The 55717-nt window shown below is 71.7% G+C and carries 51 protein-coding genes, 9 tRNA genes and 1 other RNA gene (1 of these 61 running past the window's edge); 33 read left to right on the forward strand and 28 right to left on the reverse strand.

Going from position 1 to position 55717, the window contains the following annotated elements; genetic code table 11:
• The 5 genes from ACZ4TG_RS04175 to ACZ4TG_RS04195 all read right to left on the reverse strand — a co-directional run.
• Positions 1 to 2071: DEAD/DEAH box helicase (locus tag ACZ4TG_RS04175; RefSeq protein ID WP_468159798.1), on the reverse strand; the 2071-nt coding region annotated here is incomplete at its 3' end.
• Positions 2072 to 2367: 296 nt separating this feature from the next.
• Positions 2368 to 2952, reverse strand: coding sequence for a hypothetical protein (locus ACZ4TG_RS04180; RefSeq protein ID WP_468159799.1), 585 nt, complete (start codon positions 2950 to 2952; stop codon positions 2368 to 2370).
• Positions 2953 to 3042: 90 nt separating this feature from the next.
• Positions 3043 to 3417 (reverse strand): fluoride efflux transporter FluC, encoded by a 375-nt coding sequence (locus ACZ4TG_RS04185; protein WP_468159800.1) that lies wholly within the window; start codon positions 3415 to 3417, stop codon positions 3043 to 3045.
• Positions 3414 to 3887 (reverse strand): FluC/FEX family fluoride channel, encoded by a 474-nt coding sequence (locus ACZ4TG_RS04190; RefSeq protein WP_468159801.1) that lies wholly within the window; start codon positions 3885 to 3887, stop codon positions 3414 to 3416. Before ACZ4TG_RS04190 ends, ACZ4TG_RS04185 begins: the two co-directional genes overlap by 4 nt.
• 4 nt (positions 3888 to 3891) lie before the next feature.
• Positions 3892 to 4242: a metallopeptidase family protein gene (locus tag ACZ4TG_RS04195; RefSeq protein ID WP_030012899.1), complete on the reverse strand. Its 351-nt coding sequence runs from the start codon at positions 4240 to 4242 to the stop codon at positions 3892 to 3894.
• A 103-nt stretch (positions 4243 to 4345) separates the two neighbouring features.
• Between ACZ4TG_RS04195 and ACZ4TG_RS04200 the strand changes: the two genes are divergently transcribed.
• From ACZ4TG_RS04200 to ACZ4TG_RS04210, 3 genes are all read left to right on the forward strand, one after another.
• Positions 4346 to 4418 (forward strand) — tRNA-Glu (locus tag ACZ4TG_RS04200).
• Between the two features lie 39 nt (positions 4419 to 4457).
• Positions 4458 to 4531: transfer RNA gene (locus tag ACZ4TG_RS04205), tRNA-Asp, on the forward strand.
• Between the two features lie 22 nt (positions 4532 to 4553).
• A tRNA-Phe gene (locus ACZ4TG_RS04210) sits at positions 4554 to 4627 on the forward strand.
• A gap of 44 nt (positions 4628 to 4671) precedes the next feature.
• On the opposite strand, the gene ACZ4TG_RS04215 is transcribed toward ACZ4TG_RS04210, so the two are convergent.
• From ACZ4TG_RS04215 to ACZ4TG_RS04225, 3 genes are all read right to left on the reverse strand, one after another.
• Entirely contained in the window at positions 4672 to 5514 is an 843-nt protein-coding gene (locus ACZ4TG_RS04215) for a cytochrome c biogenesis CcdA family protein (RefSeq protein WP_468159802.1), read from the reverse strand.
• Complete coding sequence (locus tag ACZ4TG_RS04220) at positions 5511 to 6242, reverse strand: DsbA family protein (protein WP_468159803.1); 732 nt, start codon at positions 6240 to 6242, stop codon at positions 5511 to 5513. Before ACZ4TG_RS04220 ends, ACZ4TG_RS04215 begins: the two co-directional genes overlap by 4 nt.
• 61 nt (positions 6243 to 6303) lie before the next feature.
• Positions 6304 to 6759, reverse strand: coding sequence for a hypothetical protein (locus ACZ4TG_RS04225; protein WP_468159804.1), 456 nt, complete (start codon positions 6757 to 6759; stop codon positions 6304 to 6306).
• Between the two features lie 118 nt (positions 6760 to 6877).
• Here ACZ4TG_RS04225 and hrpA point away from each other — a divergent pair, with 118 nt between their 5' ends.
• Complete coding sequence (gene hrpA / locus ACZ4TG_RS04230) at positions 6878 to 10825, forward strand: ATP-dependent RNA helicase HrpA (RefSeq protein ID WP_468159805.1); 3948 nt, start codon at positions 6878 to 6880, stop codon at positions 10823 to 10825.
• Positions 10826 to 10919: 94 nt separating this feature from the next.
• Positions 10920 to 10993 (forward strand) — tRNA-Asp (locus tag ACZ4TG_RS04235).
• A gap of 668 nt (positions 10994 to 11661) precedes the next feature.
• On the opposite strand, the gene bldC is transcribed toward ACZ4TG_RS04235, so the two are convergent.
• Positions 11662 to 11868 carry a developmental transcriptional regulator BldC gene (gene bldC, locus ACZ4TG_RS04240; RefSeq protein ID WP_003949541.1) on the reverse strand — a complete coding sequence of 69 codons (207 nt, stop codon included), beginning with the start codon at positions 11866 to 11868 and terminating at the stop codon, positions 11662 to 11664.
• Between the two features lie 547 nt (positions 11869 to 12415).
• Positions 12416 to 13270 (reverse strand): DUF8083 family protein, encoded by an 855-nt coding sequence (locus ACZ4TG_RS04245; protein ID WP_468159806.1) that lies wholly within the window; start codon positions 13268 to 13270, stop codon positions 12416 to 12418.
• A gap of 229 nt (positions 13271 to 13499) precedes the next feature.
• On the opposite strand from ACZ4TG_RS04245, the gene ACZ4TG_RS04250 reads away from it, so the two are divergent.
• Both ACZ4TG_RS04250 and ACZ4TG_RS04255 read left to right on the forward strand, forming a co-directional pair.
• Positions 13500 to 14594: a Leu/Phe/Val dehydrogenase gene (locus ACZ4TG_RS04250; protein ID WP_468159807.1), complete on the forward strand. Its 1095-nt coding sequence runs from the start codon at positions 13500 to 13502 to the stop codon at positions 14592 to 14594.
• Between the two features lie 291 nt (positions 14595 to 14885).
• The gene (locus tag ACZ4TG_RS04255) at positions 14886 to 15152 is read left to right on the forward strand and encodes a DUF3073 domain-containing protein (protein WP_468159808.1); all 267 of its coding nucleotides are present in this window, start codon (positions 14886 to 14888) and stop codon (positions 15150 to 15152) included.
• An 87-nt stretch (positions 15153 to 15239) separates the two neighbouring features.
• Here the strand turns inward: ACZ4TG_RS04255 and purM are convergent, their stop codons facing one another.
• Positions 15240 to 16310, reverse strand: a complete 1071-nt coding sequence (gene purM, locus ACZ4TG_RS04260) for a phosphoribosylformylglycinamidine cyclo-ligase (protein WP_468159809.1) — start codon at positions 16308 to 16310, stop codon at positions 15240 to 15242.
• 136 nt (positions 16311 to 16446) lie between these two features.
• Positions 16447 to 17964 (reverse strand): amidophosphoribosyltransferase, encoded by a 1518-nt coding sequence (purF, locus tag ACZ4TG_RS04265; RefSeq protein WP_468159810.1) that lies wholly within the window; start codon positions 17962 to 17964, stop codon positions 16447 to 16449.
• Between the two features lie 160 nt (positions 17965 to 18124).
• On the opposite strand from purF, the gene ACZ4TG_RS04270 reads away from it, so the two are divergent.
• Together ACZ4TG_RS04270 and ACZ4TG_RS04275 are read left to right on the forward strand one after the other, a co-directional pair.
• Positions 18125 to 18223: a putative leader peptide gene (locus ACZ4TG_RS04270; RefSeq protein WP_468159811.1), complete on the forward strand. Its 99-nt coding sequence runs from the start codon at positions 18125 to 18127 to the stop codon at positions 18221 to 18223.
• Between the two features lie 228 nt (positions 18224 to 18451).
• Positions 18452 to 19885, forward strand: a complete 1434-nt coding sequence (locus tag ACZ4TG_RS04275) for a sulfatase family protein (protein WP_468159812.1) — start codon at positions 18452 to 18454, stop codon at positions 19883 to 19885.
• A gap of 31 nt (positions 19886 to 19916) precedes the next feature.
• Here ACZ4TG_RS04275 and ACZ4TG_RS04280 read toward each other — a convergent pair whose 3' ends face one another.
• From ACZ4TG_RS04280 to purS, 5 genes are all read right to left on the reverse strand, one after another.
• Positions 19917 to 20714, reverse strand: a complete 798-nt coding sequence (locus ACZ4TG_RS04280) for an META domain-containing protein (protein ID WP_468159813.1) — start codon at positions 20712 to 20714, stop codon at positions 19917 to 19919.
• 36 nt (positions 20715 to 20750) lie between these two features.
• The gene (locus tag ACZ4TG_RS04285; protein ID WP_468159814.1) at positions 20751 to 21542 is read right to left on the reverse strand and encodes a maleylpyruvate isomerase family mycothiol-dependent enzyme; all 792 of its coding nucleotides are present in this window, start codon (positions 21540 to 21542) and stop codon (positions 20751 to 20753) included.
• A 93-nt stretch (positions 21543 to 21635) separates the two neighbouring features.
• A complete protein-coding gene (purL, locus tag ACZ4TG_RS04290) occupies positions 21636 to 23885 on the reverse strand; it encodes a phosphoribosylformylglycinamidine synthase subunit PurL (RefSeq protein ID WP_468159815.1) in 2250 nt (749 codons plus the stop codon).
• Positions 23882 to 24562 (reverse strand): phosphoribosylformylglycinamidine synthase subunit PurQ, encoded by a 681-nt coding sequence (gene purQ / locus ACZ4TG_RS04295; RefSeq protein ID WP_468159816.1) that lies wholly within the window; start codon positions 24560 to 24562, stop codon positions 23882 to 23884. Before purQ ends, purL begins: the two co-directional genes overlap by 4 nt.
• Positions 24563 to 24564: 2 nt before the next feature.
• On the reverse strand, positions 24565 to 24816 hold the full coding sequence (gene purS, locus ACZ4TG_RS04300) for a phosphoribosylformylglycinamidine synthase subunit PurS (protein WP_008740952.1): 252 nt from the start codon (positions 24814 to 24816) through the stop codon (positions 24565 to 24567).
• 320 nt (positions 24817 to 25136) lie between these two features.
• Between purS and ACZ4TG_RS04305 the strand changes: the two genes are divergently transcribed.
• From ACZ4TG_RS04305 to ACZ4TG_RS04340, 8 genes are all read left to right on the forward strand, one after another.
• Positions 25137 to 25454, forward strand: a complete 318-nt coding sequence (locus ACZ4TG_RS04305; RefSeq protein ID WP_468159817.1) for a histone-like nucleoid-structuring protein Lsr2 — start codon at positions 25137 to 25139, stop codon at positions 25452 to 25454.
• Positions 25455 to 25542: 88 nt separating this feature from the next.
• A tRNA-Gly gene (locus tag ACZ4TG_RS04310) sits at positions 25543 to 25614 on the forward strand.
• Positions 25615 to 25693: 79 nt separating this feature from the next.
• Positions 25694 to 25766 (forward strand) — tRNA-Gly (locus ACZ4TG_RS04315).
• 151 nt (positions 25767 to 25917) lie between these two features.
• Positions 25918 to 26883 (forward strand): ABC transporter ATP-binding protein, encoded by a 966-nt coding sequence (locus ACZ4TG_RS04320; RefSeq protein ID WP_468159818.1) that lies wholly within the window; start codon positions 25918 to 25920, stop codon positions 26881 to 26883.
• Positions 26880 to 27665, forward strand: coding sequence for an ABC transporter permease (locus ACZ4TG_RS04325; protein WP_468159819.1), 786 nt, complete (start codon positions 26880 to 26882; stop codon positions 27663 to 27665). The genes ACZ4TG_RS04320 and ACZ4TG_RS04325 overlap by 4 nt, the downstream gene beginning before the upstream one ends.
• Before the next feature lie 29 nt (positions 27666 to 27694).
• On the forward strand, positions 27695 to 28918 hold the full coding sequence (locus ACZ4TG_RS04330; protein ID WP_468159820.1) for a sensor histidine kinase: 1224 nt from the start codon (positions 27695 to 27697) through the stop codon (positions 28916 to 28918).
• Positions 28915 to 29526, forward strand: a complete 612-nt coding sequence (locus tag ACZ4TG_RS04335) for a response regulator (RefSeq protein ID WP_468159821.1) — start codon at positions 28915 to 28917, stop codon at positions 29524 to 29526. The genes ACZ4TG_RS04330 and ACZ4TG_RS04335 overlap by 4 nt, the downstream gene beginning before the upstream one ends.
• A 22-nt stretch (positions 29527 to 29548) precedes the next feature.
• Positions 29549 to 29621 (forward strand) — tRNA-Gly (locus ACZ4TG_RS04340).
• 134 nt (positions 29622 to 29755) lie between these two features.
• Here the strand turns inward: ACZ4TG_RS04340 and ACZ4TG_RS04345 are convergent.
• The 6 genes from ACZ4TG_RS04345 to ffs form a co-directional block, all read right to left on the reverse strand.
• A complete protein-coding gene (locus ACZ4TG_RS04345) occupies positions 29756 to 30673 on the reverse strand; it encodes a phosphoribosylaminoimidazolesuccinocarboxamide synthase (RefSeq protein ID WP_468159822.1) in 918 nt (305 codons plus the stop codon).
• A gap of 105 nt (positions 30674 to 30778) precedes the next feature.
• The gene (locus ACZ4TG_RS04350; protein WP_468159823.1) at positions 30779 to 32257 is read right to left on the reverse strand and encodes a N,N-dimethylformamidase beta subunit family domain-containing protein; all 1479 of its coding nucleotides are present in this window, start codon (positions 32255 to 32257) and stop codon (positions 30779 to 30781) included.
• 280 nt (positions 32258 to 32537) lie between these two features.
• A complete protein-coding gene (locus ACZ4TG_RS04355; RefSeq protein WP_468159824.1) occupies positions 32538 to 34130 on the reverse strand; it encodes a M48 family metalloprotease in 1593 nt (530 codons plus the stop codon).
• A gap of 276 nt (positions 34131 to 34406) precedes the next feature.
• The gene (gene purD / locus ACZ4TG_RS04360) at positions 34407 to 35660 is read right to left on the reverse strand and encodes a phosphoribosylamine--glycine ligase (RefSeq protein WP_468159825.1); all 1254 of its coding nucleotides are present in this window, start codon (positions 35658 to 35660) and stop codon (positions 34407 to 34409) included.
• A 60-nt stretch (positions 35661 to 35720) separates the two neighbouring features.
• Positions 35721 to 37940, reverse strand: a complete 2220-nt coding sequence (locus ACZ4TG_RS04365) for a DNA polymerase III subunit gamma and tau (RefSeq protein WP_468159826.1) — start codon at positions 37938 to 37940, stop codon at positions 35721 to 35723.
• 76 nt (positions 37941 to 38016) lie between these two features.
• Positions 38017 to 38115: signal recognition particle sRNA small type (gene ffs / locus ACZ4TG_RS04370), an RNA gene on the reverse strand.
• A 129-nt stretch (positions 38116 to 38244) separates the two neighbouring features.
• On the opposite strand from ffs, the gene ACZ4TG_RS04375 reads away from it, so the two are divergent.
• Positions 38245 to 38332: transfer RNA gene (locus ACZ4TG_RS04375), tRNA-Ser, on the forward strand.
• Positions 38333 to 38462: 130 nt separating this feature from the next.
• Here the strand turns inward: ACZ4TG_RS04375 and ACZ4TG_RS04380 are convergent.
• Together ACZ4TG_RS04380 and ACZ4TG_RS04385 are read right to left on the reverse strand one after the other, a co-directional pair.
• On the reverse strand, positions 38463 to 38792 hold the full coding sequence (locus ACZ4TG_RS04380) for a PIN domain-containing protein (RefSeq protein WP_468159827.1): 330 nt from the start codon (positions 38790 to 38792) through the stop codon (positions 38463 to 38465).
• A gap of 18 nt (positions 38793 to 38810) precedes the next feature.
• A complete protein-coding gene (locus ACZ4TG_RS04385; protein WP_468159828.1) occupies positions 38811 to 39098 on the reverse strand; it encodes a hypothetical protein in 288 nt (95 codons plus the stop codon).
• A 304-nt stretch (positions 39099 to 39402) separates the two neighbouring features.
• Here ACZ4TG_RS04385 and ACZ4TG_RS04390 point away from each other — a divergent pair, with 304 nt between their 5' ends.
• The 8 genes from ACZ4TG_RS04390 to ACZ4TG_RS04425 all read left to right on the forward strand — a co-directional run bounded on the left by ACZ4TG_RS04390 (position 39403) and on the right by ACZ4TG_RS04425 (position 44424).
• Entirely contained in the window at positions 39403 to 40365 is a 963-nt protein-coding gene (locus ACZ4TG_RS04390; RefSeq protein WP_468159829.1) for a recombination directionality factor, read from the forward strand.
• 123 nt (positions 40366 to 40488) lie between these two features.
• Positions 40489 to 40582 (forward strand) — tRNA-Phe (locus tag ACZ4TG_RS04395).
• A 141-nt stretch (positions 40583 to 40723) separates the two neighbouring features.
• The gene (locus ACZ4TG_RS04400) at positions 40724 to 40939 is read left to right on the forward strand and encodes a type II toxin-antitoxin system VapB family antitoxin (RefSeq protein ID WP_468159830.1); all 216 of its coding nucleotides are present in this window, start codon (positions 40724 to 40726) and stop codon (positions 40937 to 40939) included.
• Positions 40936 to 41358 carry a PIN domain-containing protein gene (locus tag ACZ4TG_RS04405; protein WP_468159831.1) on the forward strand — a complete coding sequence of 141 codons (423 nt, stop codon included), beginning with the start codon at positions 40936 to 40938 and terminating at the stop codon, positions 41356 to 41358. The genes ACZ4TG_RS04400 and ACZ4TG_RS04405 overlap by 4 nt, the downstream gene beginning before the upstream one ends.
• A gap of 373 nt (positions 41359 to 41731) precedes the next feature.
• The gene (locus tag ACZ4TG_RS04410) at positions 41732 to 42418 is read left to right on the forward strand and encodes a hypothetical protein (RefSeq protein ID WP_468159832.1); all 687 of its coding nucleotides are present in this window, start codon (positions 41732 to 41734) and stop codon (positions 42416 to 42418) included.
• Positions 42408 to 43202 (forward strand): ATP-grasp domain-containing protein, encoded by a 795-nt coding sequence (locus ACZ4TG_RS04415; protein ID WP_468159833.1) that lies wholly within the window; start codon positions 42408 to 42410, stop codon positions 43200 to 43202. The genes ACZ4TG_RS04410 and ACZ4TG_RS04415 overlap by 11 nt, the downstream gene beginning before the upstream one ends.
• A gap of 99 nt (positions 43203 to 43301) precedes the next feature.
• Positions 43302 to 43997 carry a scabin-related ADP-ribosyltransferase gene (locus ACZ4TG_RS04420; RefSeq protein ID WP_468159834.1) on the forward strand — a complete coding sequence of 232 codons (696 nt, stop codon included), beginning with the start codon at positions 43302 to 43304 and terminating at the stop codon, positions 43995 to 43997.
• A 31-nt stretch (positions 43998 to 44028) separates the two neighbouring features.
• Entirely contained in the window at positions 44029 to 44424 is a 396-nt protein-coding gene (locus tag ACZ4TG_RS04425) for a TOBE domain-containing protein (RefSeq protein WP_468159835.1), read from the forward strand.
• 112 nt (positions 44425 to 44536) lie between these two features.
• Here the strand turns inward: ACZ4TG_RS04425 and ACZ4TG_RS04430 are convergent, their stop codons facing one another.
• A complete protein-coding gene (locus tag ACZ4TG_RS04430) occupies positions 44537 to 45982 on the reverse strand; it encodes a helix-turn-helix domain-containing protein (protein WP_468159836.1) in 1446 nt (481 codons plus the stop codon).
• 219 nt (positions 45983 to 46201) lie between these two features.
• Between ACZ4TG_RS04430 and ACZ4TG_RS04435 the strand changes: the two genes are divergently transcribed.
• The 3 genes from ACZ4TG_RS04435 to ACZ4TG_RS04445 all read left to right on the forward strand — a co-directional run bounded on the left by ACZ4TG_RS04435 (position 46202) and on the right by ACZ4TG_RS04445 (position 50432).
• On the forward strand, positions 46202 to 47074 hold the full coding sequence (locus ACZ4TG_RS04435) for an FAD binding domain-containing protein (RefSeq protein WP_468159837.1): 873 nt from the start codon (positions 46202 to 46204) through the stop codon (positions 47072 to 47074).
• A complete protein-coding gene (locus ACZ4TG_RS04440; RefSeq protein ID WP_468159838.1) occupies positions 47071 to 49905 on the forward strand; it encodes a molybdopterin-dependent oxidoreductase in 2835 nt (944 codons plus the stop codon). The genes ACZ4TG_RS04435 and ACZ4TG_RS04440 overlap by 4 nt, the downstream gene beginning before the upstream one ends.
• A gap of 80 nt (positions 49906 to 49985) precedes the next feature.
• On the forward strand, positions 49986 to 50432 hold the full coding sequence (locus ACZ4TG_RS04445; RefSeq protein WP_468159839.1) for a molybdopterin-dependent oxidoreductase: 447 nt from the start codon (positions 49986 to 49988) through the stop codon (positions 50430 to 50432).
• Between the two features lie 37 nt (positions 50433 to 50469).
• Here ACZ4TG_RS04445 and ACZ4TG_RS04450 read toward each other — a convergent pair whose 3' ends face one another.
• Positions 50470 to 50889, reverse strand: coding sequence for a TOBE domain-containing protein (locus tag ACZ4TG_RS04450; protein ID WP_468159840.1), 420 nt, complete (start codon positions 50887 to 50889; stop codon positions 50470 to 50472).
• A gap of 514 nt (positions 50890 to 51403) precedes the next feature.
• Between ACZ4TG_RS04450 and ACZ4TG_RS04455 the strand changes: the two genes are divergently transcribed.
• The 3 genes from ACZ4TG_RS04455 to ACZ4TG_RS04465 all read left to right on the forward strand — a co-directional run bounded on the left by ACZ4TG_RS04455 (position 51404) and on the right by ACZ4TG_RS04465 (position 54665).
• Positions 51404 to 53410 (forward strand): RICIN domain-containing protein, encoded by a 2007-nt coding sequence (locus ACZ4TG_RS04455; RefSeq protein ID WP_468159841.1) that lies wholly within the window; start codon positions 51404 to 51406, stop codon positions 53408 to 53410.
• A 122-nt stretch (positions 53411 to 53532) separates the two neighbouring features.
• A complete protein-coding gene (locus tag ACZ4TG_RS04460; protein WP_468159842.1) occupies positions 53533 to 54198 on the forward strand; it encodes a hypothetical protein in 666 nt (221 codons plus the stop codon).
• 119 nt (positions 54199 to 54317) lie between these two features.
• Positions 54318 to 54665: a DoxX family protein gene (locus tag ACZ4TG_RS04465; RefSeq protein WP_468159843.1), complete on the forward strand. Its 348-nt coding sequence runs from the start codon at positions 54318 to 54320 to the stop codon at positions 54663 to 54665.
• A gap of 56 nt (positions 54666 to 54721) precedes the next feature.
• Here ACZ4TG_RS04465 and ACZ4TG_RS04470 read toward each other — a convergent pair whose 3' ends face one another.
• Entirely contained in the window at positions 54722 to 55117 is a 396-nt protein-coding gene (locus ACZ4TG_RS04470) for a VOC family protein (protein WP_468159844.1), read from the reverse strand.
• Between the two features lie 136 nt (positions 55118 to 55253).
• Here ACZ4TG_RS04470 and ACZ4TG_RS04475 point away from each other — a divergent pair, with 136 nt between their 5' ends.
• Positions 55254 to 55717, forward strand: partial view of a hypothetical protein gene (locus ACZ4TG_RS04475; RefSeq protein WP_468159845.1) — the 5' portion only. 46 nt of this gene lie beyond the right edge of the window; only the first 464 of its 510 coding nucleotides appear in the window; it begins with the start codon at positions 55254 to 55256; the stop codon falls past the right edge of the window.

Below are 55717 nucleotides of genomic sequence, written 5' to 3' on the forward strand. Positions count from 1 at the left end.
GGCGGAAGCCGCCACGGTCGCCACCGCGGTCGTCACGGTTGAAGCCGCCCGAGGGACGGTCGCCACCGGAACGGAAACCACCGGACGGACGGTCGTCACGGCGGAAGCCGCCACGGTCGCCACCGCGGTCACCGCGGTCGTCTCGGTTGAAGCCACCGGAGGGACGGTCGTCGCGACGGAAGCCGCCACCACGGTTGTCGTCACGGCGGTCGCCGCCGGAGCGGAAGCCGCCCGAGGGACGGTCGTCGCGGCGGAAGCCGCCACGGTCGCCACCGCGGTCGTCACGGTTGAAGCCGCCCGAGGGACGGTCGCCACCGGAACGGAAACCACCGGACGGACGGTCGTCGCGACGGAAGCCGCCACGGTCGCCACCGCGGTCACCGCGGTCACCCCGGTCGTCACGGCGGAAGCCGCCGCGGTCGCCGCCACGGTCACCCCGGTCGTCACGACGGTTGTCGCGGCGCTCGAAGTTGCCCCGGTCGTCACGGCGCTCGAAGGTGCGCTCCTGGACGACGGGCTCGGCCACGGCAGCCGCGACCTCGGCCACGGCGGCCTCGACGACCTCGGCGACAGCGGCCTCCGGGTCCTCGCCGCGCTCACGGGCGGAACGGGCGACGAGGCGGTCGGCCTCCTCGCGCAGCTCCACGGCACGGCGCGACAGGCGCTCCAGCTGCTTGGTGAGGTCGGCGACCTCGCGCTCGGCCTGCTTGGCGGCGTTGTTCGCGGAGTCGGCCTGGACCTGGGTCAGCGAACGCGCACCGGTGATCTCGGCGACCTCCGGGTCGAAGGCGCCGACGCCCTGGACGATGTGGCGCGAGGCGTCGACGCCCGCGTCCTCCATCAGGCGGAAGATCTGGCGGCGCTGGTGCGGGAGCGCCAGCGACACGACGACACCGGACTTGCCGGCGCGGGCGGTACGGCCCGAGCGGTGCAGGTAGTCCTTGTGGTCGCCGGCCGGGTCCACGTTCAGGACCAGGTCGATGCCGTCGACGTGGATGCCGCGGGCGGCGACGTCGGTGGCGACGAGCGCGTTGACGTAGCCGTCCTTGAAGTCGGCGAGGACGCGGGTACGGGCGCCCTGCGTCATGCCGCCGTGCAGCGCGTCGGCCTTCACGCCGGACTCGATGAGCTGCTCGGCGATGCGGTCGGCGCCCAGCTGGGTGCGGACGAAGATGATCGTGCGGCCCTTGCGGGCGGCGATCGCGGCCGTGACCGGCGCCTTGTCCTTCGGCTTCACGACGAGGACGTGGTGGGTCATGGTCGTGACGTTGCCCTGGGCGCTGTCGACCTCGTGCGTGACCGGGTTGGTCAGGTAGCGCTTGACCAGGGTGCCGATCTCGTTCTCCATGGTGGCGGAGAAGAGCATGCGCTGGCCGCCGCCGGGGATCTGGTCGAGCAGCTCGGTGACCTCGGGCAGGAAGCCCAGGTCGGCCATCTGGTCGGCCTCGTCGAGGACGGCGACCTGGACGTTGGCGAGCGAGCAGGCGCCGCGGTTGATGATGTCGCGCAGACGGCCCGGGGTGGCGACGAGGACGTCGACGCCGCGCTCCAGGGCGTAGATCTGGTTGCTCATCGAGGTGCCGCCGCAGACGACCTTCATCTTCAGGCCGAGCACGTCGCCGTAGGGCTGAAGGGCGTCCGCGACCTGCATCGCGAGCTCACGCGTCGGCGTGAGGATGATGGCGCGGGGCTTCTTCTTCTCGGTGTGGCCGCCGGCCAGCGAGGCCAGGGTCGGCAGACCGAAGGAGAGGGTCTTGCCGGAGCCGGTGCGGCCGCGGCCGAGGATGTCCTTGCCGGCCAGGGCGTCCGGGATGGTCGCGGCCTGGATCGGGAAGGGGCTGGTGACACCGTTCTGCGCGAGCTTGCGCACGATGCCCTCGGGCAGACCGAGGTCGCCGAAGGTGATGGTGGGCTCGGCGTCCGCGGCGTCGGCCTCGGCGTCGAAGGACTGGTCGGTCGTCACGTCGGCCTCAAGAGCCTCGATGATCTCGTCGGCCTGTGCGGCCTCGATGGCCTCGGTGACCACGAGGGTCTCGGCGTCGACGATCTCGTTGGAGTCGTTCTCGGGCATGACGGCACGGTCAGAACTGGAAATGGACATGCGAAATGCGAAACCTTCCGGAGTCTCGGCACGCGCCCAAACTCCGTGAATCGCAAATCGACCGCCTCAATGCGGTCAGCCACGGCTAGGGAGAGTACGCGCCACACGGCGCTCTTCGGATTCGGCGCCGGGCAATGGGATCAAACGATCTATAACCATACGCACCCTCCCCCGGGTCTGGCAAGTCGCTCCCTCGAAAAGGCCTCTGACCTGCGGCGATACTCCGAGGAGGGCCCGGGCGAAAGTCACCCGACGGGCCGGTACGCCTATCCGCCGGACGGAGTACTGGGCTCCGGCTGGGGCGGGGTGGGCGCCGGCGGCGTGGGTTCCGTCACAGGCGGTTCGGGCGTGGGCTCCACCACAGGCGGAGTGGGGTTCGACCCTCCGGACCCCCCGGATCCGCCGGAACCCGATCCGCCGCCCGAGCCCGACCCGCCTGCCCCGGAACCGGAGCCCGACCCCGAGCCGCCGCCGGACCCGGAACCTCCGCCGGAGGGCTGCTGCGGCCCCTGGCCGCCCGCCCCGCCGCCGGGACCGGCCGACGGCGAGGGGACTCCGGGCTTGCCGGCCGGCGCGCCCGCGCTGGGCGAGGCTCCGGTCGCGCCGGAGGCCTTGCCCGGCTCACCGGCCTTGCCGTCCGCCGTACCGTCCTTCGAGCCGTGGCCGTTGCCGTGGACCCCGGAGCCCCGCCCGGCGACCGCGCCGGCGGTGGCTCCCGGGGCGTCCTTGCCGCCCACCGAGGAGGAAGGCCCTGGCTTCGCGGCGTCCTCGCCGACACTCATGCAGCCGGCCGATGCCGCGACCGCGATCGCGGTGACGGCCAGTCGGAGGGAAGCGGACAACTGGCGCACGGGTGGCACCTCCGGGACGGGAAGCAGGGGAGCGGTCCGCATGAGCGGGTCAATGAGCCCAACTCCCTTTACCCCGTAAGAGACACGCCCTCAGCCGAAGAGCGCGCCCGCCACCCGGGACCCCAGGTGCACGGCGCCCAGCCCCACCAGCACCGATGCCAGGACGTTCGCCACGGCCAGGAACCGCGCCCCGCGCTCGGCCAGCCGCAGGGTCTCGTACGAGAAGGTCGAGTAGGTGCTGAGCGTCCCGCACAGCCCCGTCCCCAGCAGCAGGCTCAGCCGCGAGGAGCCCGCCCCGGCCAGTACGGCCCCGGTCAGCGCGCCGAGCAGCAGACAGGCGCCGGCGTTGACCACGAAGGTCCCCCACGGGAAGACCGAGTCGTGCCTCGCCTGCACCGCCCGGTCGGTCAGGTAGCGCAGCGGCGCCCCGACGACCGCGCCCGCGACCACGAGCAGCCAGTTCACGCGCGGCCCCGCAGTGCCAGCCGGGTCACCGACGCGGCCGCCCAGACCGCCCCCAGCGCGGCCGTCAGGGTGAGCCCGGCGTAGGCCAGGGCGGTGGCGGCCTCACCCGTGTCGAGCAGCCGGGAGAAGTCCATCGCGTACGTGGAGAAGGTGGTGAAGCCGCCGAGCACCCCGGTCCCGGCGAAGGGCCGCAGCAGCGGGTGCGGCGGCGTCCGGCCGCTCTCGCCGGTCGCCGCCATGAGGACGCCGATCAGCGCGCAGCCCACGACGTTGGTCCAGAAGGTGGCCCACGGAAAGGCGCCGGGGCCGGCCGGCCACAGCAGCGACAGCCCGTACCGCGCCGAGGCGCCCACCGCCCCGCCGGCCATGACGGCCGCGAGGACCGGGCCCTGCCGTTCGGTCCGCTGCTGCGGTACGTGGAGATCGACATCGGGGTCGATCGCCTCGGCCCCCTCGACCGGCCGGGTCACCGGCTCACCCGTAGCCCAGGGCGTGCAGCCGTTCGTCGTCGATCCCGAAGTGGTGGGCGATCTCGTGGACCACGGTGACCTCCGTCTCCGCGACCACGCTCTCCCGGTCCTCGCACATCCGCAAGGTGGGGTTGCGGTAGATCGTGATCCGGTCCGGCAGCACCCCGGCGTACCACTCGCCGCGGTCGGTCAGCGGGGTCCCCTCGTAGAGCCCGAGGAGCTCGGGATCGTCGGCGGGCGGCTCGTCCTCGACGAAGACCGCCACGTTGTCCATCAGCCGCGTGAGCTCCGGCGGAATGCGGTCCAGGGCCTCTGCGACGAGCTCTTCGAACTCCTCGCGCGTCATCTCCAGCACCCCGTCATTGTCGCTCCGGGGGAAACCGTTTTGGCGATAGCTCCCCGGATCCCATATGCTTCTCACGTCCCCGACGCGCTGAGAAGTGCCCGGCGGGCCTTTAGCCCTCATCGTCTAGTGGCCCAGGACGCCGCCCTTTCAAGGCGGTAGCACGGGTTCGAATCCCGTTGGGGGTACGCAACACCATGTGCGAGACTTCGGTCTTGCACAAACCAGGTCCTGTGGAGCAGTTGGTTAGCTCGCCACCCTGTCAAGGTGGAGGTCGCGGGTTCAAGTCCCGTCAGGATCGCTGAGACCGGAAACGGTCTCGTGGCTGGGTAGCTCAGTTGGTACGAGCGATCGCCTGAAAAGCGATAGGTCGCCGGTTCGACCCCGGCCCCAGCCACCGGAAAGAAGGCCCCCGTCCATCGGACGGGGGCCTTCTTGGTCTCACTCCCCCTCGGCCCGCTCCGCCACCCGGTCCCTGCGGCGCCACTGCACCAGGGCGACCGCCGCAGCCCCGGCGGCGACCAGCCCGAGCAGCGCCCAGTCCGGGACCCTGCCGGCCATCGAGCGCACCCACTGCTCCACGGCGTACGAGTCGTCCACGTCGAGCAGCCCGGGCAGTGCGCTCGCCCCGTCGTAGACCAGGAACAGCGCGCCCAGGGTGATGAAGAACAGCCCGGACAGCACCGAGGTGGTGTGCAGCTCGAAGCGGCCCACCGGGACGGTGCGGCCGCGCAGCCAGCGCTTGCGGCCCAGGTCGAAGCGCTCCCACAGCAGGGCCAGCAGGAACAGCGGCAGGGCCATCCCCAGCGCGTACACGGCCAGCAGCAGACCGCCGTAGACCGGGCTGCCGCTGACGGCGGCCACGGTCAGGACGCTGCCCAGGATCGGCCCGGCGCAGAAGCCGGCCAGCCCGTAGACCGCGCCCAGGGCGTACACCGACAGGGCGGTGGTCGGCCGGATCCTGCCGGAGAGCTCCGCGATGCGCCGGGAGGCGAAGCCGAGGCCCAGGATCTGCGCGACCCCGAGCGCGATGATCAGCCAGCCGCCGGCCAGGACGAGCCCGTCGCGGTTGCCGTGGAAGAACCGCCCTGCGTACGAGCCCGCCGCGCCCAGTGGTACGAGGGTGCTCGCGAGGCCCGCGTAGAAGATCCCGGTCCGGGCCAGCAGCCGGGAGGAGGAGTCGATCGAGTACGCGAAGAAGGCGGGCAGCAGCAGTGCGCTGCACGGGCTGAGCAGCGCGAGGAGGCCGCCCAGCAGGGCGGCCAGGTATCCGATGCCGGTCACCGCTGCGCCGCCGCCTTGGCCCGGGCGATGGCGGCCGTGAAGGCGTCGAGGGGCTGCGCGCCGGCGATGGGCTGCCCGTTGACCAGGAAGGACGGGGTGGAGGAGACGCCGATCCGGTAGCCCTCCTCCTGGTCCTTGCGCAGCGCCTCGGCGGCCCGCTCCCCGGCCATGTCCTTCTTGAAGCGCTCCAGGTCGGGCACTCCGGCCTGCCGCGCGAGCTCGGTCAGCCGGGCCTCGCCGAAGCCCTTCTCCTTGGCTCCTTCGGCGTACGCGGCCTCGTGGAACTGGCTGAACCGGTCCTGCTGCCCCGCCGCCCAGGCGGCCTTGGCGGCGGCCTCGGAGTCGGCGCCGAAGATCGGGAAGTTGCGCCACTCGATGCGCAGGGTGCCGTCCTCGACGTACTTCTTCACCAGTTCGGGTTCGGTGTCCCGGGCGAACTTGCCGCAGTAGCCGCACTTGAAGTCGGAGTACTCGATCAGCACCACGGGCGCGTCGGCGCGGCCCGCCGCGAGCTTGTCGCCGGCCTCTCGGCGGGCCAGTTTCAGCAGCTCGGCGTGGGCCTCGGGCTCGGGCTCCAGCGCGGAGGAGGAAGAGGAGGAGGAGCCGGTGCTGCCGCCGTCGCCCCGCTTCTCGGGGGCGGTGGCCTGCCAGGAGACCAGGCCGAGGGTGACGGCGGCGATCGCGACCCCGGCGGAGATCAGCAGGGGTTTGCGGGTGGAAGAGGACATGCGGGTGCTCCAGAGCGGCAACGAGGGGTGAGGGTGGACCGGGCGAAGACGACCGGTCCTCCTAGACCCGCATCACGGAGAGCTCCGGCGGACCGGGCGCCGGCAGGTCCGGCCCGCGTACGAGGACCCGTACGGGCACCGTCCGGCAGCCGGGCGCCTGCTCCGCCGCGGGCCGCGCGAGGGGCGCGTACCCGTGCTCGCCGGAGCCGCGCGGCGGGGTGGCCGGCGGCCGGTCGTGGTCCGGAGCCCCGGGGGCGCAGGCCGGCCCCCGGCCCGCGTCCGCCGGGGCCGCGTGAGCCCAGGCCGCGTGGGCCCGGGCCGGGACGACCCGGGGCGCGTCGGGGGCCACGGTGAGGACCGGCTTCCCCGGGCTCGCGGGGGCGGCGGCTCGTACCGACGCGCCCTGCCCGGACGCCGCGGCCGGCGCGGAGCCACCGCCCGGCCACCCCGCGCCGACCGCCGGCAGCACCGCGAGGAGGGCGCCGAGCAGGCACCACACGGCGCGGACGCGGGACATGGCGGGCCTCTCACTCGTACGGCGGGTCGGTTCAGGCGATCTCGTCCCGGAATGGTACGGGGAGGGGGCACAAATGCGTTCGCCACCCGGCACTCCCGGGTGAGATCCTCGACCAGGTATGTCTACTTCCTTCGCCGCCCTGCAGACGCTTCTCGGTGAGATCTCCCTCCGCGATGCGCACCGCCTCGGCCGCCGCCTCGAAGGCGCCCGCCGCATCCGCAAGCCCGAGGCCAAGCAGGCCGTGCTCGACGAGATCGCCGCGGAGGCCGAGAAGGCCGCCGCGCGTCTGGCCGGCCGTGCCTCGCGCAAGCCCGAGGTCACGTATCCCGAGAACCTTCCCGTCAGCCAGAAGAAGGACGAGATCGCCGAGGCGATACGCGACCACCAGGTCGTGATCGTCGCGGGCGAGACCGGCTCCGGCAAGACCACGCAGATCCCCAAGATCTGCATGGAGCTGGGGCGCGGTGTCCGGGGCATGATCGGGCACACCCAGCCCCGCCGGATCGCGGCCCGCACGGTCGCGGAGCGGATCGCGGAGGAGCTGAAGTCCGAGATCGGGCAGACGGTCGGCTGGAAGGTCCGGTTCACCGACCAGGTGGACCAGGACGCGACCTTCGTCAAGCTGATGACGGACGGCATCCTGCTCGCGGAGATCCAGACGGACCGCGAGCTGCGCGCGTACGACACGATCATCATCGACGAGGCCCACGAGCGGTCCCTGAACATCGACTTCCTGCTCGGCTACCTGGCCACGCTGCTGCCGAAGCGCCCCGACCTCAAGGTCGTCATCACCTCGGCGACCATCGATCCGGAGCGGTTCTCCCGGCACTTCGGGGACGCGCCGATCGTCGAGGTCAGCGGCCGGACGTATCCGGTCGAGGTCCGCTACCGCCCGCTCCTGGAGGAGGAGGGCGACGACAGCGACCGGGACCAGATCACGGCGATCTGCGAGGCCGTGGACGAGCTCCAGTCCGAGGGGCCGGGCGACATCCTGGTCTTCCTCTCCGGCGAGCGAGAGATCCGCGACACCGCGGACGCGCTCAACAAGCGGAATCTTCCCCGCGCCGGAGGCGCTTATGGGCACAGCACAGAGGTCCTCCCCCTGTACGCGCGCCTCTCGCACGCCGAGCAGCACCGGGTCTTCCAGCAGCACACCGGTCGCCGCATCGTCCTCGCGACGAACGTCGCCGAGACCTCGCTGACGGTCCCCGGCATCAAGTACGTGATCGACCCGGGCACCGCCCGCATCTCCCGCTACAGCCACCGCACCAAGGTCCAGCGGCTGCCCATCGAGCGGATCTCGCAGGCCAGCGCCAACCAGCGCAAGGGCCGCTGCGGCCGTACGAGCGACGGCATCTGCATCCGGCTGTACTCGGAGGACGACTTCCTCTCCCGTCCGGAGTTCACGGACGCCGAGATCCTGCGGACGAACCTGGCCTCCGTCATCCTGCAGATGACCGCGGCCGGCCTGGGCGAGATCGAGAAGTTCCCCTTCATCGACCCGCCGGACCACCGCAACATCCGCGACGGCGTCCAGCTGCTCCAGGAGCTCGGGGCGCTGGACCCGGGCGAGAAGGACCACACCAAGCGGCTCACACCCATGGGCCGCCAGCTCTCCCAGCTCCCCGTGGACCCGCGCCTGGCGCGCATGGTCGTGGAGGCGGACAAGAACAACTGCGTCCGCGAGGTCATGGTCATCGCGGCGGCCCTGTCCATCCAGGATCCGCGCGAGCGGCCCTCGGACAAGCAGACGCAGGCCGACCAGAACCACGCCCGCTTCAAGGACGAGACGAGCGACTTCCTCTCGTTCCTGAACATGTGGCGCTACGTCCGGGAGCAGCAGAAGGAGCGGGGTTCCTCGTCCTTCCGCCGGATGTGCAAGCAGGAGTACCTGAACTTCCTGCGGATCCGCGAGTGGCAGGACATCTACTCGCAGCTGCGTACGGTCGCCAAGACGATGGGCATCCACGTCAACGAGGCCGACGCCCCCGAGACGAGCGTGCACATCTCGCTGCTGGCCGGCCTGCTGTCGCACATCGGGCTCAAGGACACCGACAAGAACGAGTACCTGGGCGCCCGGTCGGCCAAGTTCGCGATCTTCCCCGGCTCGTCGCTCTTCAAGAAGCAGCCGAAGTTCCTGATGTCGGCGGAGCTGGTGGAGACCTCGCGGCTGTGGGCGCGGGTGAACGCCAAGGTCGAGCCGGAGTGGGTCGAGCCGCTCGCACAGCACCTGATCAAGCGCACGTACAGCGAGCCGCACTGGGAGAAGGACCAGGCGGCCGTGATGGCGTACGAGAAGGTCACGCTGTACGGCGTGCCGATCGTCGCGCAGCGGAAGATCAACTACGGCCGGATCGACGCCGAGGTGTCGCGGGAACTGTTCATCCGCAACGCGCTGGTCGAGGGCGACTGGCGGACCCATCACAAGTTCTACGCCGACAACCGCAAGCTCCTCACCGAGGTGGAGGAGCTGGAGAACCGGGCCCGGCGCCGCGACATCGTGGTGGACGACGAGACCCTCTTCGACTTCTACGACCAGCGGATCCCCGAGCACGTGGTCTCCGGGGCGCACTTCGACTCCTGGTGGAAGCACAAGAAGCGGGACGAGCCCGAACTGCTCGACTTCGAGCGCGAGATGCTGCTCACGGAGAAGGCGGCCGGGGTCACCAAGGCCGACTATCCGGACTCCTGGGTGCAGGGGCGGCTGAAGTTCCGGGTGACCTACCAGTTCGAGCCCGGCGCGGACGCGGACGGTGTCACCGTGCACGTTCCGCTCCAGGTGCTGAACCAGGTCACGGACGAGGGCTTCGACTGGCAGATCCCGGGCCTGCGGGAGGAGGTCGTCACGGAGTTGATCCGCTCCCTGCCGAAGCCGATCCGCCGGCACTACGTTCCCGCGCCGAACTACGCGACCCGCTTCCTGGCCACGGCCCATCCGATGCAGGAGCCCCTGCACGTGACGCTGGCCCGGGAGCTGCACCGGATGGTCGGGGTCCCGGTCTCCGCCGCCGACTTCGACCTGAGCCGGATCCCGGAACACCTGAAGATCACCTTCCGGATCGTCGACGAGCGGCGCAAGAACCTCGCCGAGGACAAGGACCTGGAGGCCCTGAGGCTCAAGCTCAAGCCGAAGGCCCGCCAGGCCCTCTCCAAGGCCGCCGCGGCCACCGCCGAGCGGGCGGGCGGGGAGTCGGTGGAGCGGTCCGGGCTGACCGACTGGACCATCGGGACGCTGAGCAGGGTCTTCGAGACCCGCAGGGCCGGCCAGCCGGTGAAGGCGTACCCGGCGCTGGTCGACGCGGGGGCGACCGTGGACGTACGCCTCTTCGACACGGAGGCCGAGCAGCAGCGGGCGATGTGGCTGGGCACCCGGAAGCTGATCCTCCTCAACATTCCGGTGAACCCGGCGAAGTTCGCGTCGGACAAGCTGACGAACCAGCAGAAGCTGGCCCTCTCGCGCAATCCGCACGGCTCGATCCAGGCGCTGTTCGACGACTGCGCGACGGCGGCGACCGACAGGCTGATCGCGGACCACGGCGGTCCGGCCTGGGACGAGGCGGGCTTCCGCAAGCTCTACGACGGGGTCCGGGCCGACCTGGTGGACACGACCGTACGGACGGTGGGCCAGGTCCAGCAGGTGCTGGCGGCCTGGCAGGCGTGCGAGCGGCGGCTGAAGGCCACCAACAGCCTGGCGCTGGTGGCCAACCTCCAGGACGTGAAGACGCAGCTGGCGGCGCTGATGCCGGCCGGCTTCGTGACGCTGACCGGCCTCAAGCGGCTGCCGGACCTGATGCGCTACCTGGTGGCGATCGACCGGCGGCTCCAGCAGATGCCGACGGGCGTCCAGCGCGACACCACGCGCATGGAGAAGGTCCACGAGATGCGGGACGAGTACCTGTGGCTGCTGGAGCAGCTGCCGAAGGGCCGGCCCGTGCCCGACGCGGTCACCGAGATCCGCTGGATGATCGAGGAACTGCGGGTCAGTTACTTCGCGCACGCCCTCGGGACGGCGTACCCGATCTCCGACAAGCGGATCGTGAAGGCGGTGGACGCGGCGGCCCCGTGATCGGGTTCGGCCGCACCCCTTGGGCTCGGGTTCGACTGCACCCCCTGAGCTGCTGTACAGTCTGATTCGCAGCCGCCAAACGGCAGCAAATCAAGGACCTGTGGAGCAGTTGGTTAGCTCGCCACCCTGTCAAGGTGGAGGTCGCGGGTTCAAGTCCCGTCAGGTTCGCAGAAACGTCAGGGCCCGTATCCCTCAGGGGATACGGGCCCTGACGCGTTGGTGCCCGTACGACCGCCGCGGCGGGGCGAGGGAGGGCGCAGGAGGGCCCGGGAGGCGCGGCCGTCTGCGGAACTCCTGAGGCTCGCGGGACGGTCGGGGGCCCGTAGATCATGGACACGCCCCCGGAAGGCGCCCAGAGGGGCCCTGACGGCCTCCCCGGGCGCGGCCGACGCCATCCCGCCCGACTTCCCCGCCGCCGCCCGGTCACGTCGCGTACGCGCCCGCGCCGCCGGGCCGTCGGCCAAGGCGGACAAAATCCCCCATCCGCATGAGGCGCTCTGTCGCGCACGTCCCCTTACGGGGTGCATTGCCGGATGTACAAGAGTGATCAGCTGTGACGGGTGTCACCACATGAGTTTTTGAGACTCGCACATTTATCGCAGGCATACGCTGCCTCGATTTAATATGTGCAATGGCACCCACCTCGCCGGCGCCCCTCGAACCTCGCGATACCAGCCCGTGTCCGGGCATAAAAAAAGATCGCGCTGGACCCGGCGGAGTCCAGCGCGATCGAACAGCCAAACCTGTTGGGGCAGGTCGGGCTGTTTGAAGCCTGTGGGTTTCATCGGATTGGGGGACCCGATTCAGACCCGGTAAAAAGGTCCTGCTTGCGAGCCTCAGGCCTCGCTGCGCTGCTGCGGAATTCCCGCGAGCAGTGCGCGAACCTCAGCCTCGCGGTAACGGCGGTGTCCACCCAGGGTGCGGATGGACGTGAGCTTGCCAGCCTTGGCCCAGCGGGTGACCGTCTTCGGGTCCACGCGGAACATCGTGGCAACCTCAGCCGGGGTCAGCAGCGGCTCGGCATCAGGGGTGCGAGCGGTCATGAGCGGCCTCCTCGGGAGAACCGAACCATCTCGGTTCTTTCCTCTAAATTCTGCACCTTGGCCCGCGTTGCCCGAAATGGACATACGCAGGCCGAGTCGGTTATAGGACGAACGGCTTGTCCTCGGCACTACAACTACACCATCCGTCCAGCCTCGACGGCCAAACCGATGGAATTGCCCTCCGAGGTGTTCATCAGCGGCGGAAGCCGATGGACCGCCCCATAACGGACAGTCACCCCACTGTGACGATCAGTCACAGAGCGATCAGGAGTCGTCAGACCCCCCATAGAGTGCAATACCGAGCATTCCGCCCTTAGTTAGACGGAAGGAACCCTCCCCGGACTCCTTGTCCTATTTTGGCACGAGGGTAGGGGAAGGGCGCAAGGGTGTAGATAGTGCGGTCCGTCACGCTTGGGCCAATGGCCCGTATCGGGACGTAGGTCCTGGCACTAAGGCCCCAATACCGTGATCAAGCCTCTGATCAGCGACTTATGGCCGATCGGACGATACGGGCGATACGGCGGGCACCGCTAGGGGTCCGGGAGGCCTAATTGGCGAACAGTCTCTCCCGGACCGCCCGCCAGCGCTCCGCCAGCTCCCCGTACGTCGCCGCCGCGCCCTCCCGGTCCCCGGTCCGCAGCTCCTCGATCCCCCGCGCCAGGTCGCGCGCCGAGCGGTCGCCGCAGAGCCCGGCCTCCGGCAGCGCGTGCAGCAGTCCGCCGTAGTCCAGCTCGACCATGGAGCGCGGGTGGAACTCCTCCAGCCAGCTGCCGACCTCCACCAGCCCCTCGGCGAGCATCCCGTACCCCTCCGCCGCGCGCAGGGTCCGCAGACCCCGCGCGAGCCGCCGCCGGGCCTGCACCATCGGGGTCCGGTAGCGCAGCCGCTCGCCCGGCAGGTACTCCCGCTCCTCGTCGGCCACCAGCACGAACCAGCGCAGCGGCACCTGCCAGACCCCGGTGCGGATCCACGGACGGCCGTCCGGGTTCCGCTCGCGCCAGGCCCCGTACTCCTCGGTCGCCCGGCGGCGGGACGCCGGGGGCAGCGCCGCGTCGAGCACCGGGCGCGGGAACGACTCGACCAGCTCCTGGAGCGCCAGCCACCCGCGCAGCCTGGTCCGCCAGGGGCAGACCAGCAGCACCCCGTCCAGCTCCACCGTGAAGGCGTCGGCGCTCTCGTGCGCCGGGACCCCGGCCACGGGCACCCGGACCAAGTCCGCCAGCGACCGGCGCAGTTCGTCCTGGGCGGTCGGGGCGACCCCGCGCCGGGCGTAGTCGGCCCAGTGCGTGCGCTCCGGTTCCTGAAACGCCGCCAGGGGCTCGTAGACGCGCAGGTAGGAGGCGTACGGGACGGTCGGCGCGGGGCGCGCGGAGGGCAGCCGGGGGTCGGGGGATTCGCTCACGCTCTCGTACTCCCCCGCCCCGCCCGGCGGTACTCCGGCCGGGGGGCCCGAGGTCACCCGGCTCGTGGGCCGCACAAGCCGCCGGTCGCGAAAAGGACCCGGGAATGTTCCGATCCCCGGACAGGAGGAGTGCGCGGGGCCCTCAGGTCTTACGCTGCTCCCAGCACGCCCTCCCCCACCCGCAGGGCGGGCGTCATTCCGCCGCATCTCTTCCATGGGAGTCACCACCGTGACCGAAATGACCGACGGCGTCCTGCACACCCTGTTCCGCACGGAGCAGGGCGGCCACGAGCAAGTCGTGCTGTGTCAGGACCGAGCCTCCGGACTCAAGGCTGTCATCGCCCTCCACTCGACCGCCCTGGGCCCCGCCCTCGGCGGCACGCGCTTCCACGCGTACGCCTCCGACGAGGAGGCCGTCCTCGACGCGCTGAACCTCGCGCGCGGCATGTCGTACAAGAACGCCCTCGCCGGTCTCGACCACGGCGGCGGCAAGGCCGTGATCATCGGCGACCCGGACGTCATCAAGAGCGAGGAACTGCTGCTGGCCTACGGCCGGTTCGTGGAGTCCCTCGGCGGCCGCTACGTGACGGCCTGCGACGTCGGCACGTACGTCGCGGACATGGACGTGGTCGCGCGCGAGACCCGCTGGGCGACCGGCCGCTCCCCCGAGAACGGCGGCGCGGGCGACTCCTCGGTGCTCACCTCGTACGGCGTCTTCCAGGGCATGCGCGCGAGCGCCCAGCACCTGTGGGGCGACCCGACCCTGCGCGGCCGCAAGGTCGGCATCGCGGGCGTCGGCAAGGTCGGCCGGCACCTGGTGGAGCACCTGCTGGAGGACGGCGCCGAGGTCGTGATCACGGACGTCCGCCGGGAGTCCGTGCAGGAGATCCTCGACCGGCACCCGGGCAAGGTCACCGCCGTCGCCGACACGGACGAGCTGATCCGCGTCGAGGGCCTCGACATCTACGCCCCGTGCGCCCTGGGCGGCGCGCTCAACGACGCCTCGGTGCCGGTACTGACCGCAAAGGTCGTCTGCGGCGCGGCGAACAACCAGCTCGCGCACCCGGGTGTGGAGAAGGACCTCGCGGACCGCGGGATCCTCTACGCGCCCGACTACGTCGTCAACGCGGGCGGGGTCATCCAGGTCGCCGACGAGCTGCACGGCTTCGACTTCGACCGGTGCAAGGCCAAGGCCTCGAAGATCTTCGACACCACGCTGGCGATCTTCGCACGTGCGAAGGAAGACGGTATTCCGCCGGCCGCCGCTGCCGACCGGATCGCCGAGCAGCGGATGGCGGACGCGCGCGCCGCACGCGCGGTCTGACCCTGCGGCGGGGGCCCCTCGGGACCCGCCGGAGACGCAGGGGAGACGGAACTCACTGCGCTTCGGCGGGTCGCCCGCCAGGAAAGGGTTAAAATCGCAGCTGACCAGCGAGTACGGGGTGTCTCGTTGGTTCTGCATCGGGGCGCGTCATGCGGGCGGCGTACCGTATGGCCGCGGAAGCAGGTACCGTTAAACCCCTACGGACGGTCTCTCCACGGAGAGCCCGCTCCGAACCATGAACGCGTGTCAGACTCTGGGGCCGTCGAGCCCCGTCACCGAGGGGGTCGAGCCATGGGGCGCGGCCGGGCCAAGGCCAAGCAGACAAAGGTCGCCCGCCAGCTGAAGTACAACAGCGGCGGGACTGACCTCTCGCGTCTGGCCAATGAGCTGGGCGCATCGCCGACAGAGCCGCTGCCCGTCAGCGCGCCGGTCGAGGTCGATGACGATCTGGATGACGAAGACGACCCGTACGCCAAGTACGCGGCTCTCTACAACGGCGATGACGACGAGGACGAGGACGAAGAGTCCGGTCCGTCGGCGCACCGTCGCGGCGCTTGACGCACAGAGCGTCTGCACTAGCTCAGAAGTCTCATACGTACTGAAACCCGGTCCAGGGCATTGCCCTCGACCGGGTTTCAGTGCTGCTCAGCTCGCGTAGGAACCGGTCAGGGTCGCACCCTCGGTGTGGTCGCCCCGGTCCAGGATCTCTCCCGCGACCCAGGCGTCGACGCCCCGGTCGGCCAGCGCGGTCAGGGCCACGTCCACCGACTCCTGCGGGACCACGGCCATCATGCCGACGCCCATGTTCAGGGTCTTCTCCAGCTCCAGCTGCTCCACCTGGCCGGCCTTGCCCACCAGGTCGAAGATCGCACCGGGCGCCCAGGTCGTACGGTCGACCGTGGCGTGCAGGTGGTCCGGGATCACCCGGGCCAGGTTCGCGGCGAGGCCGCCGCCCGTGATGTGCGAGTAGGCGTGGACCTCGGCCGTGCGGGTGAGGGCCATGCAGTCCAGCGAGTAGATCTTGGTCGGCTCCAGCAGCTCCTCGCCGAGGGTCCGGCCGAGCTCCTCGACGTGCTGGTCCAGGGACATCCCGGCACGGTCGAAGAGGACGTGACGGACCAGCGAGTACCCGTTCGAGTGAAGGCCGGACGATGCCATCGCGATGACGGCGTCACCCGTACGGATGCGATCCGCGCCCAGCAGCCGGTCGTACTCGACGACCCCGGTCCCGGCACCCGCGACGTCGAAGTCGTCCGGGCCCAGCAGACCCGGGTGTTCGGCGGTCTCGCCGCCCACCAGGGCGCAGCCGGCGAGGACACAGCCCTCGGCGATGCCCTTGACGATGGCCGCGACACGCTCGGGGTGGACCTTGCCGACGCAGATGTAGTCGGTCATGAAGAGCGGCTCGGCGCCGCAGACCACGATGTCGTCCATGACCATCGCGACCAGGTCGTGGCCGATGGTGTCGTACACGCCCAGCTGGCGGGCGATGTCGACCTTGGTGCCGACCCCGTCGGTGGCGGAGGCGAGCAGGGGGCGCTCGTACCGCTTGAGGGCGGAGGCGTCGAAGAGGCCGGCGAAACCGCCGAGGCCGCCGAGGACCTCGGGGCGCTGCGTCTTCTTCACCCACTCCTTCATGAGTTCGACGGCGCGGTCTCCCGCTTCGATGTCGACACCTGCTGCTGCGTAGCTGGCACCGGTGGTCTTCTCTGTCATGACAGGAGAGAGCTTTCGTGTCGTTACTGCGGGTGGTGCCGGGCCCTGGGAAAAGCCTGAAAGACAGGGCCGGGCGCAGGTCGAGCTGGGCCGAGCCGGTCCGCCCCGCCCGCGAGCGGGGCGGGTCGGACCCCGGCTACGGGCGCCGGAGCGCGTCGGCGGCGTCGGTACCGCCGGCGAGTTCGGTCTCCAGGAGCTGCTTGCCGAGGAGCTGCGGGTCGGGCAGGTCCATGGGGTACTCGCCGTCGAAGCAGGCACGGCAGAGGTTCGGCTTCTGGATGGTGGTCGCCTCGATCATCGCGTCGAGCGAGATGTACGAGAGCGAGTCCGCGCCCATCGAGGTGGCGATCTCGTCGACCGTCATGCCGTTGGCGATCAGCTCGGCCCGGGTGGCGAAGTCGATGCCGAAGAAGCACGGCCACTTCACCGGCGGCGAGGAGATCCGGATGTGGACCTCCGCCGCGCCGGCCTCGCGGAGCATCTTGACCAGGGCGCGCTGGGTGTTGCCGCGGACGATCGAGTCGTCGACGACGACGAGGCGCTTGCCCCGGATGACTTCCTTGAGGGGGTTGAGCTTGAGGCGGATGCCGAGCTGGCGGATCGTCTGCGAGGGCTGGATGAAGGTCCGGCCGACGTAGGCGTTCTTGACCAGGCCGGAGCCGTACGGGATCCCGCTGGCCTCGGCGTATCCGACGGCGGCGGGCGTGCCGGATTCCGGCGTCGCTATCACCAGGTCGGCCTCGACGGGGGCTTCCTTCGCGAGGCGCCGGCCCATCTCGACACGCGAGAGGTAGACGTTCCGGCCGGCGATGTCGGTGTCCGGGCGCGCCAGGTAGACGTACTCGAACACACAGCCCTTGGGCTTCGCTTCCGCGAAGCGGGAGCTGCGCAGGCCGTTCTCGTCGATCGCGATGAGCTCGCCCGGCTCGACCTCGCGGACGAAGCTGGCGCCGCAGATGTCGAGGGCGGCGGTCTCACTGGCGACCACCCAGCCGCGGTCGAGGCGGCCGAGGACCAGCGGGCGGATGCCCTGCGGGTCACGGGCGGTGTAGAGGGTTCCCTCGTCCATGAACACGAGCGAGAACGCACCCTTGACCTGCGGGAGGACCTTGGTGGCCGACTCCTCGATGGTCAGGGGCTTGCCGTCGTCGTCGACCTGGCCGGCCAGCAGCGCTGTGACCAGGTCGGTGTCATTGGTCGCCGCGACCTGGGTGGCGCGGCCGTCCTGACGGGGGAGGTCGGCGACCATCTCGGCAAGCTCGGCGGTGTTCACCAGGTTGCCGTTGTGACCCAGGGCGATAGAGCCGTGGGCGGTCGCGCGGAAAGTGGGCTGCGCGTTCTCCCAGACGGAGGCTCCGGTGGTCGAGTAGCGGGCGTGACCGACCGCGATATGACCCTGGAGCGAGCCGAGAGAGGTTTCGTCGAAGACCTGGGAAACGAGGCCCATGTCCTTGAAGACGAGGATCTGGGAACCGTTGCTCACAGCGATTCCCGCGGACTCTTGTCCACGGTGCTGTAGCGCATACAGTCCGAAGTAGGTGAGCTTGGCGACCTCTTCACCCGGAGCCCAGACACCGAAGACGCCGCAAGCGTCCTGGGGGCCCTTTTCGCCGGGGAGCAGGTCGTGGTTGAGTCGTCCATCACCACGAGGCACGCTTCCGAGTGTAGGCGAGATCGCCCACTGGTCCGAATTGGGGACTGCCAGGAAAAGTCACAGTGCGGACAGTCGGGTAACCCCTGCGGAGGGTGACTGTCTCGATATCCGGAATGCCCTGGTTGACAGCCAGCTGTCGATTCGTACAGGCTTCCGGCTCATGCAGCCTCTCGGTGACCGCACCGTCACCCTCGTCGAGCGCCGGCACGTGGACCTCGTCCGTGTCGCGAGCGCCATCTGTTGTTCCTCCCGGGCGTAGTTCCGCCCCGCGCCGTCGCGCGCCTTTTTCTCTTTTCCCAGCGCCCGTGCCCCGGGGCCCCGTGTCTCGGCGCGTCGCGCTGACTTCTGCCCCTGTGCCCTTCCCGCTGTGCCCTTTCCGTTGTGCCCTTCCCGCTGTGCCTTCTCGCCTCGCCTGAGCCTGCCCTGCCGTGCCGCGCGCCGTCCCGCGCAGCCCGGGGCGGCCGGCGGGCCATGCCTTGGAGTAGCTGTGACCTCGTCTGAATCCCGTCTGTCCCGGCGTGCCTTCGGCGGCGCCGTCGGTGTGAGCGCCGCCGCGGCGGCCGTGGGGCTGGGGAGCGCCGCGCCCGCTGCCGCGGCGCCCGCCGAAGCCCAGTTCCCGGGCCCCGGGGAAGGGGAGTTCAAGGCCGCGCGGGGGCGTCAGTCCCGGCGGCCGAACATCCTGTTCATCCTCGGCGACGACCTCGGCTGGGCGGACCTGTCCTCGTACGGATCCCCGCACATCAAGACCCCGAACCTGGACCGGCTCGCCCGCCAGGGGGTCCGGTTCACCGACGCGTACTCCGGCTCCGCGACCTGCTCCCCGACCCGGTTCAGCCTGTACACGGGCCGCTACCCGGGCCGCACCAAGGGCGGGCTCGCCGAGCCGATCGCCGACAAGTCCGCCGGGCTGGACCCCACGCACCCGACGCTGGCCTCCCTGCTGAAGGACTCCGGCTACGCCACCGCGCTGATCGGCAAGTGGCACGCCGGCTACCTGCCGGACTACAGCCCGACCAGGTCCGGCTGGGACGAGTTCTTCGGCAACTTCGGCGGGGCCCTGGAGTACTACTCCAAGCTGGGCCTGGGCGGCGAGTACGACCTCTACGAGGGCGACGCCGAGTACAAGGACCTGCGCTACTACACCCGGATCATCACCGAGCGGGCCAGCGAGTACGTCTCGCGCGACCACCACGGCAAGCCCTGGCTGCTGAACCTCAACTTCACCACCCCGCACTGGCCTTGGATCGCCGACGGGGACACCGCGGAGAGCGCCGAGATCGTCCGCCGGATCAAGGCGGGCGACGGCCGGGCGCTGTGGCACCAGGACGGCGGCTCGGTCGAGAAGTACAAGCAGATGGTCGAGGACCTGGACCGGTCGATCGGCACGGTGCTGGCGGCCCTGAAGCGCTCGGGCCAGGAGGACGACACCCTGGTGGTCTTCTCCAGCGACAACGGCGGCGAGCGCTTCTCGTACAACTGGCCGCTGTCGGGCAACAAGGCCTCCCTCCAGGAGGGCGGGATCCGGGTGCCGAACATCGTGCGCTGGCCCGCGCGCCTCGACGGCGGCCAGGTCAGCCACGTCCCGGTCTTCAGCCCGGACTGGACGGCGACCCTGCTGGAGCTGGCCGGGACCCGGCCGCACCGCGCCTACCCGCTGGACGGGGTGAGCCTGGCCGGATACCTGCTGCGCGGCGAGAAGGTCGCGGAGCGGAACCTGTTCTGGCGGGTGCGGGGCGAGCGGGCGCTGCGCCGCGGGGACTGGAAGTACTACCGCGGCAAGGCGGGCCAGGACCAGCTGTTCAACCTGGCCGGGGACATCCGCGAGCAGGCCGACAAGGCGGCCGTCGAGCCGGCCCGGCTGGCCCAGCTGCGGGCGGCCTGGGAGTCCGTCAACGCGGGGCTGCTGCCCTACCCGGCCTGACCCTTGCCGCCGCTGTGAGGCTCGGCGCGCGTCATTCCGCGGCGGAGGCCGCCCCGGCGGTCAGGCCCTTGCCGTCGGGGGCGGTCAGGGTCAGGGACCGGGCCTGGACCTTCCAGGTGAGCGGGCCGCTGCCGAACAGCTCGGTCAGCGTCCGCTCTACCTCGCCCGCCGGGCCCTCGCAGGCCATCCGGGTGGTGGTGAGCGGCCCGAAGGTGACCGCGGGACCGTCGACGGTGGCCTTGGCGCTGAACCGGTTGCAGCCGAGGGTGCCGCTCGCGGCGCCGTCGGCGGCGATGGTGAAGCGCGCCCTGCCGGCCGCCTCGGCCGGGACCGAGGCCGCGGTCTCCCCGCTGGTCAGGGAGTTCACGGTCCACTCGGTCACCGTGAGCGGGGCGTCCGCGGCCGGGGGCTTGGCGGTCATGGCGATGGTGCTCCCGTCGGCGGTCTTCAGGGTGAGCCGGTCGGGGCCCCGGTCGATGGTCAGCCGGCCGGTGAACAGCTTGGCGAACTCCGTCTCGAAGGCCTGGTCCTCGCAGGCCATGGCGGTCGTGGCGCCGGGGGTGACGGTCAGGGCGGAGGCGCCGTCGAGGACCACCTTCGCGGTGAACCCGTTGCAGCCGTAGTTGCCCTTGGCCTCGTCCTGCCCGATGTCGACGCGGGCGGCGTCCGGCGCGTGCAGGGTGCGGCCACCGGTGGTCAGGGACTCCACGGCCCAGGGGCCGACGGGGTCGGGGAGCGTACGTGCGGCGCCGTCCTCGGACTGGCCGCCGCACGCGGCGAGCGCGAGTACGAGCGCCAGGCCGGGCGGGAGGTTCCTGAGAATACGCATGCCGCTGGGACGAAGACGGCGCCCGGGCGGTTCCGCTCAGCTCATCAGCGGCAGCAGCGCGGACAGGTCGGCCCGCTCGCCACTGGCGCTGACCTGCGCCGCGTCGAGGGCCTCGGCCCATCCGGTACGGCCCGTCGCGAGCCGGACCCAGGTCAGCGGGTCGGTCTCCACCACGTTGGGCGGCGTGCCCCGGGTGTGCCGGGGCCCCTCGACGCACTGGACCACGGCGAAGGGCGGGATCCGCACCTCGACGGAGCCCCCGGGCGCTTTGAGGGCGAGGGAGTCGGCGAGCAGCCGGGTGCAGGCGGCCAGGGCCTGCCGCTCGATCGGGACGTCCAGTCCGGCGGCCCGGTTCAGGTCGTCGGTGTGGACCACCAACTCCACGGTGCGGGTGACCAGGAAGTCTGCGAGGGTCATGTCGCCGATCCACAGCTCCAGCACCCGGCTGCCCGGGTTGGCCTCCAGCGCCTCGGCCATCCGGGCGGCCGCCCGGTCGTAGAGCTCGGGCAGCGGGGGACCGGCGAGGGTCTCCCGGGCCGCCTCGGAGATCTTCCCGGCGAGGGAGGCGGTGGCGAAGGGCCACTCGACGGCGCTCAGTTCGGGGACGGCGGCGGACGGCCGGGCCAGCCCGCCCGCCAGCGAGTCCGCGATCCACGCGATGTGGGCGGCGAGTTCGGCCACGGACCACTCCCCGACCCCGCTGGGCCGGGCCAGCTGCTCGGGCCCCAGGTCCCGCACGCCCCGGGCGACATGCCCGAACTGCGCGGTGACGGCCGCGCGGATCTTCGCGGGGTCGTAGGTACGCGGCTTCTTCCTGACAGGCGGCATGGCCCGACCCTACCGGGGCCCCGAACGCCGGGCCCGGAACGCCGGGGCCCCCGCCCGGAGTGCTCCGGACGGGGGCTCGGGGACGTGGCGGGATCAGGCGAGCAGCGCCGGGATCGTCGCCTCGTGAGCGGTACGCAGCTCCGCGAGCGGAATCGTGAACTCGCCCTGGATCTCGATCTCCTCGCCGTCGACCACGCCGATCCGGGCGGCCGGCAGGCCCCGCGCACCGCACATGTCGGTGAAGCGGAGCTCCTCGCTGCGCGGGACGGCCACGACGGCCCGGCCCGCGGACTCGGAGAACAGGAAGGTGAAGGCGTCCAGGCCCTCCGGGACCACGATCCGCGCGCCGTTCCCGCCGCGCAGGCAGGACTCGGTGAGCGCCTGGATGACGCCGCCGTCGGACAGGTCGTGCGCGGCGTCGATCATGCCGTCGCGCGAGGCCGAGATCAGGATCTCGCCCAGCAGCTTCTCGCGGCCCAGGTCCACCTTGGGCGGCAGGCCGCCGAGGTGCTGGTGGACGACCTCGGACCAGGCCGAGCCGCCGAACTCCTCGGCGGTGTCGCCGAGCAGGTACAGCAGCTGGCCGGCTTCCTTGAACGCCATCGGCGTACGGCGGTTGACGTCGTCGATCACACCGAGGACCGCCACGACCGGGGTCGGGTGGATCGCGGTCTCGCCCGTCTGGTTGTACAGCGAGACGTTGCCGCCGGTCACCGGGGTGCCCAGCTCCAGGCAGCCGTCCGCGAGACCGCGGGTGGCCTCGGCGAACTGCCACATGACGTCCGGGTCCTCGGGCGAGCCGAAGTTCAGGCAGTCGGAGATGGCGAGCGGCTTGGCGCCGGTCGCGGCGACGTTGCGGTACGCCTCCGCCAGCGCGAGCTGCGCGCCCGTGTACGGGTCGAGCTTCGCGAAGCGGCCGTTGCCGTCGGTGGCCATGGCGACGCCGAGGTTGGTCTTCTCGTCGATGCGGACCATGCCCGCGTCCTCGGGCTGCGACAGGACGGTGTTGCCCTGCACGAAGCGGTCGTACTGGTCGGTGACCCACGACTTGGACGCCTGGTTCGGGGAGGAGACCAGGGCCAGGACCTGCGCGCGGAGCTCCTCGGAGGTCTGCGGGCGGGGCAGCTTGCCCGCGTCGTCCGCCTGGAGCGCGTCCTGCCAGGAGGGGCGCGCGTACGGGCGGTGGTAGGTCGGGCCCTCGTGGGCGACGGTGCCCGGGGGCACGTCCACGATCAGCTCGCCGTGCCAGTAGATCTCCAGCTGCTCGCCCTCGGTCACCTCACCGATGACGGTGGCGATGACGTCCCACTTCTCGCAGATCTCCATGAAGCGGTCGACGTGCTGCGGCTCGACGATCGCGCACATGCGCTCCTGCGACTCGCTCATGAGGATTTCCTCGGGCGAGAGGGTCGCGTCGCGCAGCGGGACGGTGTCCAGTTCCACGCGCATGCCGCCGGATCCGGCGGAGGCCAGCTCGGACGTGGCGCAGGAGAGCCCGGCGCCGCCGAGGTCCTGGATGCCCGCGACCAGCTTCTCCTTGAAGATCTCCAGGGTGCACTCGATGAGGAGCTTCTCCTGGAAGGGGTCGCCGACCTGGACGGCGGGGCGCTTGGTCGGCTTGGTGTCGTCGAAGGTCTCGGACGCGAGGACCGAGACGCCGCCGATGCCGTCGCCGCCGGTGCGGGCGCCGTAGAGGATGACCTTGTTGCCGGGGCCGGAGGCCTTGGCGAGGTGGATGTCCTCGTGCTTCATGACGCCGATGCAGCCGGCGTTGACCAGCGGGTTGCCCTGGTAGCAGGCGTCGAAGACGACCTCGCCGCCGATGTTGGGCAGGCCGAGGCAGTTGCCGTAGCCGCCGATGCCCGCGACCACGCCCGGCAGGACGCGCTTGGTGTCGGGGTGGTCGGCCGCGCCGAAGCGCAGCGGGTCCACGACCGCGATCGGGCGGGCGCCCATGGCCAGGATGTCCCGGACGATGCCGCCGATGCCGGTGGCCGCGCCCTGGTAGGGCTCGATGTACGAGGGGTGGTTGTGCGACTCGACCTTGAAGGTGACCGCGTAGCCCTGGCCGACGTCGACGACGCCGGCGTTCTCGCCGATGCCGACGAGCATGGCGTCGTTCTGCGGGACCTTCTCGCCGAACTGCTTCAGGTGGACCTTGCTGCTCTTGTACGAGCAGTGCTCGGACCACATGACCGAGTACATGGCGAGCTCGGCGCCGGTGGGGCGGCGGCCGAGGATCTCCCGGATGCGCGCGTACTCGTCCTCCTTGAGGCCGAGTTCCTTCCAGGGCTGCGCGGAGTCCGGGGTTTCGGTGGCGTTCTTGACGGTGTCGAGGCTCATGCGCTGACCAGCTTCTTCAGGACCGAGGTGAAGAACGGGAGGCCGTCGGTGCGGCCCGTCCCGATCAGCGGCTCGACCGCGTGCTCGGGGTGCGGCATGAGGCCGACGATGTTGCCCGCGGCGTTGGTGATGCCGGCGATGTCGCGCAGCGAGCCGTTCGGGTTGCCGTCCAGGTAGCGGAAGGCCACGCGGCCCTCGGCTTCCAGTTCGTCGAGCACGCGCTCGTCGGCGGTGTAACGGCCGTCCATGTTCTTGAGCGGTACGGAGATCTCCTGGCCGGCGGTGTAGTCGCCGGTCCACGCGGTCTCCGCGTTCTCCACCCGCAGCTTCTGGTCGCGGCAGATGAAGTGCAGGTGGTTGTTGCGGAGCATCGCCCCCGGCAGCAGGTGGGCCTCGGTGAGGACCTGGAAGCCGTTGCAGATGCCGAGGACGGGCATGCCGCCCTTGGCCTGCTCGATGATGGTCTCCATCACGGGCGAGAACCGGGAGATGGCCCCGGCGCGCAGGTAGTCCCCGTAGGAGAAGCCGCCCGCGAGGACGACCGCGTCGACCTGGTGCAGGTCCTTGTCGCGGTGCCACAGCGAGACCGGCTCGGCCCCCGCGAGGCGGATGGCGCGCAGCGAGTCACGGTCGTCGAGCGTTCCGGGGAACGTGACGACTCCGATGCGAGTGGTCACCGTCAGGCCTCGACCTTCACGGTGAAGTCTTCGATGACGGTGTTGGCGAGGAACGTTTCGGCCATCTTGTGGATGCGGTCGAGGGCGGCCTGGTCGACCGGTCCCTCCACCTCCAGTTCGAAGCGCTTCCCCTGGCGGACGTCGGCGATCCCCTCGAAGCCCAGACGCGGCAGTGCACGCTGCACCGCCTGGCCCTGGGGGTCGAGGATCTCCGGCTTGAGCATGACGTCGACTACGACGCGTGCCACTGGCACTCCCGTGTGGTGGTTGGTGCGAAGGCGGTTCCATCAGCGTACCCGGCCAAAATTTCTACGCGGGTAGATATACCTTGAGCATGATCCGGGACCGGTTTCAGCTTCACCAACGCTTCGCAAAATCCACCGGAAAACCACGTGCCCGGGATTGCGGCGGGACACGCGGAGAGAATTAACTGGGCTTCGCAATTCATTGGGAATCGCGGTACAAAGGAATCGGTCGGGATTCCGACGGATTGATGCATTGCTCCGAAACATCCACACAGGCGACATCACCGCATGTCAGCACGCGGTGACCTCGCACGAAGGGACCGATATCCGTGGCGCAGCGCGTAGTAGTCACGATCTCCGACGACATCGATGGCGGAGAAGCGGCGGAAACGGTCGTGTTCGCTCTGGACGGTAAGTCGTACGAGATCGACCTCAATGTGGCGAACGCAAAGAAACTGCGGAAGAGCCTCGCGCCCTTCGTGGCCGCCGGCCGGCGCCAGGCCCGCTCGGGGAAGACGTACAAGCACACCTCGATCGCGCCCGACCCGGCCGTCGTCCGGGCCTGGGCCCGGTCCAACCAGCACGAGGTGCCGCCGCGCGGCCGGATCCCCAAGCGCGTCTACGAGGCCTACAACGCTGCCCACTGACCCCGGATTTGCCATCCACCCCCTCTGATCGGCTAGTGTGTGGATCACGCCGAGGGGCGAGGCCGCAAGGTCGAGGCCCCGAAGTCGTGCGGGTGTAGTTCAGTAGCAGAACACCCCCCTTCCAGGGGGGAGGCGCAGTGTGCAATCCCTGTCACCCGCTCTGCACGCTTTACCGACCACGGTTGTGGATCAGGTAGAGTGATGCTCGCAGCGCACGGCACTTGTGCCGTGGGAAGCATGCGGACGTAGCTCAGTTGGTAGAGCACCACCTTGCCAAGGTGGATGTCGCGCGTTCGAGTCGCGTCGTCCGCTCAGAGTGCAAAGGCCCCGATCATTGATCGGGGCCTTTGTCGTATCCCCGCAGTTATACCCGCGGCCATGCCGATCCACGACTGACATATGTCATCGCCGGTCATGACAGCCCGCACTGCTGCCCCGGCCGATCCGCCGCGAGCCTTGAGTCATGACCGACACAGTGATCCGGGCCGAAGGACTGCGCCGCGGCTACGCCGGAGGATTCGAGGCCGTACGCGGCGTCACCTTCTCCGTGGCGCGCGGCGAGGTGTTCGCCCTGCTCGGCACCAACGGCGCGGGCAAGACCTCCACCGTGGAACTGCTGGAGGGACTGGCCGCGCCGAGCGGCGGACAGGTCCGGGTCTTCGGCCTCGACCCGTACGCGCGGCGGGCCGAGGTCCGGCCGCGCACCGGGGTCATGCTCCAGGACGGCGGGTTCCCCTCCGAGCTGACCGTCGCCGAGACCGTCCGGATGTGGGGCGGGGTCACCACCGGCGCCCGGCCGGCGCCCGAGGTGCTGGAACTGGTCGGGCTGGCCGCGCGGGCCTCCGTACGGGTCAAGCAGCTGTCCGGCGGTGAGCGGCGCCGGCTCGACCTGGCGCTGGCCCTGCTCGGGCGGCCCGAGGTGCTGTTCCTGGACGAGCCGACCACCGGCATGGACCCCGAAGGGCGTCGGGACACCTGGGCGTTGGTACGGGAACTGCGCGACCAGGGCACCACCGTCCTGCTGACCACGCACTACCTGGAGGAGGCGGCGGAGCTCGCGGACCGGCTGGCGATCCTGCACGAAGGGGAGCTGGTGCTGAGCGGCACCCCCGCCGAGGTGACCTCGACCCGGCCCGCCCGGATCCGCTTCACCCTCCCCGCGGGGGTGCCCGCGGGCCGGCTGCCGCTGTCGCTGCGGGCGGCCGCGGACGGGCGGCGCGTGGAGATCCGTACCGAACGGCTCCAGGACAGCCTCGGGGAACTGCTGCGCTGGGCGCACGAGTCCGGGGTGGAACTGGCCGGGCTCGACGCCCGGTCCGCCTCGCTGGAGGAGGCCTTCCTGGAGATCGCCCGGAGCCGCCGGGGTTGCGCTGCGCAGGCCGGTACCGACGCCCGTGGCGGCGGCAACGCGGCGGCGGTGTACCGATGAGCACGCTGAACCTGACCGCCCCGAACCTCAGCCCCCGACGGCTCACCGCCCTGGGCCGGGCCGAACTGACCCTGCTGCGGCGCAACCGTGCCGCGCTGACCCTGGCCCTGCTGATGCCGCTGGCCATGGTGTTCCTGCTGCGCTCGACGCTCGCCGGCAACGACGGGCGCGCCGCGGAGGCCATCGGCGAGGCCACCCTCACCGGCGGCCTCGGGCTGATCCTGCTCCTCGTCGTCTACATGAACCTGGTCTCCGCGTACGTGGCCCGGCGCGAGGAGCTCGTCCTGAAGCGGCTGCGCACCGGAGAGGCGGGCGACCTGGAGATCCTGGCCGGGACCGCGCTGCCCGCCGCCGTGATCGCCCTCGGGCAGATCACCGTCCTCACGCTGGCCGGCGCCGCCGCGCTCGACGCCCCGATGCCGGACGACCCGCTGCTGCTGGCCGGGGCGGTGCTCGCCGCGATCGTGCTGCTGGCCGGGATGTCGGCGGTGACCAGCTCCTTCACCCGGAGCGTGGAGAGCGCGGGCCTGACCACCCTGCCCCTGTTCCTGGTGACAGCGCTCGGCTCGGGCCTGTTCCTGCCGGCGGACGCGCTGCCCGAGCGGCTGGCGTCGGTGTGCGAACTGCTGCCGCTCAGCGGGGTCATGACGCTGGTGCGGGGCGCCTGGAGCGGCGGCCCCGGCGGCGGGGAGCTGACGGGGGCGGCGCTGACCACACTGGCCTGGATCATGATCACCGTGTTTGCTGTCCAGCGGTGGTTCCGCTGGGAACCGCGCCGCTAGGACGTAGAACGAAGTCGGGGGACGGGACCGTGTCGAAGCTGACCGGGTGGTGGAAGAACCGCGGCAGTGCCGGAAAGATCGAGCTGTACACCCGCTGGTCGTTCCACTTCTTCATCGCGATCGAGGCCCTCGCGATCCTTGGGGGCCTCGCGCCCGAGGGCATCGGGGCCGTCACCGGGGCGCTGCTCGCGGCCGCGGCGCTGTGCATCGCCCTGTCCGGGCTGCTGTCCTCCCGGGCCCTGGACTGGGTGCTCGGGCGGCGGGAGCGGCCCGTGCGGCTGATGCTGGCCATGGTGGCGGTGACCGTCACCACCTGCCTGAGCGCCCTGGTCCTGCGGTCGGTGGGCATCGTCACCAGCGAGAACGTGGCCCCCGTGCTGGTGACCAACCTCATCGCCTTCTCCACCGGTTCGCTGGCCTTGACCCTGACCAAGGTCAGGCACATGGTCTGCGTCGGACCGGCCGCGGCCTGCTTCGCCGGCTGCGCGTCGATGGCGACGGGACGGCCGGGCTTCGAGCCCGTCGGATACGGCGTCGGCGTCCTCATCACGAGCACGTTCATGACGCTGGCCTGCGGTTTCTCCTCCTGGCTGCTGAAGACCGTGTACGAGCTCGACCGCGCCCGGGAGCTCCAGGCACAGCTCGCGGTCGCCGAGGAGCGGCTGCGGTTCGGCCGCGACCTGCACGACGTGATGGGCCGCAACCTGGCGGTGATCGCCCTCAAGAGCGAGCTCGCCGTGCAGCTGGCCCGGCGCGGCCGCCCGGAGGCGGTGGACCAGATGACGGAGGTCCAGCGGATCGCCCGCGAGTCGCAGCGGGAGGTACGGGACGTCGTACGCGGCTACCGCGAGGCGGACCTGGCGGTGGAGCTGGAGGGTGCGCGCGGGGTGCTGAGCGCGGCCGGGATGGCCTGCCGGGTCGAGTTCGACGCCGGGCGCGTGCTGCCCGCCGAGGTGCAGTCGGCGCTGGGCTGGGTGGTCCGGGAGGCGACCACGAACGTACTGCGGCACGGGGACGCGCACAGCTGCCTGATCCGGCTGGAGCAGGCCCGCGGCGGGTCGGGCGCGCTGACCCTGCTGGTCGAGAACGACGGGGCCCCCGAGGCGCCGGCCGGGCCTCCGGGATCGGGGCTCGCCGGACTGCGGGAGCGCCTCGCGGTGGTGGACGGGACCTTGCTGGCGGGACCGGTCGGGGGCGGCCGGTTCCGGCTCCTGGCGGAGATCCCCGAACAACGACTGGAGGTGCGGGCGTGAGCCCCGTACGTGTACTGCTGGCCGACGACGAACACCTGATCCGGGGCGCCCTGGCCGCGCTGCTGGCCCTGGAGGACGATCTGCTGGTCGTCGCGGAGGCCGCCTCGGGGCCGGAGGCCCTGGCCATGGCGCGGGCGCACCGGCCCGATGTGGCGGTGCTGGACCTGCAGATGCCGGGCGCGGACGGTGTGAGTGTGGCCACATCCCTGCGGACCGAACTCCCCGGCTGCAAGGTCATGATCGTGACCAGCCACGGCCGTCCCGGCCACCTCAAGCGGGCCCTCGCGGCGGGCGTGCGGGCCTTCGCGCCGAAGACGGTGTCGGCGCAGCGGCTGGCCGAGCTGATCCGCACCGTGCAGGCCGGAGGCCGTTACGTCGATCCGGAGTTGGCGGCCGACGCGATCAGCGCGGGGGACTCGCCGCTGACCGCGCGGGAGGCGGAGGTGCTGGAACTGGCGGGGGACGGGGCGCCGATCGCGGAGATCGCGGAGCGGGCCTCGCTGTCGCAGGGGACGGTACGGAACTACCTGTCGTCGGCGGCGACGAAGCTCGGGGCCGAGAACCGCCACACGGCGGTGCGTCTCGCGCGGGAGCGAGGTTGGGTATAGTAGGTCTCGCGTTACGGCGCATGCGGACATAGCTCAGTTGGTAGAGCACCACCTTGCCAAGGTGGATGTCGCGCGTTCGAGTCGCGTTGTCCGCTCTGTAGTGCAGAAGCCCCCCGGTCCTCGGACCGGGGGGCTTCTTCGTGTCTGCCCGCCTGCGGCCTGCCGCCCCCGGCCTCCCGCCCGTTGCGGGGGCGGAAGGCGGCAGGCGGGAGGCCGCAGGCGGGGACGCTCAGTGTCCGGTGGTGGCGGTCCAGGTCAGGCCGGTGAGCCGCTCGTACGCCTCGATGTACTTGGCGCGGGTCTGCTCGACGACCTCCTGCGGCAGCGCCGGCGGCGGGAGTTCGCCGTGGCGGTCCCAGCCGGAGGCCGGGGAGGTCAGCCAGTTGCGCACGTACTGCTTGTCGAAGGAGGGCTGGGCACGGCCCGGCTTCCACTCGTCGGCCGGCCAGAAGCGGGAGGAGTCGGGGGTGAGCACCTCGTCGGCGACGACCAGGGTCCCGTCGGGCGCGAAGCCGAACTCGAACTTGGTGTCGGCCAGGATGATCCCGCGCCGGCGCGCGATGTCGCGGGCGTGCCGGTACAGGGCCAGGGTGGCCTGGCGCAGCTGCGCCGCCGTCTCGGCGCCGACGCCGCGGGCGACCTCCTCGTAGGAGACGTTCTCGTCGTGCTCGCCGACCGCGGCCTTGGCCGCCGGGGTGAAGATCGGGCCGGGCAGCTCGGAGCCGTCCTCGAGTCCCTCGGGGAGGGCGAGTCCGCAGACCGTCCGGGTCTGGTCGTACTCGACGAGACCGGAGCCGGTGAGGTAGCCGCGGGCCACGCACTCGACCGCGACCATGTCGAGGTTCTGGCAGATCAGCGTGCGGCCGGCCCAGTCGGCGGGGGCTCCCGCGGGCAGCTCGGTGCTGATGACGTGGTTCTGGACCTGGTCCCGGAGCTTGTCGAACCACCAGAGGGAGAGCTGGGTGAGGACGCGCCCCTTGTCCGGGATCTCGGTCGGCAGCACCCAGTCGAAGGCGGACATCCGGTCGCTGGCCACCATGACGAGGTTGCCGTCCTCGTCCCGGTAGAGGTCGCGCACCTTGCCGGTGTGGAGGTGGACGAGGCCGGGCACCTGGACCGGCTCGGGCTTTTCGACGAATCCGGACACGGGGTCTCCCTGTGGTTCTGTACGAGCGCGAACCCATTGTCTCGTACAGGGGCCCACACCCCCACCAGGGGGGCGCGCGGGCCCCTCCCGCCCCGGGCGACGCGTTCAGTCCCGCTTGCAGATCCGGTCGAGGAGATTCGCAGTGGCCCGCTGGACCCGTTCGTCGACATGGCCGGGGCGGTCGAGCGCCGGGGACCAGGCGAAGGTGCCGGAAGCGAAGACGAGCGCCCCGCTGGGTGCCCGGTAGAGGGAGGTCTCCTGGTGGCGCTTGGCACCTTCGGTGTCGAGGTACGGGGAGTGCGCGAGGAGGATCCGGTCCTGGTGCTCGGGCAGCTGGGTGCGCGGGAAGTACCGGTCGGCCTCGCCCGCGACCAGGCCGTCGAGCTCGTCGTTCTCGGCCGCGCCGGTGGAGTCCCAGAGCCAGTGCGTGGCATTGCGCACGATCAGGGGCGCGGGCTCGGGGACTCGCCCCGCGTACTGGATGCCGAGCAGCTGCTGTTCCGGGCGGTCGACCTCGCGCCACAGACTGGGGCGGCCGGGGCCGCGGCGTTTTCGGCAGGTGAGGAGCCGGTCCTCGACCCCGGAGGGGGAGGGGGCGAGCTCGACCTGCCAGTACATGGTGTTGGCGGAGAGGAAGACGAGCGAGGTGCCGTGCTCGCGGGCGCGCTCGACGGTGCGGCGCATGGGCACCGACCAGTACTCGTCGTGGCCGGGGAAGACCAGGCCGCGGTAGCGGGTGGGGTCGACGCGGCCGGCGTGCAGGTCGCGGGTGTCGGCGTAGGCGAGGTCGTAGCCGTAGCGCTCGGCCCAGCGGATGAAGTCGTAGGCGTGGCCCACGTGGAGGGGCAGGCCCGCGCCCGCGTAGGGGCGGTCGAAGGAGACGGTGATGGCCGCGTCCCGCTCGCCGAGGAGACGGCCCTGCTCGTCCCAGGCGTGGTAGAGGCTCGCGCCGGTGTGGCCGTCCTCCGGGTAGAGGTTGTAGGCCTGCCAGGTGATGTCGGGCAGGAGGAGGAGCAGGTCGGCGGGGTGGTCGTCGCGGACCGTGAAGGGGATGTGGGAGCGGTAGCCGTCGACGGTGGTCAGGACGGCCACGTAGGCGCCGAGATTCCAGTACGAGGGGACCTGGAGCCGCCACGACAGCCACCAGTGGTGGCAGGAGACGGTGCGGTCGGCGGTGAGCGGGGCCGGCTGGACGATGCCGGAGAGCCGGGGGCTGGAGTGGACCTTGCTCGCGCCGTCGCCGCCGTAGTGACCGATGCGGTAGATGTCGACGGAGAACTGCTGGGGCGGATCCACGGTGATGTGGAAGTCGATCGCCTCGCCGGGGGCCACGGCCCCGGTGGAGGCGAAGCCCTTGATCTGCCGGTGGACGTCGTCGGCGGTGAGCGGGCCGCCGCCGCTGCGGGCCCGCGGGACCTGGCCGGGGGCGACGGCGGGGTCCACGTACCAGGGGACGACCTGGCCGGTGTCGTCGAAGTACAGCTCGCTGCCCCGGAACCAGGGCAGGGGGCCCTGCCCGAAGGGGTCGGTCACCGCGTGCGCGAGCGCACCTGACTCCCACCGCCGGATCTGGTCCGCACCCATTCCGCTCCCCTCCCTCGCTCCCCCGAACACGTATCCATCGCCCCCAGCACATCACATAACGCACGCACTCCGTCACCGTTCGTCGCGAAAAAGCCTTGCCGGGTGCGCTTCTTGTCGGATGCGCGCCTTGCCAGGTGCGCCTTGCGGGGGTGCGCCTTGCCGGGGTGCGCGCCTTGGCGATGCGGGGTGGCGCAGCGGCCGGGGCTGGGGGCGGGGCTCGGGACGGCTCCCCGGGGGCGCCGAGGGGCGCGCCGGAGGCCCGGAGGCCCCGCCGTGCCCGCTACACCAGCCGGACCGGCTTCTCGGGGCGGACTCCGACCTGCGCGAGCCACTCCCGCAGCGGCTCGGGGTCGCCGTCCTCCACGAGACACAGCACCCGGGGCGCGAGGTCCGACCTGCGCTCGCCGCCGACCAGCAGCACGGGCCCGTCGAGCCAGTCCAGCCCCGGCGCGGCCCCGGCCGAGTCCACGGCGGCGCAGCACACCAGCGCCGTCACGTGGTCCGCCAGCAGGTCCCGCCCGCTTCTCGGAGCCTGGAGCGGGAACAGCGGCACCGCGTCCGCCCCCCGCGCCATCGAGGAGTCCGGCCCGGCCTGCTCCCGCGCCTGATCCCGCGCCTGATCCCCGCTGAGTCTCCCGGCCAGGGATTCCCCGGCTGGGCCGGCGTCCGTGAGGAAGGCCAGTACCCGCTCCACCGTCGGGGCGGCGGGGGCCGCCAACGCGTCCAGGGCGGCATGCAGGCGGGCGGCCTCGGTACGCCACTTCCGGTCCACGACCTCTTCCGGGTAGGCCGCCCAGTCCACCGGCGACCAGTCCGGACCCGCCTCGGCCGGGCCGCCGTGGAACAGCCGCGCGGCCAGCAGCGAGGCCGCCTCGTCGACGGCGCCCGGCTGCTCCAGGAGATCGCACGCGGGCCGCTCGCCGAGCCGTGAGGTGAACCCTTCCGCCAGCCGGTCCCGGCGGGACAGTTCGGTCAGGGCGGAGACCACCCCGGCGTCGAGACGCGCCGGCCAGCGGCCCATCCGCCAGGCCGGCAGAGCCACCCGGGTCAGCAGCCGGTCCCAGCCCGCGTAGGCCAGCCCGACCTGCTCCTGGGCGACGATGCGCAGCCCGTAGTCCACATCCTGTGCGCGCTCCGAGGCGGCCGCGGCCACCCCGCGCTCCATCTCGGCGGCGTCCACCCGGCACAGGGTCAGCAGCAGCCGGGCCGGGCCGGCGATCCAGCCGAGGCCGGGCCTGCTGCCCACGTCCACGGCGGCGTCGAGCCCCCGTACGAAACCTCGCGCGTCGGCTATGTCCGGGTGCGCCGAGGGGCCCGTACCGGCAACGACCGGCGCGAGGACCGCCCGTAGCTCCGCGACGCGCATCCACCACAGGAACGGCGAGCCGATCACCAGCACGGGGGCGGCGCCCGGCGCGGACTCCGGACGACCGGCCGATATGCCGGCCCGGCGGTGGGCGGGATGGGTGCGGTCCTCCAGCCAGCTGTCGCAGTCCGGGGTCAGGGCTATCGCGGAGGGCGCGGGCACGTCCATCCGGTCGGCCAGATCCCGCACCAGCCGGTACAGGTCGGGGGCGGCGGCCTCCGACAGCGGCACCGTCGGCGTCACGGCGGGGCCGGCCCGGAGCACCACGGCGGCGAAGGTCCCGCCGACCAGGAGCACCAGCGCGGCGACCGCGCAGACGGCGAGGGTCACCGCCTGCCAGGGATCCGCGCCCAGCCGGCCCGTCATCCGGGCGGCGACGAGCACCACCGCGACGGCGGCGGGCAGCAGTCCGAGGGCCAGCGCCCTGCTGCGGACCCGCAGCACGGCGAGGGCTCGGGAACGCGCGGACGGCGCGCCCACTTCAGCGATCGAACTGGTTCCGGACACGGCCGGACCTCACCCCCTCTGCCCTGCGGCGGCTTTGCTCACTCCCCCACTGTGACACCCGCCACTGACATCGCAATGCCGGTGGGCCATGTGCCGGAATGCTTGCGCCGCACCCTAGTTGGGGCCGGCCGCGCAGTCAGGCGGACCGGGGCACGATCACCCGATGGAATGGCTTTGGGCAAAGGTGGGTGCGTTCGAACGCGGCCGGATGCAGTCGCACGCGCGGGCCCGGGCGCGCAGTGTGCGCCCGGGCCCGCGTTCGAGTGGAGCCGCTGCTCAGCGGCCTTCGGCAGCCTTGGCCGCAATGTCCGTACGGTGCTGCGAGCCGTCGAGCCTGATCCGCGCGACGGCCTTATACGCCCTCTCCCGCGCCTGCGCCAGATCGGAACCGGTCGCGGTCACCGACAGCACCCGCCCGCCCGCGCTGACGACCGCGTCGCCCTCGCGGCGGGTCCCGGCGTGCAGCACGTACGCGTTCGGGGCGTCCTCGGCGGCCACCTCGGCCAGACCCTCGATCGGGTCCCCGGTACGCGGGGTCTCCGGGTAGTTGTGCGAGGCGATCACGACGGTGACGGCCGCGTCGTCGCGCCAGCTCAGCGGCGGTTCGGCGGCCAGGGTGCCGTTGGCGGCGTTCAGCAGCACGCTCGCGAGCGGGGTGCGCAGCCGGGCGAGGACCACCTGGGTCTCGGGGTCGCCGAAGCGCGCGTTGAACTCGATGACCCGGACCCCGCGCGAGGTGATCGCGAGACCGGCGTAGAGCAGACCGGAGAAGGGGGTGCCGCGGTGGCGGAGTTCGTCCACGGTCGGCTGGAGGACGGAGGCCATGACCTCTTCGACCAGCTTCGGGTCGGCCCAGGGGAGCGGGGAGTACGCGCCCATGCCGCCGGTGTTGGGGCCCTCGTCGCCGTCGAGCGCGCGCTTGAAGTCCTGCGCGGGCTGGAGCGGCAGCACGGTGACGCCGTCGGTGATCGCGAAGAGGGAGACCTCCGGACCGTCCAGGTACTCCTCGATGACCACGCGGTCGCAGCCGAGCGCGTGCGCGCGGGCCGCGGCCAGGTCCTCGGTGACCACGACGCCCTTGCCGGCGGCGAGGCCGTCGTCCTTGACGACGTACGGGGCGCCGAAGGCGTCGAGGGCCGCGTCCACCTCTTCCGGGGTGGTGCACACGTAGCTGCGCGCGGTCGGGACCCCGGCAGCGGCCATCACGTCCTTGGCGAAGGCCTTGGAGCCCTCCAGCTGCGCGGCCTCGCGGGACGGGCCGAAGACGGGGATGCCGGCCGCGCGGACGGCGTCGCCGACTCCGGCGACCAGCGGGGCCTCCGGTCCGACGACGACCAGGTCGGCGCCGAGCTCGGTGGCGAGCCGGGCGACGGCCTCGCCGTCGAGGGCGTCGACCGGGCGCAGCTCGGCCACCTCGGAGATGCCGGCGTTGCCGGGAGCGCAGTACAGCGCGTTGACGTCGGGGTCGAGGGACAGAGAGCGGCACAGGGCGTGTTCGCGGGCGCCGCCGCCGATGACGAGGACCTTCACGCCATGAAGCGTAGCCCGCGCTCCGGATTCCCTTTCGTGCGGCCACCCAATGAGACGGCCCTACTCGTTCGTATATTCCTCTACAACGGTCGCTCCGAGCTCGCGCACGATGAGGTCGTGCCCCGTCAGGGCGGTGTCGACGAGGTCGGGGTCGTCCTCCTCCGGGACGTCGTCCTCGGGGGCCACGGGCGGGGGCGCCTGCTGTACGGGAGGCTGCGGCGCGGGCGCCGACTGCGGGGGCTGCTGCTGGTACTGCGACTGGGGCGGCTGCGGGGCCGGGGCCTGCTGCGCCGGGGGCGTCGGGCTGTAGGCGGGCGCGGGCGGGGCGGAGTAGGAGCCCGCGGCGGGTGCGGGGGCTCCGCCGCCGCCACCGCCGACCACGGCGTCGATCTTCCAGTTGACCTGGAACTGCTCGGCCAGGACCGCCTTGAGCACGTCCTCGCTGCCGCTGCTCGCGAAGTTGTCGCGGGCTCCGGGGTTGGGGAAGCCGAGCTGGAGGGTCGTCCCGTCGAAGCCGGTGACCTGGGCGTTCTGGCTGAGCAGGATCCAGGTGAAGCGGCGACGGTTCTTGACGGCCTCCAGGACTCCGGGCCACATGGCCTGCACCTGGCCGGCGCCCGCGGCCATGCCCGGGGAGGGGGCGGCCGCCGCGGGGGCCGGGGTGGCCGCCGGAGCCGGAGCCGGGGCGGGCGCCGGGGCGGCCGTACCGGGCGCGGTGGCGCTGGGCCAGGCCCCGGCGGTGGGCGCGGGGGGCTGGGTCTGGGCGGCGGGGGTCTGGGCGGCGGGGGCTGCCGGGGACGCGGCCCCGGGCCAGGCGCCGGGGGCACCGCTGCCGGGCTGCGCGGCGCCGGGCCAGGCGCCGGGGGCGGGACCGGCGGGCGCGGGCGCGGGGGGCGGCGGGGTCGCGGCCGGGGGCGCGGGGGCCGGAACCGCGGGGGCGGGGGCCGGCACCGGGGCGGGGGCCGGCGCGGGAGCCGCCTCGGGCTCGGGGGCTCGTACGGCGGCACGCGCGGCGGCCATGCCCCCGGCGGGCCCGGCCGGGGCCATGCCGTGGGCCTCGGGCCCGGGCACGTACCCCATGACGGGTGCGGCGGCCGGAGCGGCGGCGAGGCCGGCGGCGAACCCGCCCCGCTCCAGCCGGTCGAGCCGGGCCTGGAAGGACCGCTCGTCATCGAAGGCGGCGGGCAGCAGCACGCGGGCGCAGATCAGCTCCAGCTGGAGCCGGGGCGAGGTCGCTCCCCGCATCTCGGTGAGCCCGGTGTTGACCAGGTCGGCGGCGCGCGACAGCTCGGCGGCCCCGAACACGGAGGCCTGGGCCTGCATCCGCTCGACGACATCGGCCGGGGCGTCGATGAGCCCCTTCTCCCCGGCGTCGGGCACGGCGGCCAGGATCACCAGGTCGCGCAGCCGCTCCAGCAGGTCGGCGACGAACCGGCGGGGGTCGTTGCCGCCCTCCACCACGCGGTCGACGACCTCGAACGCGGCGGCCCCGTCCCCGGCGGCGAAGGCGTCGATGACGGAGTCCAGCAGCGACCCGTCGGTGTACCCGAGCAGGGAGGTGGCCATGGCGTACGTCACACCCTGGTCGGCGGCGCCGGCGAGCAGCTGGTCCATGACGGACATCGAGTCACGCACGGACCCGGCGCCGGCCCGCACGACGAGCGGCAGCACGCCGTCCTCGACGGTGGCCCCCTCACGCCCGCAGACCTCGGCCAGGTACTCCCGCAGGGTCCCGGGCGGGACCAGCCGGAAGGGGTAGTGGTGCGTCCGGGACCGGATGGTGCCGATCACCTTCTCCGGCTCGGTGGTGGCGAAGATGAACTTGAGGTGCTCCGGCGGCTCCTCGACGACCTTCAGCAGGGCGTTGAAGCCCGCCGAGGTGACCATGTGGGCCTCGTCGATGATGTAGATCTTGTAGCGGCTGGAGGCCGGCCCGAAGAAGGCCTTCTCCCGCAGGTCACGGGCGTCGTCCACACCACCGTGCGAGGCGGCGTCGATCTCGATGACGTCGATGGACCCGGGGCCGTTGCGCGCGAGGTCCCGGCAGGACTGGCACTCCCCGCAGGGGGTCGGCGTGGGACCTTGCTCACAGTTCAGGCAGCGGGCCAGGATGCGCGCGCTGGTGGTCTTGCCACAACCGCGCGGGCCGCTGAACAGGTACGCGTGATTGACCCGGTTGTTCCGCAGGGCCTGCATCAGCGGTGCAGTGACATGCTCCTGACCGATGACCTCGGCGAACGACTCGGGGCGATAGCGGCGGTACAGCGCAAGGGACGACACGTCTACGAGGTTATCCGGGCCCACCGACAACAGCGGCCCTCCGACCCCGCGGGACCGGCTCCGGACCCGCCCCGGAACGCAAAGCGCCCCCCACGCACCCGCCAGAGCCCACTTACCCTTGCTGCCTTCCGGCCCTGGGGGAGTTGGGTGAGATAGCGCCACGTGAGGGGCTGCGCCCACCCTAGCGGATGAAGCCACCCGGAATCGACCCGGACCCCTCCCGGACGCATCCCGAACCCGTCCGGGGTCACCGGTTGGCGATCACGTTCGCGAGCACCCCTCAACGTCTTGTATTGTTTGCGGCGGAGGATTCGCCTAGTGGCCTAGGGCGCACGCTTGGAAAGCGTGTTGGGGGCAACCCCTCACGAGTTCGAATCTCGTATCCTCCGCCAGTGCCTCACCGGGCACTTGAAGGCCCCGACCGGGAAACCGGCCGGGGCCTTCTGCGTTGCATGGTCTGAGTTCCAGTCTCGTTTATTTGCCTCGTAAGCGGACGTTTCCGCGCGTTCCGCCCTCGATGGCCTATCCCTCGTACTCCCAAGGGTTCAGCAGGAGTACGCCCGATCGCGCCAGATGCTTGATGTTGCGGCTCACCAGCGTCCAGTCGTTCGCCAGCGCCGTGGCGGCGATCAGCGCATCGGGGGGATCGATGCTGGTCCCGGCACTCTTGAGCCTCCGGTGAAGAGCGAGGTAGGCGAGTGCCTCCCGCTCTCCGACGGTGGCGATCCGGTCGCGGTACTGATCGCCGCGATCGTGATGACGCTCAGGCAGAGGGCAGGAGCTGGAACAGACCGAGCCCAGGCGACGACGGCCGGGCAGGCTTCGGCCGGGTGGTGATCTCGGCGCCCACATTGGTGTCGAGCAGATAGATCACTCGCCGTCCGCCGCATCGTCGTAGGACCGCTGCCCGAACTCCAGACCCTCGAACGGGGCCGCCGTAAGCCGCTCAAGGAATCCGTCGCTGCCCAGGGTCGCCCAGCGGTGCAGCATGTCGGGCAGGGCATCGATGTCGGTGTCGGCGAGCTCGGCATCGAAGTGCCCGAGCTGCTGCTCGGGCAGAGACTCCCGGATCTCCCGGATCGTCCGGAGCGGATGGGACTGAGGACGGGACTCCTCGGGTCTGCGCGGCGGGAGCGGCAGATTAGGGGCAGTGCTCATATCGGCTCCTCCACGCTGTGGTCCACGGGCCCATGCCTGAAGACCACCCTGGGCCGGGCGGCCCGGGAGAGGGTCGGAAACGACCCGAATCCGAGCTTTGACGGGACCCATCCGCCGAGTCGCCGCCGGCAGTGTCCGGCAGCCGGCCTCTGCCGGCGGCAGCGATGCCCCTTTGGTTGGAACCAGCTGAACGAAGCTGTCCGGCTGGACACAATGGGGAGCACCGCCTTGTAGTCAGTCGCGTGCACCGCGTCATTGGGACATGGCGAAGATCAGCTGGCGCCCCCTCCACCGAAGGTAGCGAATGACGCACAGCACAGCCGCCCGAGCCGGACGCTTCCACACGGGGCGTTTATCCGAGGGACTGCCCCAGGCTCTGGAGGCCTGGCGTGTCACCACCGACGATGCCGATGTAGCCGCCCGTGTCGCCGGCTTCCTGGGTGGCGAACCTCGACCAAACGAAGGGACAGGAGGACCCGGCCTTGCCTACGAAGTACTGACGAGCCGAGAGAGCGTACGCGTTCTACTGGACGGGCCCGACGCGGTGGCGGCACACATGGTCCTCTGGGGCAGTACGGGCCTCAGCCACCATTGCGACGGCGTGGCGTTCCTGTCACCGGAAGAGAAGAAGGGCCAGCCCTGCGGCTGCCCGCCACTGCTTGAGGACAGGAAGCTGGCGGCCAGAGCCATGCGCGGCCCGACGCCCTCCGTCGACATCACCTTCCGGATCGCAGCGGCACCCGAGCTCGGCGCGTTCCACTTCATGACGGCCTCATGGCAGATGGCCGCGCAGCTCTCCGACCTGACGGACTCGCTGGAACGTGTCGACGGCCCGGCCGTCTGCGACCTCACCATCGAGCTCGTCAGCTACACAACCAAGGCGGGCAGAGACGTCTGCTACCGAAAGCCTGTGGTCACGGTGCTCGGCAGCCCCGACACCATCGCGCCCGAACCCCCGCCAGCTGCCGAACCCGCGCCTGCTCCGGCACCACCAGCACCCCGTCGCAGGGCCAGGCCGGCCTCTGAGCCCACCACCCCGTCCGCGCCGCAGTCGAGCCACTCGGTCACCGTGGATGCCGTTCTGCTCCGCCGTGCCGCCCAGGTGCTGGGCACCGGCGACCACCAGCAAACCGTCATCGCCGCCCTGTCCGAGATCGTGGCGGGACGGCAGCAGACCACGGAGCTTGCCCAGCTGCGAGAGGATGTCGAACGCATCGCCGCCATCGCGGGGCAAGCGCTCCGAGGCCGGGACTCCGCGCTCACCTGACCGGCTCCGACCGTCTTGCAGTGATCTCCGGCAGCCGGGCCAGGCTGGTCTCAGTCCTGGTCTCGTTCACGTCCGTCCGAGACGGTTCGGACAGATACGGACCGAATGCTTCGCCGCAGGTCAGGACGGGTACGACCCCAGCCGGACAGGCGTACGAACATGTGGAAAGCGTGTTGGGGGCAACCCCTCACGAGTTCGAACCTCGTACCCTCCGCCAGTGCCTCACCGGGCACTTGAAGGCCCCGACCGGGAAACCGGCCGGGGCCTTCTGCGTTTCTCCGCCGCGACCGAGTCGATCGCAGTGGATGCCGGGCGAGATATACTTGACACACAAGTTGATATCACAGGAGGTGCCTGGATGAGTCGAACCGTGATCGACCTTGATGATGAGCTGCTGGCCGACGTGGCTCAGGCACTCGGGACCAGCACCAAGAAGGAGACGGTCAACACCGCTCTGCGCGAGGTGCTGGAGAACCGGCGGCGGGCTCTCGCGCTCACTCGGCTGCGTGCTGCCGCCGCAGAGGGCTCCTTCGACCTGGACCTCTTCGAGGACAAGAGGAACTACCGGCGGTGAGCGCGGCACAGTTCCTGATCGATACCAGCGCCCTCGCACGGTTCCTGCGCGGCGACGCCGAACAGTACGGCTGGGACCAGGCGGCCGCAGCCGGCCTCATTGCGACCTGCCCGATCACCGAGCTGGAGTTCTTCTACAGTGCCCGCTCTGCCGCGGACCGCCAGCGAGGCATCGAGGACATGCGGTTGCTGTTCAGCTGGGTGCCCGTCGACGACCGGGCATACGACCGCGCCTGGCAGGTCCAGGAGCTGCTGACCCAGCGTGGACACCATCGCAGTGCCGGCGCGGTGGACCTCGTCGTTGCCGCCACTGCGGAACTGCAGGGGCTGACCCTCCTGCACCGCGACCACGACTTTGAATGCATCGCAGCTGTCACGGGCCAAGCCATGCAGTGGTACGGCCCGGAGGCCGGCAAGTGAACGTGCGCCTGGTCTCATTCGCAGGGCGTGCAGCGGCTGTTCGGCACTTCGGTAGTCGCGGGCCCTCCCCCGGTCCGGGCGCCCTGGCCGTCGCCTGACCGGCACATGAGCACTACGAGCATGTGGAAAGCGTGCTGGGGGCAACCCCGGGTGCGGTCGGCGCCACCCGTGGGCGGGAACCTCCGCCGTACGGCACGTCCGGGCCCGGCGTTTGGGCCATGGGCTCGGCGCCGGTCCGGCCGAGGTCCACACATGGCGCGTTCCTTGATCTGAGGACAGGCGTGGGAGCAACCGCTCGGCCTGGACGCGCCACTGGCGGAGTTGCTGACGGACGCGACCTCCGACGAGCTGCGCGGCATGCTGGCGACGCTGGGTGTCAGAGTGCCGGGCACCAGGCAGCGGTGCGTGGCGGCCCTGGTCGCGCATCACAGCGATCCGCAGTCGGTCGCCTCCGTGCTCGCGAAGGCCCCTGCGGCTGCCCGCCCTCGCCGCGCTCCGAGCCGAGGGGTACGCGCCCGTCTCCGAGACGGCCGACGGAGCCGTCCGGGTCGAGAAGAACCGGCCCGAGCGGGTCCCCTCGCCCGTACCGGGCCCACGCGAGGCCCGTGCGCAGGCCGGCCTGCGCACCAAGGCGGCTCCCCCCACACCGCAGGCCCCCGCCGCCGACCTGGACGCCCTGGCCGCCCGGCTCCTGACCGCCCCGCCGACCGCGCCCGAGCCCGACCCGTTCGGGCCCGGCGGAATCCCCTTCGGGACAGACACCGAGGAGATCGTCGCCGGGAACGCGAAGCAGCTGTCGTACAGCGATGTCCGCCAGCTGGCCCATGCCATCGACACCGGTACGGCCGTCACGGTCGACTACGTCGCCGCTTCAGGCGCCCGCACGGTACGCACCCTCGACCGGCTCACCCTCGAACCGCCGTGCCTCGAAGCCTGGTGCCACCTGCGGGACGCCGAACGCGTCTTCAGCCTCTCGGGGAATCCACGGCGTGATGCCCGCGTAGGACCTGGGAACAACCCGCCCGGGGCCGGCGGGCCAGAATGGCGGCGTGGAGCATGAGCGGGCGGTGTTGCTGGTCCCCGGGCAGCGGAGCAGTACGGCCGGGCTGCTCGCCGGGGTGGCCCGGCGGCGCGGTATGGACGTGCGGGGTCTGGAGCGCGGGGTCGGGGGGCTCGGCGGGCGGGAGGTGTACTGGTGCGCGGGGCCGGTGGCGGCCGCGCGGGTCGGGGGCGGGCTGGGGCTCGGGCTGCTGGAGCCGCCGGACGACTGGCTGGTGCGGCTGCCGGAGCGGTACGCGGGACGCAGGGTCGAGCTGACCACCCTGGCCCGGGCGCGGGGGCTGGCGGGGCCCGCGTTCGTGAAGCCGCCGCGCGACAAGTCGTTCCCGCCGGGCGTGTACGGCGACGGGGAGGCGCTGCCGCGCGGGCTGCCGCCGCAGACGCCCGTGCTGGTCTCGGAGGTGGTGGAATTCGCCGCCGAGTACCGGCTGTTCCTGCTCGACGGGGAGATCGCCGCCGCGAGCCGGTACGCCGTGTTCGGGCGGCTGGACTCCGCCCCGCTGGAGGAGGATCCGCGCGCCGGTGCCGTACGCCGCTTCGCGGACGGGCTGGGCGGGACCGGGCTGCCGAGCGCGGTGACCGTGGACGTGGGGGTCACGACCGGGGGCCGGTGGGCGGTGGTCGAGGCCAACATGGCCTGGTTCTCGAACGGTTACGCCGCCGCTCCCGAGCGCGTGCTGGACGTGGTGCTGCGGGCCGCCGGGCCGCTCCGGCTGGTCCGGGACGCCGACCGGGCGTTCGTGCGCGGCCGGAGCGGCGGCGGATCCTTTCCCCGGTACGACTGATCCACCCGTGCGGGTGGATCCGTACCGTCGCGCCCGGGGCGGGCCGTCCGCCGCGCCTATAAAGGGCCCGTCATGTTGATCAACTGATGGGCTCCCACCATGTTGCAGGCCGCTCTGCGGGTCCTCGCCGCCGTCTCCCTCGTCTCCGCCGCCGCCGTCTCACCGGCCGCCGCCGCCCCCGTCGCGGCGGAGGACGAACTGACCTCGCCCTGCGGGCCCGTCGTCGAGTACCGCGCCTGGGACTGGTGGCGTACGACGACCAATCCGATGATCGCCCGCGCCGTCGCGGCCGCCGCGACGGCGGAGGACTGGCAGTGGCGCAGCGACGTGAACACCCTGTGGCGCGGCGACACCCGGGAGACCGTCGAGGAGATCTTCCGCACCGGCTTCACGCCCCGGGGCGAGGAGTTGACCCCGCTCGCCGAGTACATCGTCAAGGGCGGCGGGCAGAACAGCGCCCACCTCAGCACCAGCTGCGAGAAGTGGGTGGCCCAGAAGTTCGCCACGTACGGCACCGCGCAGACGGGCTGGGTCTACGAGATCCACGCCCCCGGCGGCATCGACGTGAACGCCACCGCGAAGAAGAACAACTACAACTCGCCCTACCTCTGGAACAAGGAGATCGACTTCCCGGGCGGGGTCGAGGGCCGGTACATCAAGGGCGCCTGCAAGTACCACCTGCTCCGCACCGATCCGGAGACCAAGATCAGCACCTGGGAGGAGCTCGGCTGCAAGAACAACGCCGACTTCGCTCCCTACAAGGCCGACGCGGCCGCCCTGGCCACCGCCCGCTGAGCCGCCGGCCCGCCCCACTAGGCTGCGGGGCGTGCCGTCGTACTCCATGGGTCAGGCCGCGAACCTGCTGGGCGTCAGCCCCGAGACCGTCCGCCGGTGGGCGGACGCCGGAAGGCTGCCCGTCCGGCGCGCCCCCGACGGGACGCGGACCGTGGACGGTGTGGCGCTCGCCGCCTTCGCCAAGGAGCGGGCCGCGACTGCGGCGGCGGACCCCGGCCCGGTGAGCACCTCGGTACGGAACTCCTTCGCGGGGATCGTCACCGCGGTACGGCTCGACGAGGTGGCGGCCCAGGTGGAGATCCAGTCGGGTCCGCACCGGGTCGTCTCCGTCGTGACCCGGGAGTCGGTGGAGCAGCTCGGGATCGCGGTCGGGGTGAGCGTCACGGCCCGGGTGAAGTCCACCGAGGTCCACATCGACCTGGCCTGACCCCGCGGGCCCGCCCGGGCCACCGCCGGGCCCACCGCCCGGGTTCACCGCCGGGCCCCCCGCCGGGCCCACCGCCCGGGCGCAGCCCCCGGGCACCACCCCACCCCCGCGCTCACCCGCAGCGCAGCGCCGCGTACAGGTCGAGCTTGTGGTCGAGCCGTGAGAGGTCGCGGCCGGTCAGGGCCTCGACCCGCTCGATCCGGTAGTGCACCGTGTTCACGTGCAGGTGCAGGGCCTCCGCCGTGCGGGCCCAGGAGCAGTTGTTGGCCAGGAACACCTCCAGCGTCTCCCGCAGCATCCCGTCGCCCAGCGACCCCAGCGTCCGCGCCGCGAAGACCGTCCGGACCTCCGGCGGGACCCCGGCGAGCAGTTCCGCGAGCGTGTCCAGCTGCTCCACGCACCGCACCGGAACCGCGCCGTCCGCCGCCGTCAGGGCGAAGCGGGACTGGTTGAGCGACGCGCGTAGCGCCTCGGCCGTCGCAGCCCGCGCACCCGCGCCGAGGCGCAGGTCGGCATCCGGATCGGCGCAGGCCTGGACGAGCGGCCACACCGAGCGGAGCCGGCCCGGGACCTCGCTCCCGGCGGACGGGTCCTCGTACAGGACGGCGGCGAACTCGCCCACCGCCGACGGAACCGTGTCCAGGTGGCCCAACGCCTCCGCCAGCGCGTCCCCCGAGGTGGCCGTCAGCACCCGGTACGGGCCCCCGAGCGGAAGTCCGGCCGCGGTCAGCGCCTCCTCCAGCGTCCCCGGGTCGGGTTCCCCGGACAGCACCCGGATCAGCTCCTCGCCGGCCGCCCGGGCGGCGGCGACCCGGCGGGCCTGGCCGTCGCGGTACTGGGCGATCACCTCGGCGATCTCGTGGAGCACCCGCGGCGGCGCGGCGTCCGCGTCGGGCACGTGCAGCTGCCAGGCGTCGTACGGGGAGCTCTCGGACTCGATGCGCAGCGAGAGCCCGTTGCGGGCCGAGGCCGAGCGCTGGGCGGGGATTTCGGGCGCGGAGGGCGTACGGGCCACCGTGCGCCCGCTCGCGGTCAGCAGGTAGCACGCCACCCGGCCGAGGTGCGCGCACGCCCGGTCCAGCAGCTCGGCGGGACCGGCCCCGCCTTCGAGCAGCCGGCTCAGCTCGCTGCGCACGTTCTCGGGCAGCGCGAAGAGCCGGGTGGGACGGCGGCTGAGGTCCCCCCACTGCCGCAGGTAGACGGCCTCGGTGACGGCCCGGAAGCTGGTCCGCGCCGGCACGGCGACGATCGGCACCCGGTAGGCCCGGCAGGCGGCCACCAGCTCGTCGGGGACCCGGCCGTGGGTCTCCTCCCCGGCCAGCAGGGCGGTGGCGCCGGCCTCGGCGAGCGCGGCGACGAACCGGTCCGCCTTCGCCAGGTCGCCGTCGGCCCACCACACCAGGCCGCTCAGCACGAGCTCCCCGGGTCCCAGGAAACGGCCCGGGTCCTCCAGGTCGGTGGCGGTGACCCCGCTGACCTCCTGGCCGAGAAGAGCCTCCTCCCCCCAGAGCAGGGTGAGGCCGAGATTGTCGGACTCGAGCAGGTCGAGGACGTGCATGGCAGGGACTCCTTGCGGTGGGTGGCAGCCCACATTCGCCAGGCGAATACGAGAAAGCCCATCGTAAATGCAAGGGGAACGGCCGGGACGGCCTCTTGGTTAATCATCCAGGGTGAGCCGCCGCACACCCACCCCTTTCCGTGGCCGGGACCAGTCGTTTCGCCCCCGTCCCCGTTGCTTCACTGACTGAAAACCCCTGGGAGAGGCCGGTGGCGCGAAGTGGATCTCAACACGGTGCTCGACGTGCGCGACGCACGCCGCAGGGAACCCTGGCGGCCCGGTGACGCATGGCTCGGCGGCGGCACGTACCTCTTCTCCGAGCCGCAGCCGCACATCCGCCGTCTGATCGACCTCTCCCGGATGGGCTGGGCGCCGCTGTCCTGGCAGTCCGACGGCTCCCTGGAGATCGCCGCGACCTGCACCATCACCGAGCTGTCCCGCTTCGGCCGGTCCCTGCCCGCGAACGCCTCCCCGCTGATCGAGCAGTGCTGCCGGGCCTTCCTGGCCAGCTTCAAGATCTGGAACATGGCCACCGTCGGCGGGAACCTCTGCAACGGCCTCCCGGCCGGCCCGGTCATCTCCCTGACCGCCGCCCTCGACGGCGAGGTCCGGCTGCTGGGCCAGGACGGCGCCACCCGCCGGATGCCCGTCGCCGACTTCATCCGCGGAGCGGGGGTCAAGGACCTCCGCGACGGCGAACTGCTGCGTTCCGTCCGCATCCCGGCCCGCGCCCTGGATTCGCGTACGGCCTTCCGGCAGGCCTCCCTCTACGGGCTCGGGCGTTCCGGCGCCCTCGTGATCGGGGCGGCCGACCCCCAGGACGGCTCCCTGACCGTCACGGTCACCGCGGCCACCACCCGCCCGTTCCGCTTCTGGTTCTCCCAGCCGCCCACGGCCGCCGAGCTGCGGGAGGCGATCGACGGCGCCGTCCGGCCCGACGAGTGGTTCGACGACATCCACGGCCTGCCCGACTGGCGGCGCCACATGGCCCTGCGGCTCGCCGAGGAGATCCGCCGCGAGCTGGGGGACGACCCGGCCGCCCGGCCGGACCCGCGGCGCCCGGCCGCCGACCCGCAGGAGGGATCACGATGAGCACCGAGAACGCGCGCAGCGGCGCCGAGACCACCGAGGGCTACCGGATCGAGGTCAACAAGCGGGAGTTCACGCAGGAGCCCCGCGCCGGCCAGTGCCTGCGCACGTATCTGCGCGAGCGCGGCTGGTTCGGCGTGAAGAAGGGGTGCGACCAGGGCGACTGCGGCGCCTGCACCGTGCACGTGGACGGGCAGCCCGTGCACAGCTGCCTCTACCCGGCCGTCCGCGCCGAGGGCCGCTCCGTCACCACCGTCGAGGGGCTCGCCAAGGAGGGCGGCGAGCTGCACCCGGCCCAGCAGCAGTTCCTCGACGCGCAGGGCTTCCAGTGCGGCTTCTGCACGGCCGGCTTCCTGATGACCACCTCCGCCCTCCAGGCCGAGCGGGGCACCGCCCACGACGACGGCAAGCTCGACGACCTCCCGCGCGCCTTCAAGGGCAATATCTGCCGCTGCACGGGCTACCGCGCCATCGAGGACGCCGTGCGCGGGGTCAAGCACACCGAGCGCCCCGAGGCCGGCCAGGCCGTCGGCAAGTCCCTGGGCGCCCCGGCCGGGCCGCAGGTGGTCACCGGGACCGCCCGCTACACCTTCGACGTCGAGGTGCCCGGCCTGCTGCACATGAAGCTGCTGCGCTCCCCGCACCCGCACGCCCGCATCGTCTCCATCGACACCACCGACGCCCTCCAGGTCCCGGGCGTGCACGCGGTCCTCACCCACCACGACGCCCCCGACCGGCTGTACTCCTCGGCCCGGCACGAGCACCCGACCGAGGACCCGATGGACACCCGCGTCCTGGACGACGTGGTCCGCTTCGTCGGCCAGCGCGTGGCGGCCGTCGTCGCCGACAGCGAGCAGGCGGCCGAGGAGGGCTGCCGCCGCGTGGTCGTCACGTACGAGGAACTGCCGTACGTGATCGACCCGGAGGAGGCGATGCTGCCGGGCGCGCCCGTCATCCACCCCAAGGGACCCGAGTCGGGGATCTTCCGCGCCGAGAACAACGTGTGCGGCGAGGTCCACAACACGCTCGGCGACATGGAGAAGGGCTACGCGGAGGCGGACGTCGTCTACGAGGAGACCTTTCAGACCCAGCGCGTGCAGCACGCCAGCCTGGAGACCCACGGCAGCGTCGCGTACTTCGAGCCCAAGGAGGAGGGCGACGGCGAGCGCATCACCGTCCGCTCCTCCACCCAGGCGCCGTTCCTGACCCGGCGGGCGCTGTGCGCCCTCTACGACCTCGGTGAGGACGAGGTCCGCGTCGTCGCGGGCCGCGTGGGCGGCGGGTTCGGTGGCAAGCAGGAGATGCTGACCGAGGACATCGTGGTCCTCGCCGCCCTGAAGCTGCGGCGCCCGGTGAAACTCGAATTCACCCGGGCCGAGCAGTTCTACGGCGCCACCACCCGCCACCCCTTCAAGATCACCATCAAGATCGGCGCCAAGGCCGACGGCACCCTGACCGCGCTGCGCATCCGCGTGCTCGCCAACACCGGCGCCTACGGCAATCACGGCCCGGCGGTCATGTTCCACAGCGTCGGCGAGTCCTTCGCCGTCTACAAGGCGCCGAACAAAGAGGTGGAGGCGTACTCCGTCTACACCAACGGCGTACCGGCCGGTGCCTTCCGCGGCTACGGCCTGGGCCAGGTCCTCTTCGCCCTCGAATCGGTGATGGACGAGCTCGCCATCAAGCTCGGCATGGACCCGCTCGTCCTGCGCGAGAAGAACGTCATCGGCGCCGGCGACCACATGGTGACCCCGATCGGCCACGAGGAGGACCTCTTCATCGCCTCGTACGGGATGAAGCAGTGCATGGACGTCGTCCGCAAGGCCATCGCCGAGGACCGCAGCCACGAGGACGTGCCGGAGGGCTGGCTCACCGGAACGGGCTCGGCCGTCGCGATGATCGCGACCGGCCCCCCGGGCGGCCACTTCGCCGACGCGCGGGTCAGCCTGCTGCGCGACGGCACGTACGACATCGCGGTGGGCACGGCGGAGTTCGGCAACGGCACCACCACCGTCCACAAGCAGATCACCGCCGGGGCGCTGAACACCACGGTCGACCGGATCGCGGTCCGCCAGTCGGACACCGACGTCGTCCGCCACGACACCGGCGCGTTCGGCTCGGCCGGCACGGTGGTGGCGGGCAAGGCGGTCATGCTGGCGGCGAACTCACTGGCCGAGCGCCTGCAGACCTTCGCGGCCCGGCACACCGGCGTCGCCCGGCACCTGTGCAAGCCGGGGGCCGAGGCCTTCGACTGCGCCGGCCGGACCGTCACCCTGAAGGAGCTGCACGAGGCCGCGTACGACAAGGGCAGGCTGGAGGAGCTGGCGGCGGACGGGCACTGGGGCGGCAGCCCGCGCTCGGTGGCCTTCAACGCCCAGTGGTTCCGGCTCGCGGTCGACCCCGACACCGGCGAGATGAAGATCCTGCGGAGCGTGCACGCGGCCGACGCGGGCAAGGTGATGAACCCGATGCAGTGCCGCGGCCAGGTCGAGGGCGGCGTGGCCCAGGCCCTGGGCGCCACCCTCTTCGAGACCGTACGGGTGGACGAGCGCGGGGAGGTCACCACGGCGGCCTTCCGCCGCTACCGGCTGCCGCAGTACGCGGATGTCCCGCGCACCGAGGTCCACTTCATGGAGACCTCGGACGCGATCGGCCCGCTCGGCGCCAAGTCGATGAGTGAGAGCCCCTTCAACCCGGTGGCCCCGGCCTTCGCCAACGCGCTGCGGGACGCGACCGGGGTCCGGTTCACGGAGATGCCGGTGACACGCGACATCGTCTGGCAGAAGATCGCGCAGAAGCGATCGCGGAATCTGCCAGGTGGAACCGGCCAATGACGGCACACATGCGGCTCGCACCAAGCACTCAACCTTGCAGATGAGGTTCCGGAATGGATGGCCCCGGGCATGACGTACGCATGGCCAAACTCATGCTGCACGGAGACCTGGACCACCCGGCGACCCTGAGCGTCGCGGACCTGCGGGACTGGGCACAGCACCGGGCCGCGGTCACCTTCGACTGTGCGACGAACGGTCCGCAGCACCACGTTTTCGAAGGCGCCTTGCTGCGCGACGTCGTCGCGGACGCGGGGCCCGCCTTCGACGCCCGGCGGCGCAAGGACCGCTCGCGCTTCCTGATCGCGGTGAGCGGCGGGGACGGACACCATAGCGTGCTGTCCTGGGCCGAGCTGGACGCCGACTTCGGCGCCAGCCCGGTGCTGCTGGCGACCCGCCTCGACGGGGAGGAGCTCGACGAGACGGGCAGTCAGCTGGTGGTCCCCTCGGACCGGTGCGGGGCGCGCTACGTCAGCGCGGTGACGCACGTGTGGTTCGGCGCGCTCTCGCCGCCGAGCCTGGGTCTCTGAGCGGGGTCCTGGACCCGGGCGAAGCTCCGGTCAGAGGTCAGGCGTTCGCCAGGCTGATCTCGGTGGACTTGATCAGCGCGACCACGGAGGAGCCGGCGGACAGGCCGAGCGCCTCGACGGCGTCCTTGGTGACGGCGGCGGTCAGGTGCCCGCCGTCGACGTCGACCTTGACGGAGGCCATGGCGCCGCCGGTGGCGATGCCGGTGACGGTGCCGGCGATCTGGTTGCGGATCGAGATCCCGTCGACGGATCCGGTGGCCAGGGCGACCTCGGTGGCCTTGACCAGGGCCTTCACTGCGGAACCCGCAGCGATGCCGAGGTCCTTGACGGCGTCGGTGGTGATGGCGGCCGTGATGTCCTGGCCGCCCTCCAGCCGGAGCTTGACCGTCGTCATCGCCTCGCCGGAGGTGACTGCGGTGACGGTGCCGGCGATCTGGTTGCGGATGCTCAGGCTCATGGGTGGTTCGACCTCTTACGTAGACACGTCGCGCGGAGCGGGCGGAACCGCACGCATCCGACCGTAGGCGCCTTCCCCCCGGCGCGCGTTCGACGCATCGCGGTCGCGGCTCCGAACCACCCGACCGGCGCGCTGCCGACGATCACTCACGGTTCGTGACGGGAGGAATTCAGCAGGTGATAATTAGATGAATCCCTGACTGAATTGTCGTCAACAGCCTTCCAGTTCTTATCTCGATTTGATAACGACGCATCCAAAAAGGCCTGGACCTTTCCACCCCTACGCGCGTAACTCCCGCGCTTTCAAAGCGAGTTGACAGTTCATCAAATCAAACCAGAAGGTAACGGTCTGATTTCTCGGGCCCAATTCCCGTTTGTCCGAATTCTCCATCTCGGCCTTCTGGCAGGCTTCCGCGCACCCACTCCCCACATCTGGACTTGAGGTGCGCATGACTAGACATAGAAGGCGTGAACACCGGCGCAAGCCGCGGCGGTTCATACTCTTCACCGCCGCCATGGCCACGGCGGCGGTGATCGCGGGAGGCATCGCCTACTCCGGCCTCGGCGACGACGCCCAGGCGACCACACCCGCACAGGCCGAAGCCCTCGGCGCGGAGACACCCGCACCGGCCGCCGCACCGGCCAGGGACGCCGAACCCGCCGCCATCAAGGGCACCCCGTCCAACGAGGACGGCCGCGGCATGGTCTACAACGGCCTCGAAGCCGCCCCGCAGGGCGACCGCTGCGTCGGCGTCTACCGCACGGGCGCCGGACACTGCACGCACGGACCCGACGCACCCCCCACGGGCGTCGACATCAAGAAGGACGTCGCCCCCGCCGTCAAGGCCACGGCCCCCGCGGCCGATCCGGCCCGCCCGGCCGCCGACGACCCGGCCCCCGCCGAGGGTGGCGGGCGTCCTCAGGACGCGCCCGCCGCCGACGCGCAGACCGCGAACTCCGCGGCCGCCGCCGCTCCCGCGCCCGCGCCGTCCGCCGGCAGCCAGGCCGTCGCTGCCGGGCCCGCCGGGCAGACCGTCCAGTGCGACGGTGACGGCAGCACCGGAAACCGCGTCCAGGTGGTCTACGTACACGGCCCCGACCGCGACCGGTACTCCGAATACGTGGCCTCGTTCCGCAAGTGGGCCGCCGACGCGGACCTCATCTACTCCGCGAGCGCCCAGGAGACCGGCGGCATCCGGCACATCCGCTACGTCACGGCCGCCGACTGCACGCCGACCGTGCTCAACATCGAGCTCCCGGCCGCCGCGCTCGGCGAGTTCAGCGCGAGCAACAACGCGCTCGCCGGCAAGGGCCTCGACCGCCGCGACCGCAAGTACATGATCTTCGCGGACACCCAGGTCTACTGCGGCATCGGCACCTTCAACGGCGACGAGCGGCCCGGCCAGAACAACCTGAGCAACTTCGGCCCCTCGTACGGCCGTACGGACTCCGGCTGCTGGGGCGGCCACACCGCCGCGCACGAACTGGGCCACAACCTCGGCGCGGTGAACAACAGCGCCCCCAACACCAGCCGCGGCGCGCACTGCACGGACGAGTGGGACGTCATGTGCTACTCGGACACCCCGTACTACCCGCAGATGCGCAACATCTGCACCAACAAGGCGTCCGAGAACATCCTGGACTGCAACCACGACGACTACTTCCACACCAGCCCCAAGGCGGGCAGCTACCTCGCCACGCACTGGAACATCGCGGACAACCAGTTCCTGATGCGCGCGAACGGCGGCGGCGGTACCGACCCCGGCCCCGGCCCGAACCCCAAGCCGACGCCCACGCCGTCCCCGAAGCCCACCCCGACCAAGAAGCCGACGGGCGGACCGACGGTCACGGCCGGGCAGATCCAGCCCGACTCCGTCGTGGTGAGCTGGCCCAAGGTCGAAGGCGCCGCCTGGTACCAGGTCCTGCTCAACGGCAAGCACCTCACCTGGGTCCAGTCCCAGACGCTGCGGATCTACAACCTCCGCCCCGGCACCGAGTACAAGGTCGCGGTCTCGGTGCGCGACGGCGCCGGCCGTGACAGCGGCGCCGGCCAGACCACGTCCTTCCGTACGACGAGCACGGGCGGCGGGGCCACCACCCCGAACACCCGCTACCTGCTCGGCAACGGCAGCACCGGCATGAACGCCGAACTGTGGGGCGGCCGCACCGCCGACGGGACCGTGCTCGTCGGGGCGCGGACCAACGGCTACGCCCAGCAGCAGTGGTACTTCGACGACGCGGGCGGCGGCCTCGTCCGGATCCGGTCCGCCGTCTCCGGCAAGTGCCTCCAGCCCGGCGGCGCGCCGGCCCCCGGCATGTGGGTCGCGCAGCAGCCCTGCGGGAACTCCGGCGCCCAGCAGTGGCGGCTGACCGTCCGCGGCAGCCAGGCGACCCTGACCGACCCGGGCGGCGGCTACGCCCTGACCCTGAGCAACCGGCCCTACTACGGGAACTGGCTGCTCGACCTCCAGCGCGCGGACGGCCGCGCGGCGCAGGCGTGGACGGTCCAGAAGGCCGCCTGACCAGGCCCGCACCACCCCTGCCGGGCTGACCGGCCCCAGTGAATCCCCCGGCGGACGGCCCCACCCCACGCGGGGCCGTCCGCCGGTCCCTCATCTCCTCCCAGCGCACCAGGAGCACCGCCATGCGCCGCACCAGACCCGCTCTCCTCTTCCTGTCCCTGCTCCTCTCCCAGGCGGCCGCCGTGCTCGTGCCCGCCGCCGCGCACGCCCACGGCGACACCGTGAAGGTGGTGGTCACCGGGCAGAAGGACGGGCACGTCACCACCGAGATCACCTGGGAGAACGACGGGGACCCCATCGAGGAGGCCGTCGCCGCGACGGTGAACGCGGCCAACCCCGACGGGTCCCGCACCCTGGGCCCCTGGCGGCTGGTCCGCGACCCGGGCACGCGTGCCGGCTGGTCCACGGCCGAGGTGCTGCCCCCGGGTGCCTGGAAGGTCAGCGTCGACGTGGGCTTCCCGAGCCTGGGCCACGGCGAGCGCGAGATCGCGGTCCCGGTGACGGACCCGGCCCCGTCGAGCGCCCCGTCCGCCTCGCCCGTCCCGCCGGCCTCTCCCGCCCCGGCCAACCCGGCCAACCCGGCCACCCCGGCCACCTCCGCCGGCCCGTCGGCGGCGGGTCCGTCCGCCCCTGCCGCGTCCACGCCCCGGACCCCGGACCGGGAGCAGGCGGCCGGGAAGAGCGACAGCGCCGTCTGGTGGACCACCGCGGGCGTCGCGTTCACCGCCCTCGCCGGCGCGGCCGTCGGCATCCTCCTGCGGCGGGCCCGGGCCCGGCGCCTGCGCTAGCCGCGCCGGAGGGCCCGGAAAAGTTTTTTCCCGGCTTCTGTCACACGGGTGGGATGCGGCGGGTCATGTCAGTGAACCCGCCGCAAGGGGCGGGCAGCGCTTGATGAGGAGCTCTTCTGATGAACACCGCCGCCACCGTCGTCGCCGTCGTCGCCGCCGCCATGTCGGGCTTCTCGGGGTACTCGCTGCTCTCGCGGGCCAAGTGGGTCGTGGAGGCCATGGAGGAGTACCGCGTCCCGAAGGCCTGGTGGACCCCGCTCGGCGCCGCCAAGGCCCTGGGCGCGATCGGCCTGATCGTGGGCCTGTTCGTCCCCGTCATCGGCATCGCCGCCGGGATTGGACTGGTCCTGTACTACCTCGGCGCCGTCGTCACCGTGATCAAGGCCCGCTCGTACGCCCACATCCCCTTCCCGGTCATCTACCTGGCCCCCGTCGCCGCCGCCTTCGCCCTCGGCTACGCGCTCTGAGCGACGGGGCGACGTACATGGGTACGGCCCGAACCGATTGCCTCTGCAAGGGCTGCTCAGCCCGCGCCGCCTGAGACGACCCAGTCCTTCTGGATCACCGAGAGGACGTTGCCCGCCGGGTCCTTGAACCAGGCGATCCCGGGGCCCTCGCCGCGGGCGATGCCCTTGTCGTCCTGGCCGAAGCCCTCGTACCGCTCGAAGGTCACGCCGCGCTCCACGAGCCCGTCGACGGCCTGGTCGAGGTCGTCCACCGGGAAGTTCAGGACGGTGAAAGTCGCCGCCTGGTGGTTATCCTTGGGGTACACCAACACCTTGTTGTCCCCGGCGAGATCCAGGAACAACATGCCCTGGTCCCCGGAGACCCGCAGTCCGAGCGTCCGGCCGTAGAAGTCCCTCGCCGCCTCGATGCTGTCCACCGAGAAGCCACTGAATGCCCTGCTGTTACCCAGCATGATCGTCGCCCTCCGTTCGCCTTCAATTGTCCTCCCGACGGCTTGCCGGGGCATCCGGGAACCACTTCTGCCGGGCGGCCAGTTGTGACTGCGTAACGCACATCGCAGACCGCAGAACGCAGCGAAGGACCCCGCCATGCACGACGCAGCCCGCCCCCTCGAGGACACCCGCTTCGGCAAGATCGCCGTCCGCTTCGACGGCCAGGACCGCCTGGAGGTCGAAGGCGAGGCCGTCCCCCCGGTGACCCTGGTGCGCGACCCCGGAGCCGAGGCCGATCCGCAGATCGCCATAGGCACCCGCGACCCGGCCCGGCTCACGCTGACGATCGACGGCCAGGAGGCCGCGCTCACCCCGGCGGAAGGCCGTCTGACCAGGAACTCCTACCGGGTCGACGTCGAGTACGCCGGCGCCCGCTACCGCCTGGTCCCGGACTCCGTCCCCAGCAGCCGGCTGACCCGCGACGGCACGCACCTGGGGGACTTCTCCTGCGACGGCGACGCGCTGGTCATCGCGGAGTGGCGGGAGGGCGCCGAGATCCGTCCCGTCGACGCCTCCGTGGGGTACGCCCTGGCCGCGGCCTTCGGCACGGGCGCCCAGCC

The organism is Streptomyces sp. NPDC028314 (assembly GCF_055565795.1).

What these genes read in the sequence shown, in the direction of transcription:
- ACZ4TG_RS04220 (WP_468159803.1), bottom strand. Translation starts at nt 6,242, where the DNA reads ATGTCCTCTTCCACCCGCAAACCCCTGCTGATCTCCGCCGGGGTCGCG.
- ACZ4TG_RS04225 (WP_468159804.1), bottom strand. Translation starts at nt 6,759, where the DNA reads ATGTCCCGCGTCCGCGCCGTGTGGTGCCTGCTCGGCGCCCTCCTCGCG.
- hrpA (WP_468159805.1), top strand. Translation starts at nt 6,878, where the DNA reads ATGTCTACTTCCTTCGCCGCCCTGCAGACGCTTCTCGGTGAGATCTCC.
- bldC (WP_003949541.1), bottom strand. Translation starts at nt 11,868, where the DNA reads ATGACCGCTCGCACCCCTGATGCCGAGCCGCTGCTGACCCCGGCTGAG.
- ACZ4TG_RS04255 (WP_468159808.1), top strand. Translation starts at nt 14,886, where the DNA reads ATGGGGCGCGGCCGGGCCAAGGCCAAGCAGACAAAGGTCGCCCGCCAG.
- purM (WP_468159809.1), bottom strand. Translation starts at nt 16,310, where the DNA reads ATGACAGAGAAGACCACCGGTGCCAGCTACGCAGCAGCAGGTGTCGAC.
- ACZ4TG_RS04270 (WP_468159811.1), top strand. Translation starts at nt 18,125, where the DNA reads ATGCAGCCTCTCGGTGACCGCACCGTCACCCTCGTCGAGCGCCGGCAC.
- ACZ4TG_RS04280 (WP_468159813.1), bottom strand. Translation starts at nt 20,714, where the DNA reads ATGCGTATTCTCAGGAACCTCCCGCCCGGCCTGGCGCTCGTACTCGCG.
- ACZ4TG_RS04285 (WP_468159814.1), bottom strand. Translation starts at nt 21,542, where the DNA reads ATGCCGCCTGTCAGGAAGAAGCCGCGTACCTACGACCCCGCGAAGATC.
- purL (WP_468159815.1), bottom strand. Translation starts at nt 23,885, where the DNA reads ATGAGCCTCGACACCGTCAAGAACGCCACCGAAACCCCGGACTCCGCG.
- ACZ4TG_RS04320 (WP_468159818.1), top strand. Translation starts at nt 25,918, where the DNA reads ATGACCGACACAGTGATCCGGGCCGAAGGACTGCGCCGCGGCTACGCC.
- ACZ4TG_RS04325 (WP_468159819.1), top strand. Translation starts at nt 26,880, where the DNA reads ATGAGCACGCTGAACCTGACCGCCCCGAACCTCAGCCCCCGACGGCTC.
- ACZ4TG_RS04350 (WP_468159823.1), bottom strand. Translation starts at nt 32,257, where the DNA reads ATGGGTGCGGACCAGATCCGGCGGTGGGAGTCAGGTGCGCTCGCGCAC.
- ACZ4TG_RS04380 (WP_468159827.1), bottom strand. Translation starts at nt 38,792, where the DNA reads ATGTGGGCGCCGAGATCACCACCCGGCCGAAGCCTGCCCGGCCGTCGT.
- ACZ4TG_RS04385 (WP_468159828.1), bottom strand. Translation starts at nt 39,098, where the DNA reads ATGAGCACTGCCCCTAATCTGCCGCTCCCGCCGCGCAGACCCGAGGAG.
- ACZ4TG_RS04390 (WP_468159829.1), top strand. Translation starts at nt 39,403, where the DNA reads ATGACGCACAGCACAGCCGCCCGAGCCGGACGCTTCCACACGGGGCGT.
- ACZ4TG_RS04400 (WP_468159830.1), top strand. Translation starts at nt 40,724, where the DNA reads ATGAGTCGAACCGTGATCGACCTTGATGATGAGCTGCTGGCCGACGTG.
- ACZ4TG_RS04420 (WP_468159834.1), top strand. Translation starts at nt 43,302, where the DNA reads ATGTTGCAGGCCGCTCTGCGGGTCCTCGCCGCCGTCTCCCTCGTCTCC.
- ACZ4TG_RS04430 (WP_468159836.1), bottom strand. Translation starts at nt 45,982, where the DNA reads ATGCACGTCCTCGACCTGCTCGAGTCCGACAATCTCGGCCTCACCCTG.
- ACZ4TG_RS04440 (WP_468159838.1), top strand. Translation starts at nt 47,071, where the DNA reads ATGAGCACCGAGAACGCGCGCAGCGGCGCCGAGACCACCGAGGGCTAC.
- ACZ4TG_RS04445 (WP_468159839.1), top strand. Translation starts at nt 49,986, where the DNA reads ATGGCCAAACTCATGCTGCACGGAGACCTGGACCACCCGGCGACCCTG.
- ACZ4TG_RS04450 (WP_468159840.1), bottom strand. Translation starts at nt 50,889, where the DNA reads ATGAGCCTGAGCATCCGCAACCAGATCGCCGGCACCGTCACCGCAGTC.
- ACZ4TG_RS04455 (WP_468159841.1), top strand. Translation starts at nt 51,404, where the DNA reads ATGGCCACGGCGGCGGTGATCGCGGGAGGCATCGCCTACTCCGGCCTC.
- ACZ4TG_RS04460 (WP_468159842.1), top strand. Translation starts at nt 53,533, where the DNA reads ATGCGCCGCACCAGACCCGCTCTCCTCTTCCTGTCCCTGCTCCTCTCC.
- ACZ4TG_RS04465 (WP_468159843.1), top strand. Translation starts at nt 54,318, where the DNA reads ATGAACACCGCCGCCACCGTCGTCGCCGTCGTCGCCGCCGCCATGTCG.
- ACZ4TG_RS04470 (WP_468159844.1), bottom strand. Translation starts at nt 55,117, where the DNA reads ATGCTGGGTAACAGCAGGGCATTCAGTGGCTTCTCGGTGGACAGCATC.